This is a genomic window from Pseudomonas farris, from assembly GCF_019145235.1.
In the GTDB taxonomy this organism is placed as follows: Bacteria; Pseudomonadota; Gammaproteobacteria; order Pseudomonadales; family Pseudomonadaceae; genus Aquipseudomonas; species Aquipseudomonas farris.
In genome coordinates, this window is the sequence record NZ_JAHSTV010000017.1 from 55,539 (window position 1) to 104,713 (window position 49,175).

Below are 49,175 nucleotides of genomic sequence, written 5' to 3' on the forward strand. Positions count from 1 at the left end.
GACGCTAAGCAGGCCCGCATAGGCCAGACTGCAGAGGCAGGCAATGATGCCAATGATGCGCTGAACCGGTTTACTGGCCAGTTTCACCAAGGCATCGACACCGATGTGTCCGGCCGTGCGCACGCCATAGGACAAGCCGAAAAAGATCAACCAGGCGAACAAGGCTTTGGTCAGCGAGATGCTCCACGTCATGGCTTGGGCCATCCCCATGACGCTGTCGCCAATGGCGAACAAGGGTTCACTGGCGCTCTGCCACTGCTCGGCGAGGCTGTAGAAAACGCTATAGAGGTTGTTAAGGATGACGTAAACGAACGTTACCAGCGTCATTGCCGCCAGCAGGAAGACGATAAAACCTTCTTCGAAGTGATCCCAGATACGCCGTAAGGCATTCATGAGTGGCATCTCCCGATCGAGTGACGACTATGAAACAGGGGTCGCCCTTTCGGGCGGCGCCCGCCGGCAGATTACTGAGCCTGGTTGGCAGCTTCGGCGGCCTTGATCAGGTCGGCACCGATATCACCTTCGAACTTCTTCCAGACCGGTTTCATTGCTTCACGCCACTTGCCACGTTGCTCTGGGGTCAGGGTAATGATTTCAGTGGTCTTGGCGTTGATGATGTTCTGTTTCGCATCCTGGTTCAGTTTCTCTGCATCTTTGTTCACCTGAGTGGTGACCTCGACGATGATCTTGTCCAGTTCGGTTTTTATATCCGGCGGCAGGCCAGTCCAGAACTTCGTATTGGTGATCAACATGTAATCGAGCAAGCCATGATCGGACTCAGTGATGAACTTCTGCACTTCGTGCATTTTCTGGCTGTAGATGTTCGAGTAAGGGTTTTCCGCGCCATTGACGACGCCGGTCTGCAAGCCCTGATACACCTCGGCGAAACTCATCTTCCGAGGGTTGGCGCGTACCGCCTTGAATTGCTCTTCGAGCACGGCTGAAGCCTGCACGCGGAATTTCAAACCGCGGGCATCGCCCGGTTCACGCAGCGCCTTGTTGGCGGACAATTGCTTCATGCCGTTGTGCCAATAGGCAAGTCCGGTGATGTTCTTGCTTTCCATTGCCTTGAGAAGCCCCTGGCCGTCAGGGCTTCGCTGGAAGCGGTCGACTGCCGAGATGTCGTTGAACAGGAACGGCAGATCGAACAATTGCAGCTTGGGTGTGTATTGCTCGAACTTGGCCAGCGACGGCGCAATCATCTGCACATCGCCCGACAGCAGCGCCTCCATTTCCTTACCGTCACCGAACAGCGAAGAGTTTGGATAAACCTCTACCTTGACCTTGCCGGGCAGACGTTCTTCGACGAGTTTCTTGAACAGCAGGGCGCCCTGGCCTTTAGGCGTTTGTTCGGCAACTACGTGAGAAAACTTGATAACGACTGGATCAGCCGCCAGCGCCAGGCTCGACGCGCCCAGCGCGAGTGCGCAGACGGCAGCGCTCCACAATGATTTGAGCATTTAGATGTTCCTCTTGTTTTAGTTCTCGTGCCGTTCATGTCTGAAACGCATTTGCACGGTGGACAAGAGGAGTCTAGGCAACAAATCACCATTGGTCGTTGCGACTAGTATTTCCAGAAAACCGGGATGAACAGCACCAGAACGGTGAGGATCTCCAGTCTTCCCAGCAGCATGCCGATGGTCAGCAGCCATTTGGCCGAATCGGGCAGTGTCGAGAAGTTACCTGCCGGGCCAATGATCGAACCAAGGCCAGGCCCCACGTTGCAGACGGCAGTGGCCGCGCCACTCAATGCCGTGGTCCAGTCCAGGCCGATGAGCGCCAAGCCCATGGCGATCGCCCCGATGGTGATGGTGAAAAAGAAAGAAAACGTCAGGAGCGAGCGGGCGATATCCTCGTCGATGGGGTGATTGTTGTATTTTTTCCGGATGATGGCTCGAGGATGGATCAGTTGTTTCAGGCTGCCCATGAGCAGTGCGCCAGCCACTTGAAAACGGAAGATTTTAAGGCCGCCAGCGGTGGAGCCGGAGCAGCCGCCGACAAAGGTCAGATAAAAAAACAGCAACACGGAGAAACTGCCCCATAACGTGTAATCCCCCAGCGCCACGCCGGTCGTCGTGACCACCGACGTCACGTTGACAGCCACGATCCGAAACGCCTCCCACCATCCGAAATCGCTGTGCAAGCACAACCAGGTACCGAACAGCAGCCAGGTGATGAGCAAAAAGCCAATGAACCCGCGTACCTGATGATCTTTGAACAAGGCCCGTTTATTCCCGCGCAACATGCTCACATACAGCGTAAAAGGCAGGCTACCCAGAATCATGACAACCACCGACACCCAATGAATGGCCGGTTGCGTCCAGTGCGCCAGGGAGGCATCGGAGGTGGAAAATCCTCCCGTGGAAATCAACGCCATTGCATGATTGACGGCTTCGAACGGCGTCATCCCGGCTATCCACAGGGCCAGCGTGGAAACAGCGGTAAGCCCGATATACAGCCCAAGAATATATTTGGCGGCTACGTGGGAGCGTGGTGTGACCTTCTCTGACCAGTCGGATGATTCGGTCTGAAACAGCCGCATGCCCCCGACCCGCAATAGCGGCAGGATGGCCACGGCCATGCCGATGAAACCGATCCCGCCCAGCCAATGCAGCATTGAACGCCAGATCAGCAATCCGGGAGAGGCGGTGTCCAGACCGGTCAGGATGGTCGATCCGGTGGTGGTGATGCCGGACATCGTTTCAAAAAACGCGTCGGTGTAGCTGATGTGCTGGATCAGGACCATGGGCAATGCGGCGAACATGCAGACGACTACCCAACTGGCAGTGGTCAGCATGTACATATCGCGGGGGCGCAACTGAGCGTCCTCAGGACGTCCCTTGTTGATCAACAGCAGCCCGGACACCGCCGTGATCAGACTCGACCACAGAAAGGCCGACATATCATCGTTGCGTTCATAGATCACCAGCGTGAGCATTGGTATCGCCATGCTCACTGCCAGTGTGATCAAAAAAATACCCAGGATGAAGCCGATAAGCCGCAGTACCGCAATGGACATAAATAACGCCTGTCTTGTTAGCGCCGCGCAGTATCGACCGGCTTGTCGTTTTGTCTCGTAAAGTTTGTGTAACTTTTTTCCTTTGCCCCTGATTTTCTGTACGCCGGGGTAAAAGAGCGACACGGGCGGTCAGAATCGCCGGTATAGACTGAGAGCTATCACGACAGGAGAGACGCGTGAAATATAGAACAGTGTTGCTGCTCAGTCTTTTGCTTTTATGGGCTCATGCGCCGAAGAAGGCACGCCCATGATTGGCGCCGAACTGTTGTCATCGCAAAGCCTCACAGTTGGCTGGCTGATTTACGTGCCGGTAGTGATCTGGGCTGTCTGTCGAACGCCTTGGGTTGAATTGTTCAGCGATAGCCGCCGTCAGCATCTGTTGTTCGGCACGGTGTTCGCACTGTTCATGCTCTGGCTGGTGCGACGAGACTTCGACACTGGCGTGTCCTATCACTTCATCGGCATGACGGCAGTGACGCTACTGCTGGATTGGCCGTTGGCGATTGTCGGCGGGTTGGTCGCGCAAGCGGGATTGGTGCTGCTCGGGCGGCAGGACATGGCGGCCATGGGGGTCAACGGCGCGTTGCTGATTCTACTGCCGGTGCTGGTCACCGAGTGCTGCGCAATCCTGGTCGAGCGCGCGCAGCCGCGTAATCCCTTTGTGTACATCTTCTGTTCCGGCTTTTTTGCCGCCGCGTTGTCGGCCCTGTTGTGTTTGATTCTGGCGCTCACATTGCTGTGGTACGACGAACGTTTCGCCATGCCCTATTGGCTGGAAGATTTTGTCGGTTATCTATGGCTGCTGATTTTTCCGGAAGCGTTTATCAACGGCATGGTGGTCAGCGCATTGGTGGTGTTCTGCCCCGAATGGCTGGAGACGTTCAATCGCACGCGCTACCTTTCGGCGCCCTGGAAAGACGACGATCCCAAATCTTGATCCACATCAAATCCAAAAAACGTTGCCGAATCCATGCTCTGGAAAACCTTCAGGAGCAATGGCATGAGTGTGTATGAGTGGGCGAGGCAGGAGTTGCGTCAGAGTCTGGATGTGGCGCAAGAGGTGGGCTTCGATCCGGGGTTGAGCCTGCGCGCCTTGCTCAGTGCGGTGGTGCAGCAGAGCAAGGCGGTACGCAATATAGAAGACCTGGCCGATGAGTTGCGGTTTCTCGCCGAGAACCTCGACGAGGGCCAGGACTATGGCTTTATGCGGCCCTGAGGGGCGGGATCAGTGACGCGGGTCGAAGTCTTCGCTGAACATTTCGTCTTCGGCATCCGGGCTCACCGGAATCTTGTGTTCTTCCGACGCCCAGGCGCCCAGGTCGATCAGTTTGCAACGGTCTGAACAGAACGGCCGGAACTTGTTTTCGGGGCTCCATTCGACAGGGGCGCCACAGGTTGGGCAATCGACGGTTGGGGTTTGGCTCATGACTGGCCTCCACGCAAAGTAAGGTAAAAGTGATGCAGGCGTTCGACCTCGCTGTGCAGCCAGGCGAGGTCGCGGTCGTTGACTACCACATCATCGGCATGGCTCACGCGGTCCTGTCGGCTGGACTGGGCCTTGAGGATCGCCTGGACCTGCTGTTCGCTGGTCTGGTCACGCTGCAGGGTGCGTTCGATCTGTAACTGTTCCGGGGCATCGATCACCAAAACCCGTTGGGTCATGGCGTACTGCCCGGACTCGATCAGCAGAGGCGAAACCAGAATCGCGTAAGGCGATTGTGCCTTGGCCAGATGGTGGGCGATCTCTTCGGCGATCAGCGGATGCAGCAGCGCTTCGAGCCAGCGGCGTTCATCCGGCACTTCGAAGATCAGCTTGCGCAGCGCCGCGCGATCCAGTTGGCCATCGGCTTGCAGCACGCCGGGGCCAAAGTGCTCGGCGATCTTCGCCAGTGCCGGGCGACCGGGTTCGACTACCCAGCGAGCCGCATGATCGGCGTCCACCACGTGCACGCCCAAGTCGATGAAGTGCTGGGCGGCCGCGCTTTTGCCGCTGCCGATGCCGCCGGTCAGGCCGAGAATCCAGGGTTTTTCCACAGGGGTATTCATTTCAAACCGACAAACTGCCAATAGAAGCCGGTTATTTGACCACCCCAGAGCAAGGCAATCCAGCCGGCAATGGCCAGATAGGGGCCAAAGGGCAGCGGAGTCGAGGTTTTTGCGTCCCGCAGGCGCAGCAAAATCACCCCGATGATGGCGCCCAGCAGCGATGACAGCAGGATGGTCAGCGGCAGAATCTGCCAGCCGCCCCAGGCGCCGAGCATCGCCAAGAGCTTGAAGTCGCCGTAGCCGATGCCGTCCTTGCCGGTGATCAGCTTGAACAGCCAGAACACCGTCCACAACGCCATGTAGCCGGCCACCGCGCCCCAGAGCGCGTCATGCAGTGACACGAAGAGCCCGAAGCTGTTGACGATCAACCCCAGCCATATCAACGGCAGCACTAGCACGTCCGGCAACAGCTGGTGTTCGGCGTCGATCAGGCTCATCGCCAACAGACCCCAGCTCAGGACGAGCACCATGCAGGCCTGCCAACCGAAACCGAAATGCCAGGCGACGAACGCCGACAGCACGCCGCAGGCCAGTTCGGTGAGCGGGTAACGTTTGCTGATCGGCGTCGCACAGTTCGAGCATCGCCCACGTAAAAACAGATAACTGAGTACGGGAATGTTTTCCCACGCTCGAATCCGATGGCCGCAGTCGGGGCACTCGGAGTGAGGCAGTATCAGGTTGTAAGCCGGGCCGGGGGCTTCGGGTGGCAAATCCAGGACGTCATGGGCCTGCAGGCGCCATTCACGCTCAAGCATTTTCGGCAGGCGCCAGACCACCACGTTGAGAAAACTGCCGATCAGCAAACCGATCACCAATGCGGTGATCGTGAAGGCCAGCGGGTTGAGACTCAGAAATTCGTTCAAGGACATATCAGATCGCTGAGCCAAGTTGGAAGATGGGCAGGTACATCGCAACCACCAGGCCGCCGACGATAACCCCCAGCACCACCATGATGAAAGGCTCCATCAGACTGGTCAGGTTATCGACCATGTTATCCACCTCGTCCTCATAGAAGCTCGCGACCTTGTCGAGCATGTCGTCCAGTGCGCCGGACTCTTCGCCGATGGCCGTCATCTGGATCGCCATGTTCGGAAAGATGCCGGAGGTGCGCATGGCAAAATTCAGCTGCATGCCGGTTGAAACGTCCTGCTTGATGCGTAACACCGCTCGCTTGAACACGATGTTGCCGGTCGCGCCCGCCACTGAATCCAGGGCTTCGACCAGTGGCACCCCGGCGGCAAACGTGGTCGACAAGGTGCGGGCGTAACGGGCCACGGCAGACTTGTACATGAGCGCGCCCACCAACGGCAGTTTCAGCAGCCAGGTGTCCATCCGGTCCCGAAAGTCCGGGGACTTTTTAAAGGCATGGCGGACACCGAAGATAAGTGCGCCCAGCATGCCGAGCACCATCCACCACCAGGCCTGCAGGAACTCCGACAAGCCGATGACCATCACGGTGAACGCCGGCAGCTCGGCGCCAAACCCCGAGAACACCGACTCGAATTGCGGCACCACCTTGACCAGCAGAATCCCGGTCACAATGATCGCGACGAACACCACCGCCAGCGGGTAGGTCATGGCTTTCTTGATTTTGGCCTTGAGGCTTTCGCTCTTTTCCTTGTAGGTCGCCACCCGTTCCAGCAGGGTATCCAGAGCCCCGGCCTGTTCGCCGGCATCCACCAGGTTGCAGTACAGCTCATCGAAGTACTGGGGTTTTTTGCGCAGGGCTGCGGCGAAGCTGTTACCAGCCGCGACTTCCTGTTTCACCTCGTCCACCAGCTTGCGCATGTTCGGGTTATCGAAGCCTTCGCCGATAATGTCGAACGATTGCAGCAGCGGTACGCCGGCTTTCATCATGGTCGCCATCTGCCGGGTAAACAGGGCAATGTCCAGGGCCTTGATGCGTTTGCCGGCAGTGAAAATGGACGCGGTTTTTTTCCGCACCTTGCCCGGGTTGATCCCTTGCTTGCGTAACTGGGCCTTGATCAGCGCGGGATTCTGGCCGGTCAATTCGCCGGTCATTTTTGTGCCTTTTTTGTCTGTGCCTTCCCAGGCATATATGCTGATTTTCGCTGCTTTGACCGCCATGTTCAGTCCTTCGTGACCCGATTGATTTCTTCAAGGCTGGTGATGCCTTGCATGGCCTTGAGCAGGCCCGAAGTACGCAGGTCGTTGAAGCCGTCCTTACGCATCTGGATGTCGATTTCCAGTGAATTGCCTTCAGCCATGATCAGCCGTTGCAGGTCTGGGGTGTTCTTGACCACTTCATAAATCCCTACTCGCCCTTTGTAACCGTTGTTGCACTGATCGCAACCGACCGGTTCATAGATCGTGAACGAGCCAATGCGTTCCTCGGGAAAGCCTTCCTTGAGCAAAGCCTCGCGGGGAATCTCGATCGGCTTTTTGCAATGGCTGCACAGTTTACGCGCCAGGCGCTGGGCGATTATCAGGCTGACCGAGGTCGCGATGTTGAACCCCTGAATCCCCATGTTGTGCAAGCGGGTCAGGGTTTGCGCGGCGCTGTTGGTGTGCAGTGTGGAAAGCACCATGTGCCCGGTCTGGGCGGCCTTGATGGCGATTTCGGCGGTTTCGAGGTCGCGGATTTCACCGACCATGATCACGTCCGGGTCCTGACGCAGAAACGAGCGCAGCGCCTGGGCGAAATCCATTCCCTGCCTGGGATTGACGTTGACCTGGTTGATGCCTTCCATGTTGATTTCTACCGGGTCTTCGGCGGTGGAAATATTGATGTCGACGGTGTTGAGGATGTTCAGGCCGGTATAGAGCGACACGGTCTTGCCCGAGCCGGTGGGGCCGGTCACCAGGATCATTCCCTGTGGCTGCTTGAGAGCGGCCATGTACAGGTCTTTCTGGTCGGGTTCGTAGCCGAGGGCATCGATGCCCATTTGGGCACTGGATGGGTCGAGGATCCGGATCACCACTTTCTCGCCCCACAGGGTTGGCAGCGTGTTGACCCGGAAGTCGATGGACTTGCTTTTGGACAGGCGCATTTTGATTCGCCCGTCCTGGGGTTTGCGCCGCTCGGAGATGTCGAGACTGGCCATGACCTTCAGCCGCGAAGCAATGCGGTTGGCCAGTTGTGTCGGTGGCCTGGCGACCTCCCGCAGCATGCCGTCGGTGCGCATCCGCACGCGGTAGATTTTTTCATAGGGTTCGAAATGCAGGTCGGAAGAGCCGCTCTTGATCGCGTCGAGCAACATCTTGTGGACGAAGCGCACCACCGGCGCGTCATCGGCATCCTGGCCTACGATAGAGTCCTGTTTCTGCTCGTCGACCGACTCGATATCCAGCCCATCGAGATCGACGTCGGCCATGTCTTCCAGGCCGGTGGAGTGGTTGTCGAAGAATTTTTCGATGGCGTCGCTGAGCTTGTCTTCCTCCACCAGAATGGCTTCAGTACTCAGCCCGGTGCTGAACTGGATGTCGTTGATGGCTTGATGATTGGTCGGGTCGGAAATCCCCACGAACAGCTTGTTGCCGCGCCGCCAGAGGGGCAGGGCGTGGTGCTGACGGATCAGCTTCTCACTGACCAGCCCTCGGGGTTGGGTGTCCTTGTCCAGGCAGTTGAGGTCCAGCAGGGCCATGCCGAAATGCTCCGAGGCCACCTCGGCGACCTGCCAGCTTTTCAGCAGTTTGTTTTGCACCAGATAGCTGACCAGCGAGATTCGATTGCGTTGGGCTTGTTGATACGCCTGTTGCGCACTTTGATCAGTGATCAGCTCGGCCAGCACCAATTGCTTGGCCAGACCGCTAAGGGCAATGTCATTCATTGGGATACCGGACGCAGACAGTTAATGACTTATAGCCTAGTCAAGCAGTGGAACCAAACCAGCCGGGGTGAGGTGACAAAAAGTGTCAGATAGTGCGGATCCGTGTAGTAGGAAAGGTCTTTGTCGCGATCTCGCGCCCCGCAGGCGGGGGCGCGCGCGGCTTGGCATGACCTGTGCTGCGCCTTGTTCAGATCATGAGATTTCGACTCATGCATGGAGCCTGTCTATGAAAAATCAAAAAGGTTTTACTCTGATCGAGCTGCTGATCGTGGTGGCGATCATCGGGATTCTGGCGACGTTTGCGTTACCGCAGTATTCGAAGTACCAGGCGCGGGCGAAGGTCACCGCTGCTCTTGCAGAAATCTCGGCACTGAAGGTGCCTTTCGAAGACATCATCAACCAAGGTACTAACCCTACTCTTGATCTGATCGGCGGTACGGCGACCACGGGTAATTGCACAATTACGGCATCGGGTACCGCCTCTTCCGGTGCGGGCACTATCGGCTGCACGATCCTCAACGCTCCTGGGCCGGTGCTCAGCAAAACCATCACGCTTACACGCACCCTTACCGGTGGCTGGACATGCGCCACCACAGCTGAACAGGAATACGCGCCTAAAGGCTGCACTGGCGCTGCCGCTGCCGGCTGATTTATTGTCATCCTGCCAATGCCCCGCGTTTCACGACGCGGGGCATTTTTTTGCTAGTCTTTTGTGGGCCAATTCAATAATCAAGAAAACCCCCGACAATTCATGGCCTTAGGCCTGCGCTAAAACCCGCATGTTGCATGTAGATAATTTCGCAGTCATGCAATTTGCATGATTTCGAAAATCGCCATTGTGTCTAACATATTGATTTAAAAGGTTTTATTTTTTATGTGGCTGTTGGCACAACGTTCGCACTATCTCCTGTAACCCTGCTGACAAGACACGCAGCAGACTTTCCAGAAATACAGGAGTTACTCGTATGAAGAAGTTCGCTATCGCTGCCGCTACTGCTACCGCGTTGACCCTGACCATGGCCAATGCCGCATTTGCACAGACCACCCAAGCGACTCAGGCACCTATGATGCTGGCCGCCGGTGAAGTTACTGAAGCGAAAGAGGATGTTTCCGATACCTGGATCACGACCAAAGTCAAAGCAGACCTGGTGACCGAAAAAGGCATCCCAGGCACCGACATTAAAGTCGAAACCAACAAAGGCGTTGTTTCCCTGTCTTCCATGACTGTTCTGACAGACGCTCAGAAAACAACCGCTGTGGCTATCGCCAAGAAAATCAAAGGGGTCAAAGATGTGTCCGCTGACGGCCTGAAATCCGAGTAAGGCAAGGCTTCTCGCCTGGACCGGGAGAAGGTGCGGTAGACGGGCCGAGTCATACGTCTGCCGCGACTTGAGAGTTCATGCGAAGGCCACAAGGACGTGGCCATTACAGGCCCCGGCATTCGTGTCGGGGCCTGTTCTATTGCGGGCTACGCAAAACAACTGTGGGAGCGGGCTTGCTCGCGAATGCGGTGTATCAGTCAACATTGATGCCGACTGACACACCGCCTTCGCGAGCAAGCCCGCTCCCACATTGACTGGCACCCACATTGGTTTGTGGTGGATTTAATTGCCGCGCTTGCTGGTGATTCGAACCAACCGGTTGCCTTCAAAGCGCAGGTACTGGTACATCCCGCTGTTGGGCCCGTAGGTCCATTCCTCGACCTGAAACTCTTCCCGCCGATTGGCGCTGCGCTTGTAGCCCAACACGTCGCGGGCAATGGGCTCTCCGCATTTTTGCAGCACTTCGCCGGACCTGTCCCCGACGCTGATCAATTGACTGCCGCATCGCAAGGTATCGGCCGCCGCAGCCTGACCGACAGCCAACCCCAGGGCCAAATTCAGAAGCCAGCGAGCGCCCATCACTCGGCATCCAGATGCATGGGGGTGATAACACGGCCATCGCCTTCTGCCTCACCAAGGCTGGCGTCGATGAAGTACACGCGGTCATCGGCCAACTGACCCTTGTCCACCAGATAATCCTTGATGCTGCTGGCCCGTTCTTGACCCAGTTGACGCAACAGCACCTCGCTGGAACTCCAGAACGCGATCACGCCTTCACGCATTTTTTTGCTGCGTTCTTCCTTGCCCAGATCCTTCCATTCGGCGGGCGGCTGAGTCTTGAGGCGTGTGCGGTAGATCCCTTCAAGCAGCGGGCCTTTCTCGTTGTCCGGCACTTTCAGCAACGACGCCTGAGCCGGCACTTTGTCACCGCGGCGCTGGAGCATTTTGTAGTAGTTGTATTGGTATTCCCGCTCCAGACGTTGCTCGGCAATCAGCGGGCCATCGCTGGTCTTGGCGGCAGTGCCTTCGATTTCCAGGCGCAGGGCCGGACGTTCCTTGAGCGCCTGAGACAATTTGACCAGCGCTGTTTCAGCGTCTTTGCTCAGGTCGCTTGAACCCGGTGCAAATGCCACGGTGCCCAAGTCTTCCGAACCACCACCGCTCACCAGCCCGCCAATCATTTTGAATGGCGCTGCGGCTGCTTTCACGATCAGGTTGCGCAGGGTCTGCCAGATAATAGGCATGACACTGAACTGTGGATTGTTCAGGTCGCCGCTCACCGGCAGCTCGATGGAAATCTTGCCGTCGACATCCTTGAGCAAGGCAATCGCCAGTTTCAGCGGCAGGCTCACGGCGTCTGGACTGTCGACCTTTTCACCCAGTTGCAACTGCTCGACCACCACTTTGTTTTCGGCCAGGAGCTGGCCGTTGGTGATCTTGTAATGCAGGTCGAGATTGAGCCGGCCCTTGCGGATACGGTAACCGGCGAACTTGCCGGAGTAGGGCGTCAGGGTGGTCAGTTCCACCCGTTTGAAACTGGTGGCGATGTCCAGGCTGGCCATCGGGTCGAACGGGTTGACCGAACCCTTGATGGTCACCGGTGCATAGCGGTCGACCTTGCCTTTGACGTCGACACTGGCCGGTTTTGCCTGGCGGCTGTCGATGGTGCCGATCTTCCCGTTGAGCTGTTGAACAGCTGTGGCGAAGTTCGGGGTCAGGCTGAAGTCGGCGAAGTTTGCCGAACCGTCATTGATGGTAATGCCGCCAATGTGGATGCCCAGCGGTTTTTCTTTTCCGGCGGCGGGCTTGGCCGCAGCGGTGGATGTAGCGCCGGAGTCAGCCGGTTGCGGGATCAGCAGGTCATCGATGTTGGTGGTGCGGTCATCGTTGATCATGAAGCGCGCATAAGGCTGGAACAGGTTGACCTTGTCGATCGACAGGCTGTCGCCATGTTGATAATTCAGACCTTCGAGCACCAACTGTTGCCACTTGAGGAAGTCGCGGGTTTTCAGGGTGTCGAGGGTGTGCAGTTGATCGACCTGGGCGCGGCCGGTGACGTTGAACGCCAGCGGCTCAGTGCTTTTCAGGTCGACCGCCAGATCACTGCCAAGCATGCCGCTGCGCAGCTCGAGACGAATGAACGGGTTGATGTAGGACTGGGCGACGCGCAGGTCGATGTCCTTGGTCTGCACGTTCAGTTTGGCGCTGATCGGAGCCAGATTGACCACGCCATCCGCGGTGATCTTGCCTTGCTTGCCCACACCGGTGTCGAGCTTGAGGTTGAAAGGTGAGCCATTGAGGCTGTCGAAATTTTGCAGGTCCAGGTTCAGTGGGCCCAACTCCAGCGCCACCTCCGGTTGTGCCTTGCGGTCGGCCAGGTGCACCTGATAATCACGCAGCTGCACGTCTTTGAGCAGCACCTGCCAAGGCTTGCTCGGCGCGCTCGGTTCAGGCTTCGGCGAATCGGCAGCCGCTGGTGCGCTGATTGGCTCGGCATTGGCTTTGGCGGCCGCCTTGGACGGCTGACTGGCGAACAGTTTTTGCCAATCGAGTTGCCCATCGGCCTCGAGGGCGGCCCAGGTTTCCAGTTTCTGACTGCGAATTTTGCCGACCACTACTTGCTGTTTGGCCAGGTCCACGGTGGTTTCGCTGATGTCCAGCCGCTCGAGCTTCGCCAGCGGTCGACCGTCCGGAGTCTTGATGGCAAAAGGCGCGATGCTGACGGCAACGTTGCTCAGCAGCAGTTCGGTTTCCTTGGCCAGGTTGAGTTTGTAGTCGGTGCTGAGGCTGACGACGCCATCTTCGAGTGCGAGTGGCACAGCATCGCGCACATAGGGCCAAAAGGATTTCATCTTGCCGTCGGTGATTTTCAGCTTACCTTCGGAGGCGATCGGGATCAGGCTGAAGTTACCGGTCCAGTCGATCTGCCCACCTGCCGGGCCGACGGCCACCAACGTCATGTCGGCGCTGTCTTCGGGCAAGGTGCTGAGGTTTTTCAGTTCGAAGTCGAGTTTGTCGTAGAGGAATTCGATGGGTTCGCTGGGCCGTGCATCCTCGAAATGGACGGAGCCGCTGGCCAGTTTGATCCGCTCCACGCGCAGCGGGAATGGTTTGGCGTCCGGATCGGCCGGGGTCGGTTCGCTGGCGGGGATCTTGAACAGGCCGAGCAGGTTGAGTTTGCCGTCCTTGCCGAAAAGGATTTCGGTCTTGGGTTTGTCCAGTTCGATATCGGACAAGTGCAGCGCCTTGGTCCAGAGGCTGTCGATCTGCAGGTTGGCGTACAGACGTTCGAAGCCCACTTGCTCTTTGCCCGGCTCGCCGATGACCAGGCCCCAAAGGGTGACTTCAAGACTGAACGGATTGAGTTCGATCCGCGAAATCGTGGCGGGCGTCGTGGCGTAGTTGGCCAATTGTTGGTTGGCGACCCGCAACGCGATGCCCGGCAAAATCAGAAACCCCAGCAGGCTATAAAGAGCCAGGGCAGTCAACAAGGCGCCGATAGCGCGAATCAATCCTTTGGGCATGTGCGGCTTCATTTGTCGGAATCGGAGTGCCTTGGAGTATGGCATGCGTTTGCGGTTCCGAAGCAACCAGGCTTTATAGGATTTATCTGATTATCGGCGTGGACTTTCAGAGCTGCAGGATCAGCGTTTTCAGTGGCGGCTGCTGATCCATCGACGGGAAATCGCTGCCCGGCGTCAGCACGCTCCACTCACGCACCGGGCGCCCGGCCTTCTCTGCGCAGCGCAAAACCTGCTCGCGCCAATCGTCCATGCTGACCTTCGCCAGGTTGTTGCAGCAGATCAGCACGCCATCGTCGGCAGTGGTCAACAGCGCCGGTTTGAGCAGGCTTTGATAGTCACGCAACAGGTCGACCGTGCCGAAAGCGCTCTTGGCCCAGGCCGGAGGATCAAGCAGCACCAGATCGTACTGACGTGGGTCCAGACGTTGATAGCTCGGCAGTTTCTGGCCGCGACGCTGGCTGATCGGCAGACCGGCCAATTGACGAATCGCCGGGAAATAATCGGACTGGATGAATTCCATCGTCGGCAATTGCGGGTTGAGCAGACCGTTCTCGCGGCCGACCGCCAGATTGCCTTCGGCAAAGTCCAGGTTGCACACCTCGCTCGCACCCCCCGCCGCAGCGCTGAGGCCGACGCCACAGGTGTAGGCAAACAGGTTCAGCACACTTTTGTTTTTGCTGTGCGCCTTGACCCAGCCGCGAGCGTTGCGCAGGTCGAGAAACAGCAATGGGTCCTGGCCGGCGTGGCGCCCGCGAACCCGGTAGTTCAGTCCCCATTCGTGACCGATCAAATCTTGCAGGGCGGCTTCGTCGGCGCGGTAGACGGTGTCTTCGCGGTCGATGCGCGAGTTGCCACGGGAACGGTCGTTGTAGACCAGCAGGGTGTCGAGGCCTAGCTGCTGATTGACGATCTCATGCAGTTGCAGCAGGGCGTCACGCTCCAGTGCCTGATGAAAACTCTGCACCAACAGTTGCGGACCGTAGCGGTCGATGGTCAGGCCGCCGGCGCCTTCCTGGCTGCCGTGGAACAGGCGATAGCAATCGGTGCCCTGCTGATGCAACTCGGCAAGCAGGTCCTGACGATGATCGAGGGCGGCGCGCAGCGCCTGATTCAAGGAAGACATGCTAAGCGCCTTGCAGGAGGGAATTGGGGGCGCGGGAGTTTAACAGCTATGGGCTTTGAGTTTTGTGGGCAAATGTGTGGGATGTGGTGGCTGTGAGGGCGTCTTCGCGAGCAAGCCCGCTCCCACACAGGATTGATGAACGACACAAATTCACTGTGGGAGCGGGCTTGCTCGCGAAGCTTTTAAGCTCTTTCGATGGCCAATGCACAACACGGGCTCATTGGTTCAGCCGCTGATCGATCAACCCTTGCACCACACTCGGGTCGGCGAGGGTCGAGGTATCGCCCAGGCTGTCCAGTTCGTTGCAGGCGATCTTGCGCAGAATCCTGCGCATGATTTTGCCCGAGCGGGTTTTCGGCAGGGCCGGAGCCCATTGGATCAAGTCCGGTTTGGCGAAGCTGCCGATTTCCTTGCTGACATGCGCCAGCAATTGTTTCTTCAGTTCGTCGTTGGGTTCGGTGCCATTCATGGGCGTGACGAAGGCATAGATGCCCTGGCCTTTGACGTCGTGGGGGTAACCGACCACGGCGGCCTCGGCGATGCTGTCGTGCAGCACCAGCGCGCTTTCAACTTCGGCCGTACCGATGCGGTGCCCGGAGACGTTGATCACGTCGTCGATGCGCCCGGTGATCCAGTAGTCGCCGTCCTCGTCGCGACGTGCGCCATCGCCGGTGAAGTAATAGCCGGGGTAGGGCTTGAAGTAGGTTTCGATCATCCGTTTAGGGTCGCCGTAGACGCTGCGGATCTGCGCCGGCCAGCTGGACTTGATGGCCAGTATGCCGCTGCCAGCGCCTTTGATTTCCTTGCCGTGTTCGTCGAGCAGTACCGGTTGCACGCCGAACATCGGTTGAGTAGCGCAACCGGGTTTGATCCGTTGGGTGCTGACCAGCGGGCTGAGCATAATGCCGCCGGTTTCGGTCTGCCACCAAGTATCGACAATCGGGCAGCGCTGCTCGCCGACCGTATTGAAATACCACTCCCAGGCTTCCGGGTTGATCGGCTCACCGACGGTGCCGAGTAACCGCAGGCTCTCGCGGGACGTTTCCTTTAACGGTTCGGGGCCTTCGCGCATCAGCGCACGCAGGGCGGTTGGAGCGGTGTAGAAGATGTTCACATGGTGCTTGTCGATCACCTGCCAGAAGCGCGAGGTGCTGGGGTAGCTCGGCACGCCTTCGAAGATCAGCGTGGTCGCCCCGTTGGCCAGCGGCCCGTAGACAATGTAGCTGTGGCCGGTGACCCAGCCGACATCGGCGGTGCACCAGAAAACTTCACCGTCGCGATAGTCGAGCACGTACTTGAAGGTCATGGCAGCTTGCAGCAAGTAGCCGCCGGTGGTGTGCAGCACGCCTTTGGGTTTACCGGTGCTGCCGGAGGTGTAGAGAATGAACAGCGGGTCTTCGGCGTCCATCGGCTCTGGCGGGCAGTCGTCGCTGACGTCGCGCAAAGCCTGGTGGTACCAGATGTCCCGATCGTCGACCCAGTTAACCTGGCCTTGGGTACGTTCGACCACGATCACGGTGTTCACGTCGGGGCAGCTTTGCACCGCCGTGTCGACGTTCTGTTTGAGCGGCACGAATTTACCGCCGCGCACGCCTTCGTCGGCAGTGATCACGGTGCGGCAATCGGCGTCGAGGATCCGGTCACGCAGCGAGTCCGGGGAGAAGCCGCCGAACACCACCGAATGAATCGCGCCGATCCGCGCACAGGCGAGCATGGCGTAGGCGGCTTCGGGGATCATCGGCATGTAGATGCACACGCGGTCGCCTTTCTTCACGCCACGGCTTTTGAGCACGTTGGCCAGTCGGCAGACGTTGTAATGGAGTTTTTTGTAGGTGATCTGGGCGGATTCGGCGGGGTCATCGCCTTCCCAGATGATCGCGATTTGATCGCCGCGTTTTTCCAGGTGACGGTCGATGCAATTGTAACTGACGTTTAACTGTCCACCAGCGAACCAGCTCGCCTCACCGGTTTTCAGGTCGTAACGCTGGACGGTTTGCCACGGTGCGCTCCAGTCGAGAAAGCGTGTGGCCTGTTCGGCCCAGAAGGTGCTGGGGTGCTCGATGGATTGGCGGTACAGGCGTTGGTAGTCGTCTTGACTTAACTGTGCAGCCCGGCGGACGGCATCGGCTTTGGGGAACGTGCTGATATCGAACATGACGGTTCCTTATTCTTGTTACGACAAGTAATAAAGATGCGCCCTGTGAATTTTGAGTTCAAGTGTACGTAGAACCAATGTGGGAGCGGGCTTGCTCGCGAAAGCGGTGTGTCATTCAACATTGGTGTCGACTGATACACCGCTTTCGCGAGCAAGCCCGCTCCCACAGGGTCAGTGATGACCTGTGGGAAAGAGTCTCAAATCACCCGCGGTGACGACCGCGGAAGTAGTTGATCAAACCTTGGGTGGAGGCATCGTCGGCCGGGCTTTCTTCGCTGCCGACCAGGCGGTTGTAGACGCCTTTGCCCAGTTCCTTGCCCAGCTCCACACCCCACTGGTCGAAGGCGTTGATGCCCCAGACCACGCTTTGCACGAAGACTTTGTGTTCGTACAGCGCCACCAGTGCGCCAAGACGACGCGGGCTGATGCGTTCGACCACCAACGTGTTACTCGGACGGTTGCCCGGGATCACCTTGTGCGACGCCAGCTTCTGCACTTCGTCCTCGCTCATGCCCTTGTCACGCAGCTCGGCTTCGGCCTCGGCGCGGGTCTTGCCCAGCATCAGTGCCTGGCTTTGCGACAGACAGTTGGCGTACAGCCACTGGTGGTGGTCGGACACCGGGTTGAAGCTGACGATCGGCACGATAAAGTCGGCCGGAATCAGCTGGGTGCCCTGGTGCAGCAACTGGTGGTAAGCGTGCTGACCGTTGCAGCCGACGCCGCCCCAGATCACCGGGCCGGTATCGGTGGACACTGGCGTGCCGTCCTGACGCACGCTCTTGCCGTTGGATTCCATGTCCAGCTGTTGCAAGTGTTTGGTGATGTTGCGCAGGTAGTGGTCGTACGGCAGGATCGCGTGGCTTTGCGCGCCCCAGAAGTTGCCGTACCAGACGCCGAGCAACGCCAGCAGCACCGGCATGTTCTGGTCGAATGGCGCGCTCTGGAAGTGCTGGTCCATGGTGTAGGCACCGGACAGCAGTTCCTTGAAGTTCGACATGCCGATGGCCAATGCAATCGGCAAACCGATAGCCGACCACAGCGAATAACGCCCGCCGACCCAGTCCCACATCGGGAAGATGTTTTCTTCGCGAATACCGAACGCCACCGCTGCCGCGTTGTTGCTGGAAACGGCGATGAAGTGACGGTACAGCTCGGCTTCCGAACCGCCCTGAGCCAGGTACCAGGCGCGTGCGGCCTGGGCGTTTTTCAGGGTTTCGAGGGTGTTGAAGGATTTCGACGAGACGATAAACAGCGTGGTCTCGGCGCGCAGCTTCATGGTCAGTTCGTGGAATTCACTGCCGTCGATGTTCGCCAAGTAATGGCAGCGCACGCCTTTCTGGGCGTAGGACAGCAGCGCTTCGGATACCAACTCAGGGCCGAGGAACGAGCCACCGATGCCGATATTCACCACGTCAGTGATCGGCTTCTCGGTGTAACCGCGCCACAAACCATCGTGGATGCGGCCCACGAGGTCGGTGATCTGGTTCAGCACCTTGTGCACATCGGGCATCACGTTGACGCCGTTGACCGACAGCTTGTCGCCCACCGGGCGGCGCAGTGCGGTGTGCAGCGCGGGGCGGCCTTCGGAAGAGTTGACGATTTCGCCATCGAACAGCGCTTTGATCGCGCCTTTGAGGTCGACCTCGTTGGCGAGGCCCACCAGCAGATTGCGGGTCTCGGCGTTGATCAGGTTTTTCGAGTAGTCGAGAAACAGGCCGCAGCTGCTAAGGGTGAATTGAGTAAAGCGCTGCGGATCGGCATTAAAGGCTTCGCGCATGCTGAAATCCTGCATGGCTTGGCGGTGGTCATTCAGCGCTTGCCAGGCGGGCAGAGCGGTAACGTCGTGAGGAGTGCGGTAATACGCCATCGCTGCGGTTTTCCTTTTTACTTGAACGGCCTTTTGAACACTAAAATCCCGGAGCGCTGCGGGTGGGCGTCCGGTCAACTGCGTCGACACGATTTCATGGCGCAGGGCGAATACAGTAAACCTCGCGCTGCAATCTGTCTTGACTTTGTCTGACCTGCTCCCGGTACTTTTTTAACATTTAAACAGGGAGCAGTCCGACAAACGGAAGGCTGACAGGGGGAGGGACTCGATCAGGCGACCTGAACCGGAATGGCATTACTGGTGTGGCTCAACTCGTTACCCGGCGCCATGTAGAGCATGCGCGGTTTGAAGTTGAGCAGCTCGGCTTCGCTGTAGTGGGCGTAAGCGCAGATGATCACGCGGTCGCCGACCTTGGCTTTGTGCGCCGCGGCACCGTTGACCGAAATCATGCGCGAACCTTCTTCGCCACGAATCGCGTAGGTGGTGAAGCGTTCGCCATTGTCGATGTTGTAGATCTGGATCTGTTCGTACTCACGGATGCCGGACAGGTCCAGCCATTCGCCGTCGATGGCGCAAGAGCCTTCGTAATCGAGTACAGCGTGGGTGACTTCGGCGCGATGCAGCTTGGCCTTGAGCATGATGGCGTGCATGAGTGTTTCCCCAGGTCGGAATCGAACGGCGGGCAGTTTGCCCGAAGGCTTTGTGAGCGGCAATACAGTCTGGACACGACGTAGATCCAATGTGGGAGCGGGCTTGCTCGCGAAGAGGCCATCACATTCAACATCATCGTTGACTGTCAGACCGCTTTCGCGAGCAAGCCCGCTCCCACATTGGTTTTGCGGTGCTCAGGCTGGCGCGTCGAGGTTCAGATGCAGGTTGTCGATCAACCGCGTCGTGCCCAGGAACGCCGCCACCAGAATCACCAGATCCCGATCTTCGGCCGTCGCCGGACGCAAGGTCAGCGCATGGCGAATTTCCAGATAATCCGTACGCAGGCCAGCGGCTTCAAGCTGTTTGATCTGCTCATTGATCAAGGTCGGGTAATCCCGCTCACCCTGTTTGATTGCATCGGCAATATGGGTCAGGGTGCGATAGACCACTGGCGCGACGGCACGCTGTTCTTCGCTGAGGAAGCCATTGCGCGACGACAGCGCCAGACCGTCGGCGGCACGCACGGTGGGTTCGCCGATGATCTGAATCGGCATGTTCAGGTCATGCACCAGGGCGCGAATCACCGCCAGTTGCTGGAAGTCTTTCTGGCCGAAGATCGCCAAGTCCGGCTGGACCATGTTGAACAGCTTGCTGACTACCGTCGCCACGCCTTCGAAATGCCCCGGACGGCTGGCGCCGCACAGTCCTTCGGACAGTTGCGGAACGCTGACGCGGGTCTGGCCGGCCATGCCGTCGGGATACATTTCTTCGACGGTGGGGGCGAACAGCAGATGGCAACCGGCCTGGAGCAGTTTCTCCTGATCGGCGGCCAGGGTTCGTGGGTACTTGTCGAGGTCTTCGCCGGCACCGAACTGTAGCGGGTTGACGAAAATGCTCGCGACCACGAAATCCACCCGTTGGGTGGCTTTGGTAATCAGCGCGATATGCCCGCTGTGCAGGTTGCCCATGGTCGGCACGAAGCCGATGCGCTTGCCTTCGCTACGGGCACGGGCCACGGCGGCCCGCAGTTCGCGTGCGGTTTTTACGGTGTTCATGCAGAGAATCCGTGTTCGATGCCAGGGAAAGTCGCCGCTTTGACTTCAGTGACGTAAGCGCTCAAGGCGGCTTGAATGCTGGTTTGGCCAGTCATGAAGTTCTTCACGAATTTTGGTACGCGGCCGGTAATGGACAAGCCCAGCATGTCGTGCAGGACCAGTACCTGGCCGTCGGTGCCACTACCGGCGCCGATGCCGATCACCGGGATCTTCACCGCCTGGGTGATTTCTTCGGCGAGTTCGCTAGGCACGCATTCGAGCAGCAGCATGGCCGCGCCGGCCTGTTCCAGGGAGATGGCGTCGGCACGCATTTGCCGCGCCTGGTTCTCGTTGCGGCCCTGGACTTTATAGCCGCCGAGGATGTTGACCGATTGCGGTGTCAGCCCCATGTGCGCGCACACCGGGATGCCACGTTCGGCCAGCAGACGGATCGAGTCCGCGAGCCACAATGCGCCTTCAACCTTGACCATGTGCGCACCGGCCTGCATCAACAGGGCGCTGTTGGTCATGGTTTGTTCAATGGTGGCGTAGGCCATGAAGGGCAGGTCGGCGAGGATCAGGGCATCGGCGTTGCCGCGTTTGACGGCCGCTACATGGTAGGCCATTTCAGCGGTGGTCACCGGCAGAGTGCTGTCGTGACCTTGCAAGACCATGCCGAGGGAGTCGCCCACCAGCAGCACTTCAACCCCAGCCTCATTGCAGGCATGGGCGAAGGTCGCGTCATAGCAGGTCAGCATGGTGATCTTTTCACCTTTCTGCTTGAGGCTCTGGAGCGTGGTCAGGGTGATGGCTGGCATGAAAAAATCCTCATTACAGGCGCTATGGAAACTACTGCGAGTAACGCGCGTGATTCGTCATTTATACAGGCGCACCTTCTTTCGTGGTGCTTGTAAGGCCTGGATTGCGCCCTTTAGCGCCGCGTTGGCGGCAGCGGGACGCCTATAGTCGTGAGGAGAACCCGGGAAGTCAATTGCGTGTGTTACCGCATTGTTACGCGTGGGGTGTTACCGGCGTTACTGATGCGATTCAGCAGATTTTATGGGAGGGGTGTGCTGCAGATTTGGTGTTCGGCACCAAACCAATGTGGGAGCGGGCTTGCTCGCGAAGGCTGATTCACATTCAATACATTTACTGACTATCAGACCGCTTTCGCGAGCAAGCCCGCTCCCACAGGGGGATTTGCGTTAAATCGGCGGGTGCCGTTCCAACCCGACGAACGGGCAGGCGGCGAGCAATGCTGTGAGGGTCCGGCCATCGGCGAGGCGCAGATCAACCGGTGCCAGCTCGGCCAGTGGATAGAGCACAAAGGCCCGTTCCTGCAGGTGATAGTGGGGGACTTTGAGGCGAGGTTCGTCGATCAGTCGATCGCCGAACAGCACGATGTCCAGATCCAGCGTGCGCGGGCCCCAGCGTTCAAGGCGCTCGCGGCCCTGGCCATTCTCGATGGCTTGCAGCGCATCCAGCAGGTCCAGTGGCGCGAGGCTACTGTCGAGCGCGGCGACGGCGTTGGTGTAACGCGGTTGGCCGGGCAGCAGCGAGTCGCTTTGATAAAACCCGGAAACCCCGACCAGTTCGGTCTGCGGCAAATGCGCCAGCGCTTCGACAGCGCTGCGCAACTGTTCGGCGGGGTCAGCCAGATTGCTGCCCATGCCGATGTAGATGCGTTCCATGGCTTATTCGCCTGTAGCGCTCGGTGCGCCGGCAGCGCGCTTGCGCTTGGCACCGCCGCTACGGCGACGTTTGCGTGGAGCACCGGTACCGTCGTCCTTACCGCTGAGGTCGCGGATCATGTCCCGGCGTTCGCTGTCGTTGGCGTCCTGATAGTCGGTCCACCATTCGCCCAGGCCATCGGTCTGCTCACCGGCGCTTTCACGCAGCAGCAGGAAGTCGTAACCGGCGCGGAACCGCGGGTTGTCCAGCAACAGGTCGGCGCGTTTGCCGCTGCGCCGCGGCAGACGCTCCTGCATGTCCCAGATCTCGCGGATCGGCATGGTGAAGCGTTTTGGAATGGCGATGCGCTGGCACTGTTCGGCGATCAACTCGTGAGCGGCTTCCTGCATCGCCGGAATCGGCGGCATGCCGCGTTCTTGCAGACGCAACACACGGGCCGGCAGGGCAGGCCAGAGCAGGGCGGCAAACAGGAATGCCGGGGTGACCGGTTTGTTCTGCTTGATTCGCAGGTCCGTGTTGATCAGCGCTTCACTGATCAGCGTGTGCGTGTAGGTCGGGTTGTACTCCAACGCTGCCGCACTGGCCGGGAACAGCGGATCGAACAACTGCAGATCGACCAGCATTTCGAAGGTGTCCGCGGCATAGCCGGAGAGGAACAACTTGAGCACTTCTTCGAACAGACGAGCCGACGGGATCTCGCGCAGCAACGGCGCCAGTTCGCGGATCGGCGTGGCGCTGTGTTTTTCGATGCCGAAATTCAGCTTGGCGGCGAAACGCACGGCCCGCAACATCCGCACCGGGTCTTCCTGGTAGCGTTGCTTTGGATCACCGATCAGGCGGATCAGATGATTGCGGATGTCGTGTACGCCGTTGGCGTAGTCGAGAATGCGCTCGCTGACCGGATCGTAATACAAGGCGTTGATGGTGAAGTCGCGGCGTTGCGCGTCTTCTTCCAGGGTGCCATAGACGTTGTCGCGCAGAATGCGCCCGCTTTCGTTACGAGACGATTGGTTGCTGTCTTCGTCCTCGTCGTTTTGCGGGTGATTGGCGCGGAAGGTCGCGACTTCAATGATTTCGCGGCCAAAGTGGATATGCACCAGTTTGAAACGCCGACCGATAATCCGCGCGTTACGGAATTCGGCGCGTACCTGTTCAGGCGTGGCGCTGGTGGCGACGTCGAAATCTTTCGGCGTGATGCCGAGCAGCATGTCACGCACACAGCCGCCGACCAGGTAAGCCTGGTAACCGGCGTTCTGCAGGCGTTCGACGATATTCACCGCGTAACGGCTGAATTGAGCCTTTTGCAGCGAATGTTGGCCGCTATTGAGCACTTCAGGCGTACTGCGAATGTGTTGCGTATGACGCTTGGGAGAACGGAATGACTGGAACAACTTCTTCAGCATGGGATGCACTGTTTGAAGGAATGTTCGGCCATAACGAAGAATGACCGCATGATGGGCCGGGATTCTAGCATTTAGTCGGGGGATGGTGTAGGAAGCTGCGCAAGTGCTTGAAGGGGATGTCTGGCATGGGGTTTTGTAGCAACTGCCGTGTGGCGAGGGGGCTTGCCCCCGTTCCAGTGCGCAGCACTGGCATGATTTCGGAAACGCTCAAGAGCTTGGGGCTGCTTCGCAACCCAACGGGGGCAAGCCCCTCGCCACAGGCCAAGCGCCAGAAACCACAAGGGGAGCCGAAGCTCCCCAAGAAGTAGTTGCATGCTCTATTTTTATTATTGGTTTCGGGCTTCTTGTTTTTGTTGAGCGCCCTCGCCATGAAGTTTTCCTTCATGACCCTCCCAATCGGGAGCCAAGAGCAAACGGATTGCTTTGGTCGCTGTGTTGCTGTGATCGTCCGATCCAACCAGTTCAGGCACTGTCTTGGGACAGTTTTTTATTATTCTCGGCCTGGTCGTGGGGCAAGCCCCAAATGCAACGCCTCTCCAAAAGAATCAGTTAGCTACGCCTCTCGCCGTCTTGTTTTTATTGTGCGTGAGTCGATACGTCTTATTTTTATTGTCTTGTGCATTGCTTGTTATTGTTGTTGTACCAAACATATAGCAGGGGGCGTGCCAACTTTTGTGAGGCCCAGTAAAACAAGGGGTTAGGCGGGCTGATGGTGTTTTTCGAGGCCCAAAAAAACCGGGGCTTCGTTACCGTAAGCCCCGGCTTCTGTTACGCGAAAAAGCTGAGGTAACAGTTTTTTCACAATGTCATGTGTTACCCGCACATCCGACAGGTGCGGTTCAGCTCTCGCTGGCCACTCCTGTCTTGCGTCGCGGAATGCCCAGGCGCTGACGGCGTTCCCACAGGCATTTGCGGCTGACCCCGAGTTTGCGGGCCAGTTCGGTTTCGGTCATGTGGTCTTGATGCTCGAGAACGAAATGCTGGAAGTAGTCTTCCAGGGACAAATCTTCGGTCGGTTCGTGGCTGGTGTTACCGGCGCCGTTGCCCTGCTGGGGCGCCAGGCCGATGAAGTCGTCGTCATCCAGATCACTCAGTTCGATATCGATGCCCAGCAGCTCGGCGGAAATCTCCGGGCTTTCGCACAGGATCACCGCGCGTTCGACCGCATTTTCCAGCTCGCGAACGTTACCCGGCCAGGAGTAATGACGAATCGCCTGCTCGGCATCCAGGGCGAATTTCAGATCGGTGCGGTTGACCCGAGCGCTCTGCCGCGCGAGGAATGCGGTGGCAATTTCATTGACGTCCGCGCCGCGCTCACGCAAGGCCGGCAGTTTCAGGGCGATCACGTGCAGGCGGTAATACAAGTCTTCACGGAACTGACCAATCTTCGCCAGGCTCTTGAGGTCGCGGTGGGTCGCGGCGATCAAGCGTACATCGACCTTCTGCGACTGCACCGAACCGACCCGGCGGATTTCCCCTTCCTGCAACACACGCAGCAGGCGGGCCTGGGCTTCCAGTGGCAGTTCGCCGATTTCATCGAGGAACAAGGTGCCGCCGTCCGCCGCTTCCACCAACCCGGCACGCCCGGCACTGGCGCCGGTAAACGCGCCTTTTTCGTGGCCGAATAGCTCGGACTCGATCAGGCTTTCCGGAATGGCCGCGCAGTTCACCGAAATCATCGGCGCCTTGGCGCGTTTGGACAGGTTATGCAGGGCGCGTGCTACCAGTTCTTTGCCGGTACCGGATTCACCCTGGATCAGTACGTTGGAATCGGTTGGCGCGACTTTACGGATCTTGCTGTACAGGTCCTGCATCGGCGGACACGAGCCGATAATGCCGATTTCGCCGTTGCTGTTGTCGACACCGCTTTTCGCGGCGCCATTGGTCGTTTTGCCGACGACCGGTTCACCGCTGGCTTGCGCCGATTGCCGGTCACGCAAGATTCGCGCGACGGCCTGGAGCATTTCGTCGTGATCGAAAGGCTTGGCGATGTAATCCACCGCGCCCATCTTCATGGAGTCGACGGCCGAACGCAGGCTGGCGTAACTGGTCATGATCAGCACCGGAGTGCCCTGGCCAAGTTTGATCAACTCGGTACCGGGGGCGCCCGGCAGACGCAGGTCGCTGACGATCAGGTCAAATGTGGGGATGCTGAAACGCTCTTGTGCTTCCTGCACGGATCCGGCTTCGCTGACCTGGTACTGGTTACGTTCCAGCAGACGGCGCAAGGCGGAGCGGATAATTGTTTCGTCTTCGACGATCAAAATGTGCGGCATTGATTCGATACTCTCGACGGTCTCAGTTCACAGCGGACGTCGCTTCGACATGACGTGGCAAAGTTACCCGGATACGGGTGCCGCGTTGGCTTTGAACATCAGCCGGGCTGTCGATGGTGATTTGTCCATAATGCTCTTCAACGATGGAATAGACCAGTGCAAGGCCCAGACCGGTGCCTTCGCCAGGGTCTTTGGTGGTGAAGAAAGGTTCGAACAATCGGTCCATGATGCTCGAGGGTATACCGCTGCCTTCGTCTTCGACGATCAGATCGACCGTGTGTTCGCCGGCTTCGCTTTTGACTCGTACCGCACTGCCCGGAGGCGAGGCGTCGCGGGCGTTTGAGAGCAGGTTGATCAATACCTGGGCGAGCCGCTGCGGGTCACCTTCGACCCAATGGTCGGGATCGCACAGGTTATAGAACTGTACTTCGAAATTGCGCCGGTTCAAGGCCAGCAGGCCGATGGCATCCTGGGCCACTTCTGCCAGACAGACGGGCTCGTCAGTGTGCTGATAACTGCCGGCATGGGCGAAGCTCATCAGCGACTGAACAATGCGTGACACGCGTTTGGTCTGCTCGAGGATCTGCCCGCTGATTTCCGTGAGTTCGGCGTCTTCTTCACGCTCTTCGCGCAAGTTTTGCGCGAGACAGGCAATGCCGGTGATCGGGTTGCCAATTTCATGGGCCACGCCGGCCGCCAGTCGGCCGATGCTGGCCAGGCGTTCGGAGTGCACCAGTTTGTCTTCGAGCATCTGGGTGTCGGTCAAATCTTCCACCAGCAGCACCAGGCCGCTGTTACCCGGCGCCAGCGGTTCATCGATCGCCGCTTTGTGCAGGTTCAGCCAACGCGTCTGACCGTCGAGGGCCAGGTGCTGTTTGTGCAAATGCTCGTCCGGCAGATTGATGAAGCCTTGCAGCAGTTCTCTCCACGGATCGCCAATGGTGCTCAGACGCGAACCGACCACACGCTGCGCGGCAATCCCGGTCAGTTCCTCCATGGCTTTGTTCCACATGAGGATTTCCTGATCCTTGGCCAGCGAGCACACGCCCATCGGCAATTCCTGCAAGGTCTGGCGGTGGTAGCGGCGCAGGGCATCGAGCTCGGCGGCAAGACCGGTGAGGCGCGAGTGGTAGTCCTCAAGGCGGCTTTCGATGAAGTGGATGTCTTCGGTGACGTAGTTTTCGCCGCCAGCCTTGTAGGGCAGGAAGGTTTCGACCATGTCCTGCGCCACGCTCGGCCCCATCAGGCCGGAAAGGTTGGCTTCGATACGATCACGCAGACGGCGCAAGGCGTATGGCCGGCGTTCATCGAACGGCAGATAGAGGTCACGCAGCGCCTGTTCGACTTCTTTCTGCGCTGCCTTGGCGCCCAATGGTTTTGCAAGCTGTGTGGCAAATTCCTGGGGCGAGGCGGCATGCAGTTCGCGACGTTGCGGGCGGCGAACGTTGTCCACCGCGCAGGCTTCGGCGGCGCTGGCCTCTTCGGGGCTGGCGTTGGTGAACAACGAGATCAGCGTGAACATCAGCACGTTGGCGGCCAGCGAGGCAATCGCTGCCATGTGCCAGCTGGTGTCGTCCAGCACGTAAATCATGTTCAGCAGTGGAATGTAGAAGCCCTGCAGATTGCCGACCAGCGGCAGCAGCATGGTCACCAGCCACACCAGAATCCCCGCCAGCAGGCCGGCGATGAAGCCGCGACGGTTGGCAGTCGGCCAGTACAGCACCGACAACACCCCCGGCAGGAACTGCAACGTGGCGACGAAGGCGACGATGCCTAGGTTAGCCAGATCCTGCTCGGCGCCCAGCATCAGGTAGAAACCGTAACCGGCCATGATGATTGCGACGATCAGCGCCCGGCGGGTCCATTTCAGCCAACGGTAAATATTGCCTTCGGCCGGCGGCTGATAGAGCGGCAGCACCAGATGGTTCAGCGCCATCCCGGACAGCGCCAGCGTGGTGACGATGATAAGGCCGCTGGCCGCCGACAATCCGCCGACATACGCCAGTAGCGCCAGGGCTTTGCTGTTGGCGGCGATGCCGATGCCCAGGGTGAAGTATTCCGGATTGGTCGTGGCGCCGAGTTTCAGCCCGGCCCAGAGAATCAGCGGCACCGCGAGGCTCATCAACAGCAGAAACAGCGGCAGACCCCAGCTCGCACTGACCAGCGAGCGCGGGTTGAGGTTTTCGGTAAAGGTCATGTGGTACATGTGCGGCATCACGATCGCCGAAGCGAAGAACACCAGCAGCAGCGTGCGCCACGGGCCTTCCTGCAAGGGCGTGTGCAGGGCGGCGAGGGCGGTCTGATTTTGCAGCAGCCACAGTTCCAGCTGCTGCGGGCCGTCGAACACGCCATACAGCGCATACAGACCGACACCGCCAATCGCGATCAGTTTGATCACCGACTCGAAGGCAATCGCAAACACCAGGCCTTCATGTTTCTCGCGGGTAGCGATGTGGCGTGAGCCGAAGAAAATCGTGAACAGCGTAATCAGTGCGCAGAAGCTCAAGGCCACGCGATGCTGCACCGGCTCGCGGGTGAGGATGCTGATGGAGTCGGCCACTGCCTGAATCTGCAACGCCAGCAACGGCAACACGCCGATCAGCATGAAAATGGTCGTCAGTGCGCCGGCCCAAGTGCTGCGGAAACGAAACGCGAACAAGTCGGCCAGGGACGAGAGCTGATAAGTGCGGGTGATTTTCAGGATCGGGTACAAAAGTACCGGTGCCAGCAGAAAGGCCCCGGAAACCCCGAGGTAGCTGGACAGAAAACCGTAGCCGTACTGATAGGCCAGGCCCACCGTGCCGTAAAACGCCCAGGCACTGGCGTAAACGCCCAGCGACAGGGTGTACGTCAGCGGGTGGCGAATGATCGCCCGGGGGATCATGCCCCGTTCGCTGATCCAGGCCACGCCGAACAGCACCGCCAGGTACGCGGCGCTGATCAGGATCATCTGGGTCAGGCTAAAGCTCATCGGCATCTTTTTGGCTCTGCAGAATGAAGGTCACGACAATCAGAATCAGCCAGAGCAAATAAGGGCGATACCAGGCGCCCGTGGCGTCGATCCACCAATCCATGATGGCCGGGGAGAACAGATAAATCCCCACTACCAGGAGCAGGACCAAGCGATAGATGTACATCCCGGCCTCTCTTTTTTATGCGCGTGCCCGAAAACGTGCGGCGATGGTAACGGATGGGCGCGCCACTGCAAGTGGCATCACTGCAGTTGCGCTTCAGGCAACGTCAGTGTGCGCGGGATCAGCGATGCATCCCAGTGGGCAATGCCCCAGTTCAGCACGTCCCGTGGCGTGGCGTCATTCAGTTCGGTCGCAGGTTTGTGCCCCAGCGCCCGCAATGCACGCAGCAACAGCGGCGTGGCCTGATCTTCGGTCAGCGGCGGCGAGCGATAGGATTTGCCGAGTTTGTGGCCGTCCGGCTGGGTAATCAGCGGGATGTGCAGGTAGCGTGGCTGCGGCAGGCCGAGCAGCTCTTGCAGATAGAGCTGGCGCGGCGTGGAATCCAGCAAATCGGCACCGCGCACGATATCGGTGATGCCTTGCCAGGCGTCGTCCAGCACCACCGCCAATTGATAGGCGTAGAGCCCATCTCGACGGCGGATCACAAAATCGCCGACCTCCCGGCCGAGATGTTGACGGAATTCGCCCTGCACCCGGTCGATGAAGTGGTATTCCAGCTCCGGTACACGCAGGCGGATCGCTGCGTTTTCGGTGCCGTGCCCCGCGTTGCGGCAGAACCCGGGATAGATGCCGTGATACGGCTCCAATTGTTTGCGCGAACAGGTACAAGCGTAGGCCAGGCCCTGATTGAACAGGCCATTGATGACTTCGTCGTAGGCCGCGTGCCGCTCACTCTGTCGGACCATGTCGCCATCCCACTCGAAACCGTAGCTTTCCAGTGCCTTGAGAATCGCCGCTTGAGCGCCGGGTTCTTCGCGCGGCGGATCGAGATCCTCCATGCGCACCAGCCAACGGCCGCCGACCGAACGGGCGTCGAGGTACGAGGCCAGTGCGGCGACCAGTGAACCGAAATGCAGATGCCCGCTGGGTGTGGGAGCGAAACGCCCGATGTAGCGAGGGGAAGTCGTGGCAGTCATGGACGAATGTTACTTTCTCTGGTCGTGCGCAAGTCCCTGTGGGAGCGAGACTGCTCGCGAAGGGGCCATCAGCTCCAACATTAGTGCTGCCTGACACACCGCATTCGCGAGCAGGCTCGCTCCCACAGGTTTTCTGCCGAGGCGAAATTCAGAAACAAAAAACGGAGCGTTCGCACGCTCCGTTCTTCGTTCAAGTCGCAAAGATTACTTGCCGACTTGTTTTTCCTTGATTTCCGCCAGGGTCTTGCAGTCAACGCACATGTCGGCGGTAGGACGGGCTTCCAGTCGCTTGACGCCGATTTCGACGCCGCAGGACTCACACCAGCCGTATTCTTCGTCTTCGATCAATTGCAGGGTTTTGTCGATTTTCTTGATCAGCTTGCGCTCGCGGTCGCGAGCGCGCAATTCGAGGCTGAATTCTTCTTCCTGGCTGGCACGATCTGCCGGGTCAGGGAAGTTGGCCGCTTCGTCTTTCATGTGATCAACAGTACGGTCGACTTCCTGCATCAAGTCCTGTTTCCACTTGTTCAGGATCTTGGTGAAGTGAGCGCGCATGGGCTTGCCCATGTACTCTTCGCCCTTCACTTCTTTGTAGGGTTCGAAGCCGCTGATCGACTGGTTCTGCTGTTGCTTTGCTTGGGTGGGCATGAAATGGACCGCCTCTACTCTTGTAATCCATTGCGCAGGATTGCTCCATCACCGACACCTGCCGGCCCTGCGGCTGCAAGCGGGCGAACTTACCAGATCAAATCGGACCGCGCTACTCCCGGATGTCGAGCCCGCGGCCCGTGGGCCTTGCAAAAGATTGCAAAGCCTTGCCTGGTGGCTCTGGAGACCTGATCAATTATTGATTTTAGTCAAACCTGGAGCATACGCTTGAACTGTTTGAGACCCGCGTTATATGGGCTCTGACTGCTTTAGGTTCTCGCTCGTTCCTGCGCTTGGGTAGAATCGATTCTTTTCCCCGTTGTAAGGAAGGCTAATGGCTCTGTCCTACAGTGCGCGCAGTCGCGCTATCGAACCGTTTCACGTTATGGCCCTGCTGGCGCGGGCCAACGAGCTGCAAGCAGCCGGCCACGACGTGATTCACCTGGAAATCGGCGAGCCGGACTTCACCACCGCCGAGCCGATCATCCAGGCCGGCCAAGCCGCGCTGACGGCGGGGAAGACTCGTTACACCGCTGCCCGCGGTATTCCCGAGCTGCGCGAGGCCATTTCGGGTTTTTATCAGCAGCGTTACGGGCTGAACATTGATCCGCAACGAATTCTTATCACACCCGGCGGTTCAGGCGCGTTGCTGTTGGCCAGTGCCTTGCTGGTGGACCCAGGCAAGCATTGGCTGCTGGCAGACCCGGGTTACCCGTGCAACCGGCACTTCTTGCGGTTGGTGGAAGGCGCGGCGCAACTGGTGCCGGTCGGCCCGGACGTGCGTTATCAACTGACCCCGGACCTGGTCGCACGTCACTGGGATCATGACAGCGTCGGTGCCCTGGTTGCATCGCCGGCCAACCCGACCGGAACCATCCTGACCCGCGACGAGTTGGCCGGGCTCTCTGCAGCGATCAAGGCCCGCCACGGCCATTTGGTGGTCGACGAGATCTACCATGGTCTGACTTACGGCACGGATGCGGCTAGCGTGCTGGAAGTCGATGACAGCGCCTTCGTCCTCAATAGTTTTTCCAAGTATTTCGGCATGACCGGCTGGCGCCTCGGTTGGCTGGTAGCGCCAGAAGCCGCGGTCGGTGAGCTGGAGAAGCTCGCCCAAAACCTCTACATCAGCGCGCCGAGCATGGCCCAGCACGCTGCATTGGCTTGCTTCGAACCCGCCACCATCCAGATTTTCGAGGAGCGCCGCGCCGAGTTCGGCCGACGTCGTGATTTCCTGCTGCCAGCCTTGAGGGAGTTGGGCTTCGGTATCGCTGTAGAGCCGGAAGGTGCGTTCTATTTGTACGCCGATATCAGCAAGTTCGGCGGCGATGCCTTCGCGTTCTGCCGACATTTTCTCGAAACCGAACACGTTGCGATCACCCCAGGCCTGGACTTCGGGCGCTATCAGGCCGGGCATCATGTGCGGTTTGCCTACACCCAAAGTCTTCCACGCTTGCAGGAAGCGGTTGAGCGGATCGCTCGTGGTTTACGGAGCTGGCAAGGCTGATGCGTTTTCATCCTCCCCTCGAAGAAGGTCGCCTGATTCGTCGTTACAAACGTTTCCTTGCCGATATCGAAACCGTTAGCGGCGAGTTGCTGACTATTCACTGCCCTAACACCGGATCGATGCTTAATTGCCAGGTCGAAGGCGGGCAGGTCTGGTTCAGTCGTTCCAACGACCCCAAACGCAAGTTGCCCGGCACTTGGGAAGTCGGCGAAACCCCGCAGGGACGGCTGTTCTGCGTAAACACCGGCCGGGCCAACGGTTTGATTGAGGAGGCGTTGCGGGCCAATGTCATCACCGAGCTGAACGGCTTTACCGAACTGAAGCGCGAAGTAGCCTACGGTCAGGAAAGCAGCCGCATCGATTTCCGTCTCGATTACCCGAGCGGGCCCGCGTATGTGGAAGTCAAAAGCGTCACCCTGGGCTTCGATGGTTCGTTGGTGGCGGCGTTTCCCGATGCGGTGACCCAGCGCGGGGCCAAGCATTTGCGCGAGTTGGCGCATTTGGCCCGGGACGGGATTCGTGCGGTGCAGTTGTATTGCGTGAACCTGACCAGCATCGACTCCGTGCGTCCTGCTGAAGAAATTGATTCGGCCTACGCGGCGGCGTTACGCGAAGCGGTGGCGTGTGGGGTCGAAGTACTGGCGTATGGCGTGCACCTGACCCACGAAGAGATGGTGGTCGATCGGCGGCTGGAAGTGCTGCTTTAGAGCGTGACCCAGATCCCTTGCGCGTCTTCGCGGCAGGGGATGGTGGTCAGTGATTGCCCGGCGCACGGGCCCGCGACGCATTCGCCGTCTTCGATCAGAAACAACGCGCCGTGGGTGGCGCACTGGATCAGGCTGTTGCTGGGGTCAAGAAACTGGTCGGGCTTCCATTCCAGTCCGACGCCCCGATGCGGGCAGCGATTTTCATACACATACACCCGGCCGCCCCGGCGTACGGCCAGGAGCTTCTGACCGTCGACGTCGAAACCGCGACTGCTGGCGTCAGCCAATTCGGCGCCTGTGCAAAGAAGCTTCATGTCTATCCTCAAGTCTCGCTCGTGACCAGATATGTCCGAGCTTGACGTTCAAATGCAAACAAATATCAAATTGCCGTTCGCCCACAGGGGCGATTGCCGGATGCCGAGGATACTTGGCTTGTCCTCTCGATGCCCGGGAAAACCTTTAAAGGAAGCTGTTTATGCGCCTGAGTACCCGCGTTGCTGCGCTCTGTGCGTTCTATCCCGGTACGACCGGCCAATGATCCTTCTGGTTAAACCCCGTGTATTATTCATTGGCCTGAGCCTGCTGTGTTTGCTGGCGATCTGGTTGTCGCTGGCGTTGGGGCCGGTGAGTTTGCCGTTGTTCGATACCTTGCGCGCGGCGTTGCGGCTGATCGGGTTGCCAATCGCGCCCGACGGGCTGGAGCAGGCCGAACTGATCCTCGGGCAGATTCGATTGCCACGAACCTTGCTCGGCTTGGCGGTGGGCGGCGTGCTGGCGCTGTCCGGCGTGGCGATGCAGGGCTTGTTTCGCAACCCTCTGGCCGATCCGGGATTGGTGGGGGTCTCCAGTGGCGCGGCATTGGGCGCCGCCATCGCGATTGTCGGCGGCTCGGTGTTCGGTGGCCTGCCTGAATCCTTCGGCCCTTATTTGTTGTCGGTGTGTGCGTTTCTCGGCGGGCTGGGTGTAACGGCGCTGGTGTATCGATTGGGGCGACGCAATGGCCAGACCAACGTCGCCACTATGCTGCTGGCCGGTATTGCATTGACTGCCCTGGCCGGTTCGGCGGTAGGACTGTTCACCTATCTGGCGGATGACGCGACCCTGCGCACCCTGACGTTCTGGAATCTGGGCAGCCTTAACGGCGCCAGTTATTCGCGACTTTGGCCGTTGCTGCTGGTGAGTACCGGTGTGGCGCTGTGGTTGCCGCGTCGAGCCAAGGCCTTGAACGCATTGTTGCTGGGGGAGTCGGAGGCCGGTCACCTGGGCATCGACGTCGAAGGCCTCAAGCGCGAACTGGTGTTCTGCACGGCGCTGGGCGTCGGCGCGGCGGTAGCGGCAGCGGGGATGATCGGGTTTGTCGGCCTGGTGGTGCCGCATCTGGTGCGATTGCTGGCCGGCCCCGATCATCGTGTACTGTTGCCGGCGTCGGTATTGGCGGGCGCCAGTCTCTTATTGTTTGCCGATCTGGTGGCGCGACTGGCCCTGGCGCCGGCCGAGTTGCCGATCGGGATCGTCACAGCCTTCATCGGCGCACCGTTCTTTCTGTATCTACTGGTCAGAGGGCGTGCCTGATGTTGCGAACGCAGAATCTGCAAATCCGGCGCGGTCGAAAGATTGTTCTCACGGACATCACCCTTGAACTCAAGCCGGGCGAAGTCCTCGGCGTGCTTGGCCCCAATGGTGCCGGCAAAAGCACATTGCTCGGCGCCCTGTGTGGCGAATTGCATGCGGACCATGGCAGTGTCTGGCTCGATGAGCGCGAGCTGAGTCATTGGGCCGGGGCGCAGCGAGCCCAGCGTTTGGCGGTGTTGCCGCAGGTGTCGACCCTGGACTTTGCCTTTCGCGTCGAAGAAGTGGTCGGCATGGGGCGTCTGCCTTATCAAAGCGGCCGGGTCCGGGATGACGAGATCGTTGCCGCCGCGCTGCACGCGGCCGATGCGCGACACCTGAGTGGACGCAGCTATCTGGCGTTGTCTGGTGGCGAGCGTCAGCGGGTGCACTTGGCGCGGGTGCTGGCGCAGCTATGGCCGGGGGAAGCGGGGCAAACGTTGTTGCTCGATGAACCGACGTCGATGCTCGACCCGCTGCATCAACACACTACTCTGCAAGCGGTGCGCGAGTTCGCCGATCGTGGTGCGGCGGTGCTGGTGATCCTGCATGATCTGAACCTGGCGGCACGCTATTGTGATCGTCTGTTACTGCTCGAAGGAGGGCGGCCCGTGGCGCTGGATACGCCGGAGCAGGTGCTGCGCCCGGAACCGCTCAAGGCCGTGTTCGGGCTGGAAGTACTGGTGCAACCGCACCCGGAGCGTGGGCATCCGCTGATCATCGCCCGCTGAGCATTTCATCGAGGTGAGAACATGCGTGTGATGGTGATCCTGGCTGTGCTGTTACTGAGTGCCTGTCAGCATGTGCCGGTGGTGCCGCCACCCGTCAGCGGCGAGATCCGGGACCTGCACAGCGGCCAAACCCTGACAGCGCAGGAACTGCTTGCACGGTTAGCCAAGCCTTCGCGGTTGATCGTCGGCGAGCAGCATGACAATCGTGATCACCATCAACTGCAATTGTGGTTATTACAGGCGCTGGGTGAGCGGCGGCCCCAAGGCAGTTTGCTGCTGGAAATGCTCACGCCGGATCAGCAAGCGCGCGTCGATCACGTTAGGCATGCTTCACCGCTACCTGCTGACTTGCTCAATGCATTGGCCTGGCAATCGGGTTGGGACTGGAATCTGTATGGGCCAATCGTTGGTTTTGCCCTGACTCAGCCGTACCCGTTGCTGGCGGCTAATCTGGATACGCTTGAAGTCCGTACTGTCTATGCCAAACCGCCGACATTGAGCGGTTCGCGCTCCAACGCCCCGATGGTCAAGGAGACGTTGCTGGCACAAATCAGCGATTCCCACTGCGGCTTGCTGCCTACATCGCAAATGCCCGCGATGCTGGCCGTCCAGCAGCAGCGTGACCGGCGGATGGCCGAGCGATTACTGGCCGCACCGACGCCTTCACTGCTGTTTGCTGGCGCGTACCACGCACGCAAGGATGTCGGGGTGCCGATCCATGTGCGGGATCTGGATGAGCCTGAAGCGCCAACGGTATTGATGCTGGCAGAGCAGGGCGCTGAGGTCACACCGGCCATGGCCGATTACGTCTGGTATACGCCTGCCACGCCACCGCAGGATTACTGCGCGCAAATGCGTAAACAGTTCGGCAAGTAGTCAGGGCAGTAAAACCTGGCGAGTTTTGCGCAGGCAAAAAAAGACCCGGCAAGAGCCGGGTCAAATAACCGTGATTAGCCTGATGAGGAGATAATCTGAGAGTCCGAACCAAGGGCTTTTCAGAATATCGACCAGTCTCGCGACCAGTTGTGATAATCATAGCGATTCTCATTACCAAGTCAACCGCTGATTTTTAATTTCTGTGGATCTCACCAGTTCCCTTGGTGAGGGCCCTGCAATCATTGGTCTTCAGGCTGTGTGCGTAAGCGTAATTACCCGTTCAAATCTTGTGGCGTGACGAAATAGCGTCCAGCTGTTTGTTCAAGGCTTCCTTGCGTTCGGCGGGAATGTCGTTCCAGTGAACATCCATCAATGCGCCTTCGATCGCATACAACAACACCTTGGAAGCCCGAAAACCGCGCGTGCGCACGGCCCGATAAGCATCCACAGCTCCCAGCCGACGCAAGTCCGATGCACTGTGGATGCCCACGGCATGCAGCCATTGCGCCGACGTCTTGCCAAGATTTTTCAGGTGTTGCAGTTCATCATTCATCAAGCCTCCTTGCGACAGCCGAACGGTGCGTGGGCGAGCCTCTCAGCAGTGTAGCCATCAGTAGGAAAAGCGTGATTGTTTGGTCGGTTTCGACGCAAAAGCTTCTAAGAGGTGGACACAAGAAGCGGCGTGAAAAGGCTGCGAGGGCAGTCGGAAGGCGTGAGTTTCAGGGGTAAAAAAAACTACAGAGTCCAGCGCAAAGCAGAGACGCCGGACCTGGTAGAAACGTCGCTTTTAGCGGGTGCGATAACGCAGTCGCGTGCCGAAATTCATCGACATCAGAATCTCATCGGCACTCAGCTCTGGCGGGAAGTAGGCGCCGGAGATCTGCGCGTGGGCCAGGCTTGCACCTTCCAGGGACGAGTTTCGAAAGTCGATGCCGCGCAAATCGGCAGAACGAAAATAGGCATCGGTGAAGTCGACGCCGTCGGCATTTAGTTCACGCAGATCGAGACCACGGAAGTCGCCACCGACCATGTCGATAGGTCCATCTTTCGGGCGTTCATTGTTAAAGCCTGTGATGTCGTCTTTGTGCAGCAAGGCATAAAGCGGGGTGTCGAGAAGTTTCGGCTGGCTCATGTCGCATCACCTGATGGTTTTATGGCGCCATTATAGTGCCACTATTTGGCAGCCGTGAAGCCGGTGAAGGCTTCACGGTTGAAATAGTTTTTTACAGGCCTGGCAGGCGTTGGCGAATCTGCGCAACGACGGTATCGAGCGTGCCACTTTCATTGGTCTGGACGCGTTTGCTGCACAGAATTTCTGCTGGCGTCAGGGCCTCGCGGCTGGCTTGCTGGGCGGCGATAACGGTCAGGTTGGCGTCGGATGGATCGTTATTGTCTGCCTGACGTTGCTTCAACCAGCTCTCGATTACCGCTTGCGGTGCGTCGCAGTCGAGGATCAGGAATGGTGCACCCGTGGCTTCGGCGATTTTTGCCGCGCCGTCGCGTTGGTCGCGCTTGAGGTACGTGGCATCGACCACTACCGGGAAACCGGCATGCAAAATTACCTCGGCAATTTCATGCAGACGGCTGTAGGTGGCAGCGCTGGCGTCGGCGCTATAAATACCGGCCTGCAGGTCGTTCGGTACGGCTTGCTCGCCGAACATACGCTTGCGCTCGACATCGGAACGCAGGCGGATGGCGCCCAGCGCTTCCACCAGGCGCATGGCCACGTGGCTTTTACCAACAGCGGAAACGCCGTGGGTGATCGCCAGGAAGCGCGAAGGAATGGTGCTGTAGCTTTCCGCCAGGTTGGCGTAGTTGCGGTACTGGCGCAGGGTGGTGGCGCGCTGCACCGGATCGGCCTCTGCGGGCATGCTGAACAGGCTGACCTTGGCGCGAACCAGTGCGCGGTAGGCTTTGTAGAAGTTCAGCAGCTCAAGGCCCTGATAGTCGCCGGTCAGCTCCAGGTATTGGCTGATGAAACGGCGTGCCAGGCTCTTTAGGCCACGGTCTTCCAGGTCCATCGCCAGAAAGCCGGTGTCGGCGTAAACGTCGGTGAAGCGGAACGGTTCGTTGAACTCGATGCAGTCGAAGATCACCACGTTGCCGTCGATCACGGTGGCATTGCCCAAGTGAATGTCACCGTGGCATTCACGAATGAAGCCGTCGGCCTTGCGCTGGGCGAACAGCGGCTTGAGGCGCTCGAAGCTGCTTTCGGCCCAGGCTTGCAGCGCTTCGAGTTGCAGAAGATCGGCCTTGTCGCTGAGGAACGGACGGATTTGTTCGAAGTTCTGCCGTACCGGCGCCATCACGCTGTCCGGCGTGCCGGCTTCGTGTTCGGCAGGCACTTTCGGTGCGCTGAGGTGGAATTGAGCGATTTGCGCGGCCATCTCGTCGATGTGCGTAGTGGTCAGCTCGCCGTTGGCTTGCAGGGTGCTGAGCAATTGGCTTTGCGGGAACTGACGCATTTTCAGGGCGTAATCGACGACCGGGCCTTCGCCGCCCAGTTGTGGTGCCTCGGTGCTGCCAGTGATCGGCAACACTTCAAGATACAAATCATGGGTCAAGCGCTGGTTCAGGCGCAGCTCTTCAGCGCAGAAATGCTTGCGAGCTTCAAGACTGGTGAAGTCGAGGAAGCCGAAATTCACTGGCTTCTTCACTTTATAAGCATAGGGCCCGGTGAGCAGCACCCAGGAAATATGGGTCTCGATGACCTGGAACCCTTCTACGGGATGCGGGTAGAGGGCCGGGTTTTGCAGGGCAGCGATCAGGGACTGGCTCACAGGCGATCCTTCAGAGTCTGGGGGAAATTCAAGGCCGTCATTATGGCCGCAAGTCCGCCCGACGCAAACCTCGGCGGGCTTCTGTTGAGGATGAATAAAGTGCGTATAATCCGCCGCCATGACTCGTACTCGATCCCCCCGCACTCCTAAAAAACCACCTTCCAAGGGCATGCGCCCCTGGCTGGGCTGGGCCCTTAAACTCAGCCTGGTCGGCCTCGTGGTGCTCGCCGGGTTCGCGGTTTACCTCGACGCTGTGGTCCAGGAGAAGTTCTCCGGCAAGCGCTGGACCATCCCGGCCAAGGTGTATGCGCGCCCGCTTGAGCTGTTCACTGGCCAAAAACTGAGCAAGGAAGACTTCCTCACCGAGCTCGATGCCTTGGGCTACCGACGTGAAGCCGTCAGCAACGGCCCCGGCGCGGCGGCGGTCAATGGCAATACCGTCGACCTGAATACCCGCGGCTTCCAGTTCTATGAAGGCATGGAGACGGCTCAGCCTGTGCGCGTGCGCTTCTCCGGCGATTACGTGGCCGAGCTTTCGGCGACCAACGGTTCGAAGCTTTCTGTGGTGCGACTGGAGCCATTGCTGATCGGCGGGATTTACCCGAAAAACCTTGAAGACCGCATCCTGATCAAGATCGATCAGGTTCCGCCGTATCTGCTCGAAACCCTGATTGCCGTAGAAGATCGGGATTTCTACAGCCACTGGGGCGTGTCGCCGAAATCGATTGCCCGAGCCATCTACATCAACACCTCGGGTGGCAAGATGACCCAGGGCGGCAGTACGCTGACGCAACAGTTGGTCAAGAACTTCTACCTCACCAGCGAGCGCAGCCTGACCCGTAAGCTCACCGAAGCCATGATGGCGATGTTGCTTGAGCTGCATTACGACAAGCGCGAAATTCTTGAGGCTTACCTCAATGAAGTGTTCGTCGGCCAGGATGGTCAGCGCGCGGTGCACGGTTTCGGCCTGGCCAGCCAGTTCTTCTTCGGGCAGCCATTGTCCGAGCTGAAACTGCATCAAGTCGCTTTGTTGGTGGGCATGGTCAAGGGGCCGTCCTATTACAACCCGCGTCGCAACCCTGAGCGGGCGCTGGAGCGGCGCAATCTGGTGCTCGATGTTCTGGGGGAACAAGGCGTTGCTACCGCCGAGCAGGTTGAGGCGGCGAAGAAAATGCCTCTGGGTGTGACCACTCGCGGCAAGTTGGCTGACAGCTCGTTTCCGGGCTTCCTCGACCTGGTTAAACGTCAGTTGCGCGAAGACTACCGCGACGAAGACTTGACCGAAGAGGGGCTGCGGATTTTCACCAGTTTCGACCCGATCCTGCAGATGAAAGCCGAAGCCTCGGTCAACGACACGTTCAAGCGTCTGGCCGGGCGCAAGGGTTCCGATGAAGTTGAGGCGGCCATGGTCGTGACCAACCCGGAAACCGGAGAAGTCCAGGCGATGATTGGCAGCCGTCAGGCGGGTTTTGCCGGTTTCAACCGGGCGCTCGACGCGGTACGACCGATCGGCTCGTTGATCAAACCAGCGGTTTATCTGACAGCCCTTGAGAAGCCGAGCCAGTACACATTGACCAGTTGGCTGTCGGACGAATCCTTCTCGGTCAAAGGCGCGGACGGTCAGGTCTGGAAACCGCAGAACTATGATCGTCGTTCCCACGGTACAGTGTTCCTTTATCAAGGGCTGGCGCATTCCTACAACCTGTCGACCGCGCGTCTCGGCTTGGCGGTGGGTGTACCCAATGTCCTCAAAACCCTGGCACGCCTTGGGGTGAGTCGCGAGTTCCCCGCGTTCCCGTCGATGTTGCTGGGTGCCGGTGGCTTGACCCCGATCGAAGTGGCGACCATGTACCAGACACTGGCCAACGGCGGATTCAATACGCCGATGCGCGGGATTCGTAGCGTGCTGACGGCCGAGGGCGAGCCGCTCAAGCGTTATCCGTTCCAGATTCAGCAGCAATTCGATCCGGCGTCCATTTACCTGGTTCAGAGCGCCATGCAACGAGTCATGCGTGAAGGCACCGGTAGCTCGGTTTATAACGTGTTGCCGAAAACCCTGACTCTGGCCGGCAAGACCGGTACCAGTAACGATTCGCGGGACAGCTGGTTCGCCGGTTTCAGTCAGGATCTGCTGGCAGTGGTCTGGCTGGGGCGCGATGATAACGGCAAGACGCCGTTCACCGGTGCCACCGGTGCATTGCAGGTCTGGACCAGTTTCATGCGCAAGGCCGATCCGCTGCCGCTGGACATGCCGCAGCCGGACAACATTGTTCAGGCTTGGGTCGATTCGCGCACCGGGCAAGGTTCTGAAGGCAGCTGCCCAGGTGCGGTGCAGATGCCGTATATTCGCGGCAGCGAACCGCCTCCCGGTCCCGCTTGCGGTGGCGAAGGCCCTGCTTCCGGCGAATCGGTGATGGATTGGGTCAAGGGCTGGATGAATTAAGCAAAGAGGGTTTCAAGTGAACAAGTGGTTGATTCCAGCAGTGACCGCCGTGGCTTTGCTCAGCGGCTGCTCCACCGTACAGCGTGGTTCGATTCCGGTTGTGGATTCCGGCAGCGCCGTTTCGAACAGTGAACGGATACAGGCCAATGGCGGTTACCGTCAGACGACGGTAAAACGTCCTGTGCAAGGCCAGACTCAGGCAATCCCGCAAGGTGACACTGGCGTTGTCGTGATGGTGCCGGGTGGTGGCGCGGTTTCCTCGGCCCCGATCAGCACTTCGCCGATTACCCCAGGCCCGATCACTCCGGGGCCGATCGATACCTCGCCGATCCAGTCGGCACCGGTCAACCAGGGCAGCTACAGCATGCCATCGACGCCGAGCGGAATTCCTTCGGCGAGCTCCGGCGGCCTGTCTGCCGATGAGCAACTGGACGGTCCGGTCCTGGCATTGTTGACCACTGCCCAGCAGCAACAGGCCAGCGGCGACCTTAATGGCGCGTCGTCCAGTCTCGAGCGCGCCCAGCGTGTCGCACCGCGTGAGCCGCAAGTACTTTATCGCCTGGCCCAGGTGCGTATGGCTCAAGGTGATGCGGCACAGGCCGAGCAATTCGCTCGTCGTGGTCTGACGTTCGCCAATGGTCGTCCGGCTCTTCAGGCCAGCTTGTGGGGATTGATCGCTCAGGCTCGTGAGAAGCAGGGTGACTCCGCCGGTGCGGCGTTGGCGCGTCAGAAGGCCAAGGTCTCGCTGTGATGGATGCACGCTTCCCGAAGATTGCCGAGCAGTTGCTGTTGATCGAACGCGAACTGCGTGTCCAGGGCTGGTGGGACGAAGTCGCGCCGTCCGCTGAAGCGCTATCCAGTGTCGAGCCATTTTCGGTGGATACGCTGGATTTCGAGCAATGGCTGCAATGGATCTTCCTGCCGCGGATGAAGACCATCCTTGAACAGGATCTGCCGCTGCCCAACGCGTCGGGAATCCAGGAGATGGCCGAAATGGTCTTCGCCGCCCGCAACGTCCAGGGCAAGGATCGGCAGCTTCAGGTCTTGCTCAAAGAGTTCGACCTGTTGATCACCGCTTCTCGCTAACTACTGGCAGTTTTTCGCAATCTGTTTCTGTGCTTCGGTGATGCGCTCCTGACGTTGTTGGTCGGTCAGGCGGCGCATCTCACCGTCGACATCCTCCCGTAGTCGCGGATTATTCTGCAGTTGAGCCAGGTTCGTTCGGGCCTGTTCGCAGAATACTTTTAGCTGGGCTTGCTGCTCGGCAACCTGCTTTTTCACTTTGTTGTCGATAGCCCGTTGATCGCCTATGACGTCGCTGCGCGTTGGCGTGTCCGGTTTGCCGACGGGCGGGGCGGGCGTCACCACGAGGGTGGGCTCCCGGCCTGGGGGCGGTTGCGCATCGAAATGAGTAACGCCCTGGGCATCGACCCATTTATAGATCTGACCCGCCATGCACAAAGGGCTCAGGCTGATCAGCAGGCCGGCGGTGAAGAAGAACGTTCGCATGCCATTTCCTTGTCATGGGTGCGCAATCGAAGCTAACACAGTTGCGGTTTAAAGGTTTTTTCTTGCGTTCTCATGCGCTTAGTTCGAATAAAGCACATTGACGGCTTGACTTGCGATGGGCGAAACAGAAGAATCCAAAGTCCGCTGTAGAGGGACTGCCAGAAGCAGACCCACTCGGTAGATCATGAGGCGCACATCCGCGCCGACCTGTTACACCCGCAACGCGTTACCTCGCGCTGGGTGGGAAAGGCCCGCAACACTTGGGACGATCCCAATACTTGCTCAGTCAGTGCTGACGTAGTCGGCGACCACCGTCGCTCATGCTCTGCCGAGAAGTAAACCTATTAAGACCCGTCCTCTTTGTATGTGGGCGGTATTCTGGCGTTTTAGAGGTGAACAACGTGGAGCTTTTATCTGGCGGTGAGATGCTCGTCCGCTTTTTGCGTGACGAAGGCGTCAAATATATCTACGGGTACCCGGGTGGTGCTCTTCTTCATGTCTATGATGCCCTGTTCAAAGAACCGGAAGTGACCCACATCCTGGTTCGTCACGAGCAGGCTGCGACCCATATGGCTGACGGCTATGCCCGTGCCACCGGTAAAGCCGGTGTGGTACTGGTAACCTCCGGCCCGGGCGCAACCAACGCCATCACCGGTATTGCCACGGCCTACATGGACTCCATTCCGATGGTGGTCATTTCCGGCCAGGTGCCTAGCACCATGGTAGGTACCGATGCATTCCAGGAAACCGACATGATCGGTATCTCCCGGCCAATCGTGAAGCACAGCTTCATGATCAAGCATGCGTCGGAAATCCCGGAAGTCATGAAGAAGGCGTTCTACCTGGCGCAATCCGGTCGTCCTGGTCCGGTCGTTGTCGATATTCCGAAAGACATGACCAACCCGGCCGAGAAGTTCGAATACATCTTCCCGAAAAAAGCCAAGCTGCGTTCCTACAGCCCGGCCGTTCGCGGTCACTCCGGACAAATCCGCAAGGCAGCTGAAATGCTCCTGGCGGCCAAGCGTCCTGTGCTTTATGCGGGCGGCGGCGTGATTCTCGGTGGTGGCTCCGCGCCGCTGACCGAGCTGGCAAAGATGCTCAACCTGCCAGTGACCAATACCCTGATGGGCCTGGGTGCCTATCCTGGCACCGACCGTCAGTTCATCGGCATGCTCGGCATGCACGGCAGCTACACCGCCAACCTGGCGATGCACCATGCCGATGTGATCCTTGCAGTCGGCGCGCGCTTCGATGACCGCGTGATCAACGGCCCGGCCAAGTTCTGTCCGAATGCCAAGATCATTCACATCGACATCGACCCGGCTTCGATCTCCAAGACCATCAAGGCAGACGTGCCTATCGTCGGTCCGGTCGAGAGTGTCCTGACCGAAATGGTCGCGATCCTCAAGGAAATCGGCGAGACCCCGAACAAGGAGTCCGTTGCCAGCTGGTGGAAGCAAGTCGATGAGTGGCGCGGTGACCGCGGCCTGTTCCCTTATGACAAGGGCGACGGCAGCGTAATCAAGCCGCAGACCGTGATCGAAACCCTGTGCGAAGTGACCAAGGGCGACGCCTTTGTGACCTCCGACGTGGGCCAGCACCAAATGTTTGCCGCGCAGTACTACACGTTCAACAAGCCGAACCGCTGGATCAACTCCGGTGGCCTGGGCACCATGGGCTTCGGTTTTCCGGCGGCCATGGGCATCAAGCTGAGCTTCCCGGATGATGACGTCGCCTGCGTAACGGGCGAGGGCAGCATCCAGATGAACATTCAGGAACTGTCGACCTGCCTGCAATACGGTTTGCCGGTGAAGATCGTCATTCTGAATAACGGTGTACTGGGTATGGTTCGCCAGTGGCAGGACATGAGTTATGGCAGCCGCCACTCGCACTCCTACATGGAATCGTTGCCTGACTTCGTCAAGCTGGCCGAGGCCTATGGTCACGTTGGCGTGCGCATCACCGAATCGAAAGATTTGAAGTCGAAGATGGAAGAGGCGTTCGCCATGAAAGATCGCCTGGTGGTTATCGATATTTCGGTCGACACCAGCGAGCACGTCTACCCGATGCAGATCAAAGACGGCTCCATGCGCGATATGTGGCTGAGCAAGACGGAGCGTACTTAATCATGCGGCACATTATTTCCTTGCTTCTGGAAAACGAACCGGGCGCTCTGTCTCGTGTAGTCGGCCTGTTCTCGCAGCGCAACTACAACATCGAAAGCCTGACCGTGGCACCAACCGAAGACCCGACCCTGTCGCGTCTGACGCTGACCACTGTCGGCCATGATGAAGTCATCGAACAGATCACCAAGAACCTGAACAAGCTGATCGAAGTGGTAAAACTGGTCGACCTGTCGGAGAGTGCTCACATCGAGCGCGAACTGATGCTGGTCAAGGTCAAGGCCACCGGCGCCCAGCGCGCCGAGATCAAGCGCACCACCGATATTTATCGTGGGCAGATCGTTGATGTCAGCGCCAGCGTGTATACCGTTCAATTGACCGGTACCAGCGACAAGCTCGACAGCTTCATTCAATCGATCGGCACTGCCTCGATTCTGGAAACCGTACGCAGTGGCGTCACCGGGATTGCCCGCGGCGACAAAGTACTGAGCATCTAAACCAAATTAGCGAATGGCCTGAACGGCCAGGATATAGAGGGGAAATTCATGAAAGTTTTCTACGATAAAGACTGCGACCTGTCGATCATCCAAGGCAAGAAAGTTGCCATCATCGGTTACGGTTCCCAGGGCCACGCTCAAGCGTGCAACCTGAAAGACTCCGGCGTTGACGTTACTGTTGGTCTGCGTAAAGGTTCGGCTACTGTTGCCAAAGCTGAAGCCCACGGCCTGAAAGTGACTGACGTTGCTTCCGCCGTAGCGGCTGCCGACCTGGTCATGATCCTGACCCCGGACGAGTTCCAGTCTGCCCTGTACAAGAACGAAATCGAGCCGAACATCAAGAAAGGCGCCACCCTGGCCTTCTCCCACGGTTTCGCGATTCACTACAACCAGGTTGTGCCACGTGCTGACCTCGACGTGATCATGATCGCCCCGAAAGCTCCGGGCCACACCGTGCGTTCCGAGTTCGTCAAAGGCGGCGGTATCCCTGACCTGATCGCTATCTACCAGGATGCTTCGGGCAATGCCAAAAACGTTGCACTGTCCTACGCCGCTGGCGTTGGTGGCGGTCGTACCGGCATCATCGAAACCACCTTCAAGGACGAGACCGAAACCGACCTGTTCGGCGAACAAGCCGTTCTGTGCGGCGGTACCGTTGAGTTGGTAAAAGCCGGTTTCGAAACTCTGGTTGAAGCTGGCTACGCGCCGGAAATGGCCTACTTCGAATGCCTGCACGAACTGAAGCTGATCGTTGACCTCATGTACGAAGGCGGTATCGCCAACATGAACTACTCGATCTCCAACAACGCTGAGTACGGCGAGTACGTGACCGGTCCGGAAGTGATCAACGCCGAATCCCGTCAGGCCATGCGCAACGCCCTGAAACGTATTCAGGACGGCGAATACGCCAAGATGTTCATCAGCGAAGGCGCCACCGGCTATCCTTCGATGACCGCCAAGCGTCGTAACAACGCCGCTCACGGTATCGAAATCATCGGTGAGCAACTGCGCTCCATGATGCCGTGGATCGGTGCCAACAAGATCGTCGACAAAGCCAAGAACTAAGTCCCGAGCTTGTACGGAAAACGCGGCCTAGGCCGCGTTTTTTCGTTTGGATCCGCCGGTTCTGGTATAAAGCTGCATTGTTTGTGGCCGAGCCGTCGTCCCAGACACCTGTCGAAACTTTCCACCCCGTTGCAAGGTAAATGTCCATGAGCGAACGTCCCGAAGAGCCAAAGCAGGCTTCTGACGCCGAAAGCCTTCTGCCTATCGATGAACACATCGAAGAAGGGCATGATGCTGAAGGCCGTAAAGTCCGGCATCGTGGTATCTATCTTCTGCCGAATCTGTTCACCACTGCGAACCTCTTCGCAGGGTTCTATTCCATCATCAACTCGATGAGCGCCCAGAGTGCCTTGAGTGCCGGTGATGCCATCGGCGCGAGCAAATATTTTGCGTTCGCCGCGATCGCCATTTTCGTCGCCATGGTGCTCGACGGTCTCGACGGTCGCGTTGCCCGTATGACCAATACCCAAAGTGCTTTCGGTGCCGAGTACGACTCGCTGTCGGACATGGTTGCCTTTGGTGTGGCGCCGGCATTGCTGGCATTCGGCTGGGCCCTGGGCGATATGGGCAAGGTCGGCTGGATGGTCGCCTTCATCTATGTAGCGGGGGCGGCGTTACGTCTGGCGCGTTTCAACACTCAGGTCGGCACCGCAGACAAACGTTACTTCATCGGTCTGGCCAGCCCGGCCGCCGCCGGTGTGGTCGCGGGCATTGTCTGGGCATTCAGCGACTACGGCATTCAGGGTTCCAAGATGTCGTTCCTGGTTGCGCTGATGGTTGCCGCCGCTGGCATGCTGATGGTCAGTAACATCAAGTACAACAGCTTCAAGGAGCTGGACTTGAAAGGGCGCGTTCCCTTTGTCGCGATCCTCGCAGTGGTATTGGTATTCGCCGTAGTGTTCAGTGATCCGCCGCGCATCCTGCTGCTGGTTTTCCTTGCTTATGCGGCTTCCGGGCCGGTGCAGTACCTGCTGCGCCTTCGTCGGCACAAAAAAGCCGAGTGATGTAATTTCCCTCATACTCCGCAGTCTATGGGTGCATCTGTCCTCCAAAGCTGCGGAGTTGTCATGCTGATCAAAGTCCCCAAAGCGTCTGACTGTCATGAGTCGGACGTCACGCCTGAATCCCTCTACCTTTCTCGTCGCAGTGTATTAGGTGCCGCCGTCGCCGGTTTGGCGGTGAGCAGTCTGCCGCGTTGGGCGAGTGCCGACGATGTTGCGCGTTATGCTGATGTCGAGCCTGGCAAGGCGCCGTCCTGGTTTGCCGAAAAGCTTCCTTCTGTTAAATGGGGGGCGATCAACGTCAAAGACGAGGCGATCACACCTTTCAAGGACGCGACCCACTACAACAACTTCTATGAGTTCGGTACCGATAAAGGCGATCCCGCGGCCAACGCCGGTGCGCTGAAAACCGAACCCTGGAGCGTGGTGGTGGACGGGGAGGTGGGGAAGCCGGGGCGGTATGCGCTGGAAGACTTCATGAAGCCTTATCAGCTGGAAGAGCGTATTTATCGCCTTCGCTGTGTGGAGGCCTGGTCGATGGTCATTCCGTGGATCGGTTTTCCTGTTTCGGCCTTGCTCAAGGAGGTCGAGCCAACCTCCAAAGCCAAGTTCATTCGCTTCGAAACCTTGCAGGATCCCAAAACTATGCCCGGGCAGCGTTCCGGTTTTGCCCTGATTGACTGGCCTTATGTAGAAGGGCTGCGTCTGGATGAGGCGATGAATCCGTTGGCGATTCTTGCTGTGGGCATGTACGGGCGTGAGCTGCCGAATCAGAACGGTGCGCCGCTGCGTCTGGTGGTGCCTTGGAAGTACGGCTTCAAGAGCATTAAATCCATCGTGCGGATCAGCTTGGTCAGCGAGCAGCCGAAAACTACCTGGCAGAGTATCGCCTCGGATGAGTATGGTTTTTATGCGAACGTGAACCCGACAGTCGATCACCCGCGCTGGACCCAGGCACGGGAAAGGCGTTTGCCGAGTGGGCTGTTCAAGCCCAATGTGCGGGACACGCAAATGTTCAATGGTTATTCGGATGAAGTCGCTTCTCTATATACAGGGCTCGATCTGCGGAAGAATTACTGATGCGATATCCGTTCTGGCGTATTGGCGTCTTCATCGCCGCAGCGATTTGGCCGCTGCTTTGGTTGTATCAGGCCTGGGCGGATGTGCTGGGGCCTGATCCTGGCAAGGTATTGGTTGACCGTCTGGGGCAGGGGGCGCTTGTGCTGCTGCTCATTACATTAAGCATGACGCCTTTGCAAAAGCTCACCGGTTGGGCGGGGTGGATTGCTGTTCGACGGCAGCTGGGTTTGTGGTGTTTCGCTTATGTGGTTCTGCATTTGAGCGGTTACACAGCGTTCATCCTTGGTTTTGATTGGTCGCAGTTGGGGGTTGAGTTGCGTAAGCGGCCGTACATTATTGTCGGAGTCCTGGGATTTCTCTGTTTGTTGGCATTGGCGGTTACCTCCAATCGCTACAGTCAGCGGCGTTTGGGTTCTCGCTGGAGGAAGTTGCATCGGTTGGTCTATGTGGTTCTCGGGTTTGGATTGCTGCATATGTTGTGGATCGTGCGTGCCGATCTGAAGGAGTGGGTAATCTATGCTTCTATAGGTGCGTTGTTGTTGGTGTTGAGATTGCCGCCTGTAACCCGCCGGATTCCACGTTTAGCAGCCAAAAAGGCACCTTCTGAAAGAAAGGCGTAATTAGA

The 49,175-nt window shown here is 58.7% G+C and carries 46 protein-coding genes (1 of these 46 only partly in view); 18 read left to right on the forward strand and 28 right to left on the reverse strand.

Annotated elements, in window-relative coordinates:
- From KVG95_RS27710 to KVG95_RS27720, 3 genes are all read right to left on the reverse strand, one after another.
- Nucleotides 1-393: the 5' portion of a TRAP transporter small permease gene (locus tag KVG95_RS27710; RefSeq protein WP_030130380.1), read on the reverse strand. 240 nt of this gene lie to the left of the window's left edge; only the first 393 of its 633 coding nucleotides appear in the window; its start codon is at nucleotides 391-393; its stop codon lies beyond the left edge, outside the window.
- 71 nt (nucleotides 394-464) lie between these two features.
- Entirely contained in the window at nucleotides 465-1,460 is a 996-nt protein-coding gene (dctP, locus tag KVG95_RS27715; protein ID WP_217858669.1) for a C4-dicarboxylate TRAP substrate-binding protein DctP, read from the reverse strand.
- A 104-nt stretch (nucleotides 1,461-1,564) separates the two neighbouring features.
- Nucleotides 1,565-3,019 carry a TrkH family potassium uptake protein gene (locus tag KVG95_RS27720; protein ID WP_217858696.1) on the reverse strand — a complete coding sequence of 485 codons (1,455 nt, stop codon included), beginning with the start codon at nucleotides 3,017-3,019 and terminating at the stop codon, nucleotides 1,565-1,567.
- Between the two features lie 247 nt (nucleotides 3,020-3,266).
- Here KVG95_RS27720 and KVG95_RS27725 point away from each other — a divergent pair, with 247 nt between their 5' ends.
- Entirely contained in the window at nucleotides 3,267-3,956 is a 690-nt protein-coding gene (locus KVG95_RS27725) for an energy-coupling factor ABC transporter permease (RefSeq protein ID WP_217858670.1), read from the forward strand.
- A gap of 63 nt (nucleotides 3,957-4,019) precedes the next feature.
- Nucleotides 4,020-4,235, forward strand: a complete 216-nt coding sequence (locus KVG95_RS27730; RefSeq protein WP_007938959.1) for a hypothetical protein — start codon at nucleotides 4,020-4,022, stop codon at nucleotides 4,233-4,235.
- A 9-nt stretch (nucleotides 4,236-4,244) separates the two neighbouring features.
- On the opposite strand, the gene yacG is transcribed toward KVG95_RS27730, so the two are convergent.
- The 5 genes from yacG to pilB are packed head-to-tail and all read right to left on the reverse strand — an operon-like array spanning nucleotide 4,245 to nucleotide 8,856.
- Nucleotides 4,245-4,445 carry a DNA gyrase inhibitor YacG gene (yacG, locus tag KVG95_RS27735; RefSeq protein ID WP_077750267.1) on the reverse strand — a complete coding sequence of 67 codons (201 nt, stop codon included), beginning with the start codon at nucleotides 4,443-4,445 and terminating at the stop codon, nucleotides 4,245-4,247.
- On the reverse strand, nucleotides 4,442-5,065 hold the full coding sequence (gene coaE, locus KVG95_RS27740; RefSeq protein WP_052967650.1) for a dephospho-CoA kinase: 624 nt from the start codon (nucleotides 5,063-5,065) through the stop codon (nucleotides 4,442-4,444). The genes yacG and coaE overlap by 4 nt, the downstream gene beginning before the upstream one ends.
- A complete protein-coding gene (locus KVG95_RS27745; protein WP_123357381.1) occupies nucleotides 5,062-5,934 on the reverse strand; it encodes a prepilin peptidase in 873 nt (290 codons plus the stop codon). The genes coaE and KVG95_RS27745 overlap by 4 nt, the downstream gene beginning before the upstream one ends.
- Nucleotide 5,935: 1 nt before the next feature.
- Complete coding sequence (locus KVG95_RS27750; protein ID WP_217858671.1) at nucleotides 5,936-7,153, reverse strand: type II secretion system F family protein; 1,218 nt, start codon at nucleotides 7,151-7,153, stop codon at nucleotides 5,936-5,938.
- A gap of 2 nt (nucleotides 7,154-7,155) precedes the next feature.
- Entirely contained in the window at nucleotides 7,156-8,856 is a 1,701-nt protein-coding gene (gene pilB / locus KVG95_RS27755) for a type IV-A pilus assembly ATPase PilB (RefSeq protein WP_217858672.1), read from the reverse strand.
- Between the two features lie 226 nt (nucleotides 8,857-9,082).
- On the opposite strand from pilB, the gene KVG95_RS27760 reads away from it, so the two are divergent.
- Complete coding sequence (locus KVG95_RS27760; RefSeq protein ID WP_217858673.1) at nucleotides 9,083-9,505, forward strand: pilin; 423 nt, start codon at nucleotides 9,083-9,085, stop codon at nucleotides 9,503-9,505.
- 316 nt (nucleotides 9,506-9,821) lie between these two features.
- Nucleotides 9,822-10,178: a BON domain-containing protein gene (locus KVG95_RS27765; protein WP_123721427.1), complete on the forward strand. Its 357-nt coding sequence runs from the start codon at nucleotides 9,822-9,824 to the stop codon at nucleotides 10,176-10,178.
- 282 nt (nucleotides 10,179-10,460) lie between these two features.
- Here the strand turns inward: KVG95_RS27765 and KVG95_RS27770 are convergent, their stop codons facing one another.
- The 15 genes from KVG95_RS27770 to dksA form a co-directional block, all read right to left on the reverse strand.
- Entirely contained in the window at nucleotides 10,461-10,757 is a 297-nt protein-coding gene (locus KVG95_RS27770; RefSeq protein WP_217858674.1) for a DUF2845 domain-containing protein, read from the reverse strand.
- Nucleotides 10,757-13,747: a DUF748 domain-containing protein gene (locus KVG95_RS27775; RefSeq protein ID WP_217858675.1), complete on the reverse strand. Its 2,991-nt coding sequence runs from the start codon at nucleotides 13,745-13,747 to the stop codon at nucleotides 10,757-10,759. Before KVG95_RS27775 ends, KVG95_RS27770 begins: the two co-directional genes overlap by 1 nt.
- A 61-nt stretch (nucleotides 13,748-13,808) precedes the next feature.
- A complete protein-coding gene (locus tag KVG95_RS27780; RefSeq protein WP_217858676.1) occupies nucleotides 13,809-14,825 on the reverse strand; it encodes a class I SAM-dependent rRNA methyltransferase in 1,017 nt (338 codons plus the stop codon).
- A 217-nt stretch (nucleotides 14,826-15,042) separates the two neighbouring features.
- Nucleotides 15,043-16,980 (reverse strand): acetate--CoA ligase, encoded by a 1,938-nt coding sequence (gene acs / locus KVG95_RS27785; RefSeq protein WP_217858677.1) that lies wholly within the window; start codon nucleotides 16,978-16,980, stop codon nucleotides 15,043-15,045.
- A gap of 202 nt (nucleotides 16,981-17,182) precedes the next feature.
- Entirely contained in the window at nucleotides 17,183-18,847 is a 1,665-nt protein-coding gene (pgi, locus tag KVG95_RS27790; RefSeq protein ID WP_217858678.1) for a glucose-6-phosphate isomerase, read from the reverse strand.
- A 230-nt stretch (nucleotides 18,848-19,077) separates the two neighbouring features.
- The gene (panD, locus tag KVG95_RS27795) at nucleotides 19,078-19,458 is read right to left on the reverse strand and encodes an aspartate 1-decarboxylase (protein WP_008153310.1); all 381 of its coding nucleotides are present in this window, start codon (nucleotides 19,456-19,458) and stop codon (nucleotides 19,078-19,080) included.
- A gap of 195 nt (nucleotides 19,459-19,653) precedes the next feature.
- The gene (panC, locus tag KVG95_RS27800) at nucleotides 19,654-20,514 is read right to left on the reverse strand and encodes a pantoate--beta-alanine ligase (RefSeq protein WP_217858679.1); all 861 of its coding nucleotides are present in this window, start codon (nucleotides 20,512-20,514) and stop codon (nucleotides 19,654-19,656) included.
- Entirely contained in the window at nucleotides 20,511-21,311 is an 801-nt protein-coding gene (gene panB / locus KVG95_RS27805; protein WP_123361272.1) for a 3-methyl-2-oxobutanoate hydroxymethyltransferase, read from the reverse strand. The genes panC and panB overlap by 4 nt, the downstream gene beginning before the upstream one ends.
- 387 nt (nucleotides 21,312-21,698) lie before the next feature.
- Nucleotides 21,699-22,184, reverse strand: coding sequence for a 2-amino-4-hydroxy-6-hydroxymethyldihydropteridine diphosphokinase (folK, locus tag KVG95_RS27810; RefSeq protein WP_217858680.1), 486 nt, complete (start codon nucleotides 22,182-22,184; stop codon nucleotides 21,699-21,701).
- A 3-nt stretch (nucleotides 22,185-22,187) separates the two neighbouring features.
- Nucleotides 22,188-23,588, reverse strand: coding sequence for a polynucleotide adenylyltransferase PcnB (locus KVG95_RS27815; RefSeq protein WP_008068509.1), 1,401 nt, complete (start codon nucleotides 23,586-23,588; stop codon nucleotides 22,188-22,190).
- Between the two features lie 839 nt (nucleotides 23,589-24,427).
- Entirely contained in the window at nucleotides 24,428-25,864 is a 1,437-nt protein-coding gene (locus KVG95_RS27820) for a sigma-54-dependent transcriptional regulator (RefSeq protein WP_217858681.1), read from the reverse strand.
- A gap of 22 nt (nucleotides 25,865-25,886) precedes the next feature.
- Nucleotides 25,887-28,841 (reverse strand): sensor histidine kinase, encoded by a 2,955-nt coding sequence (locus KVG95_RS27825; protein ID WP_217858682.1) that lies wholly within the window; start codon nucleotides 28,839-28,841, stop codon nucleotides 25,887-25,889.
- The gene (locus tag KVG95_RS27830; RefSeq protein WP_003176118.1) at nucleotides 28,825-29,001 is read right to left on the reverse strand and encodes a hypothetical protein; all 177 of its coding nucleotides are present in this window, start codon (nucleotides 28,999-29,001) and stop codon (nucleotides 28,825-28,827) included. The genes KVG95_RS27825 and KVG95_RS27830 overlap by 17 nt, the downstream gene beginning before the upstream one ends.
- A gap of 77 nt (nucleotides 29,002-29,078) precedes the next feature.
- Complete coding sequence (gene gluQRS / locus KVG95_RS27835; RefSeq protein ID WP_217858683.1) at nucleotides 29,079-29,975, reverse strand: tRNA glutamyl-Q(34) synthetase GluQRS; 897 nt, start codon at nucleotides 29,973-29,975, stop codon at nucleotides 29,079-29,081.
- A gap of 204 nt (nucleotides 29,976-30,179) precedes the next feature.
- A complete protein-coding gene (gene dksA / locus KVG95_RS27840; RefSeq protein ID WP_030130357.1) occupies nucleotides 30,180-30,623 on the reverse strand; it encodes an RNA polymerase-binding protein DksA in 444 nt (147 codons plus the stop codon).
- Nucleotides 30,624-30,957: 334 nt separating this feature from the next.
- On the opposite strand from dksA, the gene KVG95_RS27845 reads away from it, so the two are divergent.
- Both KVG95_RS27845 and sfsA read left to right on the forward strand, forming a co-directional pair.
- Nucleotides 30,958-32,130 carry a pyridoxal phosphate-dependent aminotransferase gene (locus tag KVG95_RS27845; RefSeq protein WP_052967680.1) on the forward strand — a complete coding sequence of 391 codons (1,173 nt, stop codon included), beginning with the start codon at nucleotides 30,958-30,960 and terminating at the stop codon, nucleotides 32,128-32,130.
- Nucleotides 32,130-32,837, forward strand: coding sequence for a DNA/RNA nuclease SfsA (gene sfsA, locus KVG95_RS27850; protein WP_217858684.1), 708 nt, complete (start codon nucleotides 32,130-32,132; stop codon nucleotides 32,835-32,837). The genes KVG95_RS27845 and sfsA overlap by 1 nt, the downstream gene beginning before the upstream one ends.
- Here the strand turns inward: sfsA and KVG95_RS27855 are convergent.
- On the reverse strand, nucleotides 32,834-33,151 hold the full coding sequence (locus KVG95_RS27855; protein WP_217858685.1) for a Rieske (2Fe-2S) protein: 318 nt from the start codon (nucleotides 33,149-33,151) through the stop codon (nucleotides 32,834-32,836). The two genes, sfsA and KVG95_RS27855, sit on opposite strands and share 4 nt — an antisense overlap.
- Before the next feature lie 274 nt (nucleotides 33,152-33,425).
- On the opposite strand from KVG95_RS27855, the gene KVG95_RS27860 reads away from it, so the two are divergent.
- Genes KVG95_RS27860 through KVG95_RS27870 form a run of 3 tightly spaced genes read left to right on the forward strand, consistent with a single transcriptional unit; the run spans nucleotide 33,426 to nucleotide 36,052 of the window.
- Nucleotides 33,426-34,409: a FecCD family ABC transporter permease gene (locus KVG95_RS27860; protein WP_217858697.1), complete on the forward strand. Its 984-nt coding sequence runs from the start codon at nucleotides 33,426-33,428 to the stop codon at nucleotides 34,407-34,409.
- Nucleotides 34,409-35,176, forward strand: coding sequence for a heme ABC transporter ATP-binding protein (locus tag KVG95_RS27865; RefSeq protein ID WP_217858686.1), 768 nt, complete (start codon nucleotides 34,409-34,411; stop codon nucleotides 35,174-35,176). Before KVG95_RS27860 ends, KVG95_RS27865 begins: the two co-directional genes overlap by 1 nt.
- 21 nt (nucleotides 35,177-35,197) lie before the next feature.
- Entirely contained in the window at nucleotides 35,198-36,052 is an 855-nt protein-coding gene (locus tag KVG95_RS27870; RefSeq protein ID WP_217858687.1) for a ChaN family lipoprotein, read from the forward strand.
- A 280-nt stretch (nucleotides 36,053-36,332) separates the two neighbouring features.
- Here the strand turns inward: KVG95_RS27870 and KVG95_RS27875 are convergent, their stop codons facing one another.
- The 3 genes from KVG95_RS27875 to KVG95_RS27885 form a co-directional block, all read right to left on the reverse strand.
- Nucleotides 36,333-36,605, reverse strand: a complete 273-nt coding sequence (locus KVG95_RS27875; protein WP_007902045.1) for a TfoX/Sxy family protein — start codon at nucleotides 36,603-36,605, stop codon at nucleotides 36,333-36,335.
- Nucleotides 36,606-36,839: 234 nt separating this feature from the next.
- Nucleotides 36,840-37,184 (reverse strand): pentapeptide repeat-containing protein, encoded by a 345-nt coding sequence (locus tag KVG95_RS27880; protein ID WP_052967693.1) that lies wholly within the window; start codon nucleotides 37,182-37,184, stop codon nucleotides 36,840-36,842.
- 91 nt (nucleotides 37,185-37,275) lie between these two features.
- The gene (locus KVG95_RS27885; RefSeq protein ID WP_217858688.1) at nucleotides 37,276-38,832 is read right to left on the reverse strand and encodes a bifunctional aminoglycoside phosphotransferase/ATP-binding protein; all 1,557 of its coding nucleotides are present in this window, start codon (nucleotides 38,830-38,832) and stop codon (nucleotides 37,276-37,278) included.
- Nucleotides 38,833-38,950: 118 nt separating this feature from the next.
- Between KVG95_RS27885 and mrcB the strand changes: the two genes are divergently transcribed.
- From mrcB to KVG95_RS27900, 3 genes are read left to right on the forward strand one after another with little or no spacing between them, the layout of a single operon-like run.
- Nucleotides 38,951-41,275 (forward strand): penicillin-binding protein 1B, encoded by a 2,325-nt coding sequence (mrcB, locus tag KVG95_RS27890; RefSeq protein ID WP_217858689.1) that lies wholly within the window; start codon nucleotides 38,951-38,953, stop codon nucleotides 41,273-41,275.
- 16 nt (nucleotides 41,276-41,291) lie between these two features.
- Nucleotides 41,292-42,026, forward strand: a complete 735-nt coding sequence (locus tag KVG95_RS27895; protein ID WP_217858690.1) for a tetratricopeptide repeat protein — start codon at nucleotides 41,292-41,294, stop codon at nucleotides 42,024-42,026.
- Nucleotides 42,026-42,361: a YqcC family protein gene (locus KVG95_RS27900; protein WP_123361256.1), complete on the forward strand. Its 336-nt coding sequence runs from the start codon at nucleotides 42,026-42,028 to the stop codon at nucleotides 42,359-42,361. Before KVG95_RS27895 ends, KVG95_RS27900 begins: the two co-directional genes overlap by 1 nt.
- On the opposite strand, the gene KVG95_RS27905 is transcribed toward KVG95_RS27900, so the two are convergent.
- Nucleotides 42,362-42,784, reverse strand: coding sequence for a DUF4124 domain-containing protein (locus KVG95_RS27905; RefSeq protein ID WP_217858691.1), 423 nt, complete (start codon nucleotides 42,782-42,784; stop codon nucleotides 42,362-42,364).
- 401 nt (nucleotides 42,785-43,185) lie between these two features.
- Here KVG95_RS27905 and KVG95_RS27910 point away from each other — a divergent pair, with 401 nt between their 5' ends.
- The 6 genes from KVG95_RS27910 to msrQ all read left to right on the forward strand — a co-directional run bounded on the left by KVG95_RS27910 (nucleotide 43,186) and on the right by msrQ (nucleotide 49,170).
- Nucleotides 43,186-44,910, forward strand: a complete 1,725-nt coding sequence (locus KVG95_RS27910) for an acetolactate synthase 3 large subunit (protein ID WP_217858692.1) — start codon at nucleotides 43,186-43,188, stop codon at nucleotides 44,908-44,910.
- 2 nt (nucleotides 44,911-44,912) lie between these two features.
- Nucleotides 44,913-45,404 carry an acetolactate synthase small subunit gene (ilvN, locus tag KVG95_RS27915; protein ID WP_003176102.1) on the forward strand — a complete coding sequence of 164 codons (492 nt, stop codon included), beginning with the start codon at nucleotides 44,913-44,915 and terminating at the stop codon, nucleotides 45,402-45,404.
- Nucleotides 45,405-45,452: 48 nt separating this feature from the next.
- On the forward strand, nucleotides 45,453-46,469 hold the full coding sequence (ilvC, locus tag KVG95_RS27920) for a ketol-acid reductoisomerase (RefSeq protein WP_003185459.1): 1,017 nt from the start codon (nucleotides 45,453-45,455) through the stop codon (nucleotides 46,467-46,469).
- Between the two features lie 146 nt (nucleotides 46,470-46,615).
- A complete protein-coding gene (gene pssA, locus KVG95_RS27925) occupies nucleotides 46,616-47,473 on the forward strand; it encodes a CDP-diacylglycerol--serine O-phosphatidyltransferase (protein ID WP_008006914.1) in 858 nt (285 codons plus the stop codon).
- Between the two features lie 63 nt (nucleotides 47,474-47,536).
- Nucleotides 47,537-48,550: a protein-methionine-sulfoxide reductase catalytic subunit MsrP gene (gene msrP / locus KVG95_RS27930; RefSeq protein WP_217858693.1), complete on the forward strand. Its 1,014-nt coding sequence runs from the start codon at nucleotides 47,537-47,539 to the stop codon at nucleotides 48,548-48,550.
- Nucleotides 48,550-49,170, forward strand: a complete 621-nt coding sequence (gene msrQ, locus KVG95_RS27935; RefSeq protein ID WP_217858694.1) for a protein-methionine-sulfoxide reductase heme-binding subunit MsrQ — start codon at nucleotides 48,550-48,552, stop codon at nucleotides 49,168-49,170. The genes msrP and msrQ overlap by 1 nt, the downstream gene beginning before the upstream one ends.
- Nucleotides 49,171-49,175: the final 5 nt, after the last annotated feature.

Bases quoted from the DNA above. Each gene is read 5' to 3' on its own strand.
- dctP (WP_217858669.1), bottom strand. From the start codon at position 1,460: ATGCTCAAATCATTGTGGAGCGCTGCCGTCTGCGCACTCGCGCTGGGC.
- KVG95_RS27720 (WP_217858696.1), bottom strand. From the start codon at position 3,019: ATGTCCATTGCGGTACTGCGGCTTATCGGCTTCATCCTGGGTATTTTT.
- KVG95_RS27725 (WP_217858670.1), top strand. From the start codon at position 3,267: ATGATTGGCGCCGAACTGTTGTCATCGCAAAGCCTCACAGTTGGCTGG.
- KVG95_RS27730 (WP_007938959.1), top strand. From the start codon at position 4,020: ATGAGTGTGTATGAGTGGGCGAGGCAGGAGTTGCGTCAGAGTCTGGAT.
- yacG (WP_077750267.1), bottom strand. From the start codon at position 4,445: ATGAGCCAAACCCCAACCGTCGATTGCCCAACCTGTGGCGCCCCTGTC.
- coaE (WP_052967650.1), bottom strand. From the start codon at position 5,065: ATGAATACCCCTGTGGAAAAACCCTGGATTCTCGGCCTGACCGGCGGC.
- KVG95_RS27745 (WP_123357381.1), bottom strand. From the start codon at position 5,934: ATGTCCTTGAACGAATTTCTGAGTCTCAACCCGCTGGCCTTCACGATC.
- KVG95_RS27750 (WP_217858671.1), bottom strand. From the start codon at position 7,153: ATGGCGGTCAAAGCAGCGAAAATCAGCATATATGCCTGGGAAGGCACA.
- pilB (WP_217858672.1), bottom strand. From the start codon at position 8,856: ATGAATGACATTGCCCTTAGCGGTCTGGCCAAGCAATTGGTGCTGGCC.
- KVG95_RS27760 (WP_217858673.1), top strand. From the start codon at position 9,083: ATGAAAAATCAAAAAGGTTTTACTCTGATCGAGCTGCTGATCGTGGTG.
- KVG95_RS27765 (WP_123721427.1), top strand. From the start codon at position 9,822: ATGAAGAAGTTCGCTATCGCTGCCGCTACTGCTACCGCGTTGACCCTG.
- KVG95_RS27770 (WP_217858674.1), bottom strand. From the start codon at position 10,757: ATGGGCGCTCGCTGGCTTCTGAATTTGGCCCTGGGGTTGGCTGTCGGT.
- KVG95_RS27775 (WP_217858675.1), bottom strand. From the start codon at position 13,747: ATGCCATACTCCAAGGCACTCCGATTCCGACAAATGAAGCCGCACATG.
- KVG95_RS27780 (WP_217858676.1), bottom strand. From the start codon at position 14,825: ATGTCTTCCTTGAATCAGGCGCTGCGCGCCGCCCTCGATCATCGTCAG.
- acs (WP_217858677.1), bottom strand. From the start codon at position 16,980: ATGTTCGATATCAGCACGTTCCCCAAAGCCGATGCCGTCCGCCGGGCT.
- pgi (WP_217858678.1), bottom strand. From the start codon at position 18,847: ATGGCGTATTACCGCACTCCTCACGACGTTACCGCTCTGCCCGCCTGG.
- panD (WP_008153310.1), bottom strand. From the start codon at position 19,458: ATGCACGCCATCATGCTCAAGGCCAAGCTGCATCGCGCCGAAGTCACC.
- panC (WP_217858679.1), bottom strand. From the start codon at position 20,514: ATGAACACCGTAAAAACCGCACGCGAACTGCGGGCCGCCGTGGCCCGT.
- panB (WP_123361272.1), bottom strand. From the start codon at position 21,311: ATGCCAGCCATCACCCTGACCACGCTCCAGAGCCTCAAGCAGAAAGGT.
- folK (WP_217858680.1), bottom strand. From the start codon at position 22,184: ATGGAACGCATCTACATCGGCATGGGCAGCAATCTGGCTGACCCCGCC.
- KVG95_RS27815 (WP_008068509.1), bottom strand. From the start codon at position 23,588: ATGCTGAAGAAGTTGTTCCAGTCATTCCGTTCTCCCAAGCGTCATACG.
- KVG95_RS27820 (WP_217858681.1), bottom strand. From the start codon at position 25,864: ATGCCGCACATTTTGATCGTCGAAGACGAAACAATTATCCGCTCCGCC.
- KVG95_RS27825 (WP_217858682.1), bottom strand. From the start codon at position 28,841: ATGCCGATGAGCTTTAGCCTGACCCAGATGATCCTGATCAGCGCCGCG.
- KVG95_RS27830 (WP_003176118.1), bottom strand. From the start codon at position 29,001: ATGTACATCTATCGCTTGGTCCTGCTCCTGGTAGTGGGGATTTATCTG.
- gluQRS (WP_217858683.1), bottom strand. From the start codon at position 29,975: ATGACTGCCACGACTTCCCCTCGCTACATCGGGCGTTTCGCTCCCACA.
- dksA (WP_030130357.1), bottom strand. From the start codon at position 30,623: ATGCCCACCCAAGCAAAGCAACAGCAGAACCAGTCGATCAGCGGCTTC.
- KVG95_RS27845 (WP_052967680.1), top strand. From the start codon at position 30,958: ATGGCTCTGTCCTACAGTGCGCGCAGTCGCGCTATCGAACCGTTTCAC.
- sfsA (WP_217858684.1), top strand. From the start codon at position 32,130: ATGCGTTTTCATCCTCCCCTCGAAGAAGGTCGCCTGATTCGTCGTTAC.
- KVG95_RS27855 (WP_217858685.1), bottom strand. From the start codon at position 33,151: ATGAAGCTTCTTTGCACAGGCGCCGAATTGGCTGACGCCAGCAGTCGC.
- KVG95_RS27865 (WP_217858686.1), top strand. From the start codon at position 34,409: ATGTTGCGAACGCAGAATCTGCAAATCCGGCGCGGTCGAAAGATTGTT.
- KVG95_RS27870 (WP_217858687.1), top strand. From the start codon at position 35,198: ATGCGTGTGATGGTGATCCTGGCTGTGCTGTTACTGAGTGCCTGTCAG.
- KVG95_RS27875 (WP_007902045.1), bottom strand. From the start codon at position 36,605: ATGAATGATGAACTGCAACACCTGAAAAATCTTGGCAAGACGTCGGCG.
- KVG95_RS27880 (WP_052967693.1), bottom strand. From the start codon at position 37,184: ATGAGCCAGCCGAAACTTCTCGACACCCCGCTTTATGCCTTGCTGCAC.
- mrcB (WP_217858689.1), top strand. From the start codon at position 38,951: ATGACTCGTACTCGATCCCCCCGCACTCCTAAAAAACCACCTTCCAAG.
- KVG95_RS27900 (WP_123361256.1), top strand. From the start codon at position 42,026: ATGGATGCACGCTTCCCGAAGATTGCCGAGCAGTTGCTGTTGATCGAA.
- KVG95_RS27905 (WP_217858691.1), bottom strand. From the start codon at position 42,784: ATGCGAACGTTCTTCTTCACCGCCGGCCTGCTGATCAGCCTGAGCCCT.
- ilvN (WP_003176102.1), top strand. From the start codon at position 44,913: ATGCGGCACATTATTTCCTTGCTTCTGGAAAACGAACCGGGCGCTCTG.
- ilvC (WP_003185459.1), top strand. From the start codon at position 45,453: ATGAAAGTTTTCTACGATAAAGACTGCGACCTGTCGATCATCCAAGGC.
- pssA (WP_008006914.1), top strand. From the start codon at position 46,616: ATGAGCGAACGTCCCGAAGAGCCAAAGCAGGCTTCTGACGCCGAAAGC.
- msrP (WP_217858693.1), top strand. From the start codon at position 47,537: ATGCTGATCAAAGTCCCCAAAGCGTCTGACTGTCATGAGTCGGACGTC.
- msrQ (WP_217858694.1), top strand. From the start codon at position 48,550: ATGCGATATCCGTTCTGGCGTATTGGCGTCTTCATCGCCGCAGCGATT.